The sequence below is a fragment of the Lactococcus protaetiae genome (genome assembly GCF_006965445.1).
Taxonomy (GTDB): Bacteria; Bacillota; Bacilli; order Lactobacillales; family Streptococcaceae; genus Lactococcus; species Lactococcus protaetiae.
On the sequence record NZ_CP041356.1, the window covers coordinates 2,478,431 to 2,536,101 of the forward strand.

At 37.9% G+C, this 57,671-nt stretch carries 51 protein-coding genes and 2 pseudogenes (2 of these 53 running past the window's edge); 3 read left to right on the plus strand and 50 right to left on the minus strand.

From position 1 onward, the window contains the following. The 10 genes from aroC to FLP15_RS11785 form a co-directional block, all read right to left on the minus strand. Positions 1-920: the 5' portion of a chorismate synthase gene (gene aroC / locus FLP15_RS11740; RefSeq protein WP_142767262.1), read on the minus strand. The gene continues 253 nt to the left of window position 1, outside the view; the window shows 920 of its 1,173 coding nt (coding positions 1-920); its start codon is at positions 918-920; the stop codon falls past the left edge of the window. Beyond that, entirely contained in the window at positions 917-1,381 is a 465-nt protein-coding gene (locus FLP15_RS11745; RefSeq protein ID WP_142767263.1) for an NUDIX domain-containing protein, read from the minus strand. Before FLP15_RS11745 ends, aroC begins: the two co-directional genes overlap by 4 nt. Further along, positions 1,381-1,977 (minus strand): HAD-IA family hydrolase, encoded by a 597-nt coding sequence (locus FLP15_RS11750; protein ID WP_142767264.1) that lies wholly within the window; start codon positions 1,975-1,977, stop codon positions 1,381-1,383. Before FLP15_RS11750 ends, FLP15_RS11745 begins: the two co-directional genes overlap by 1 nt. Position 1,978: 1 nt before the next feature. Beyond that, positions 1,979-2,647, minus strand: coding sequence for a DUF1054 domain-containing protein (locus tag FLP15_RS11755; protein WP_142767265.1), 669 nt, complete (start codon positions 2,645-2,647; stop codon positions 1,979-1,981). After that, positions 2,637-3,107, minus strand: a complete 471-nt coding sequence (locus tag FLP15_RS11760; protein WP_142767266.1) for an NUDIX domain-containing protein — start codon at positions 3,105-3,107, stop codon at positions 2,637-2,639. The genes FLP15_RS11755 and FLP15_RS11760 overlap by 11 nt, the downstream gene beginning before the upstream one ends. 416 nt (positions 3,108-3,523) lie before the next feature. Then, positions 3,524-4,450, minus strand: a complete 927-nt coding sequence (locus tag FLP15_RS11765) for a DMT family transporter (protein ID WP_142767267.1) — start codon at positions 4,448-4,450, stop codon at positions 3,524-3,526. Positions 4,451-5,196: 746 nt separating this feature from the next. After that, positions 5,197-5,685 (minus strand): DUF1697 domain-containing protein, encoded by a 489-nt coding sequence (locus tag FLP15_RS11770; RefSeq protein WP_142767268.1) that lies wholly within the window; start codon positions 5,683-5,685, stop codon positions 5,197-5,199. After that, entirely contained in the window at positions 5,682-6,749 is a 1,068-nt protein-coding gene (gene aroB, locus FLP15_RS11775) for a 3-dehydroquinate synthase (RefSeq protein WP_142767269.1), read from the minus strand. Before aroB ends, FLP15_RS11770 begins: the two co-directional genes overlap by 4 nt. 65 nt (positions 6,750-6,814) lie before the next feature. After that, complete coding sequence (locus tag FLP15_RS11780; RefSeq protein WP_142767270.1) at positions 6,815-7,699, minus strand: shikimate dehydrogenase; 885 nt, start codon at positions 7,697-7,699, stop codon at positions 6,815-6,817. A 448-nt stretch (positions 7,700-8,147) separates the two neighbouring features. Then, entirely contained in the window at positions 8,148-8,804 is a 657-nt protein-coding gene (locus FLP15_RS11785; RefSeq protein ID WP_142767271.1) for a VTT domain-containing protein, read from the minus strand. A gap of 318 nt (positions 8,805-9,122) precedes the next feature. Here FLP15_RS11785 and FLP15_RS11790 point away from each other — a divergent pair, with 318 nt between their 5' ends. Both FLP15_RS11790 and FLP15_RS11795 read left to right on the plus strand, forming a co-directional pair. Next, a complete protein-coding gene (locus tag FLP15_RS11790; RefSeq protein WP_142767272.1) occupies positions 9,123-11,270 on the plus strand; it encodes an amino acid ABC transporter substrate-binding protein/permease in 2,148 nt (715 codons plus the stop codon). Between the two features lie 228 nt (positions 11,271-11,498). Continuing rightward, positions 11,499-12,242, plus strand: a complete 744-nt coding sequence (locus tag FLP15_RS11795; protein WP_142767273.1) for an amino acid ABC transporter ATP-binding protein — start codon at positions 11,499-11,501, stop codon at positions 12,240-12,242. 130 nt (positions 12,243-12,372) lie between these two features. On the opposite strand, the gene FLP15_RS11800 is transcribed toward FLP15_RS11795, so the two are convergent. The 40 genes and pseudogenes from FLP15_RS11800 to FLP15_RS11990 all read right to left on the minus strand — a co-directional run bounded on the left by FLP15_RS11800 (position 12,373) and on the right by FLP15_RS11990 (position 57,227). After that, complete coding sequence (locus tag FLP15_RS11800) at positions 12,373-14,025, minus strand: L-type lectin family protein (protein ID WP_223804645.1); 1,653 nt, start codon at positions 14,023-14,025, stop codon at positions 12,373-12,375. Positions 14,026-14,289: 264 nt separating this feature from the next. Further along, positions 14,290-14,934, minus strand: coding sequence for a hypothetical protein (locus tag FLP15_RS11805; protein ID WP_142767274.1), 645 nt, complete (start codon positions 14,932-14,934; stop codon positions 14,290-14,292). Between the two features lie 120 nt (positions 14,935-15,054). Then, positions 15,055-15,480, minus strand: a complete 426-nt coding sequence (locus FLP15_RS11810; RefSeq protein WP_120772191.1) for a F0F1 ATP synthase subunit epsilon — start codon at positions 15,478-15,480, stop codon at positions 15,055-15,057. Between the two features lie 113 nt (positions 15,481-15,593). After that, positions 15,594-17,003, minus strand: coding sequence for a F0F1 ATP synthase subunit beta (gene atpD, locus FLP15_RS11815; protein ID WP_120772192.1), 1,410 nt, complete (start codon positions 17,001-17,003; stop codon positions 15,594-15,596). Positions 17,004-17,185: 182 nt separating this feature from the next. Then, positions 17,186-18,054 (minus strand): annotated as a pseudogene (locus FLP15_RS11820) (F0F1 ATP synthase subunit gamma). 12 nt (positions 18,055-18,066) lie between these two features. Beyond that, the gene (locus FLP15_RS13885; RefSeq protein ID WP_420844014.1) at positions 18,067-18,453 is read right to left on the minus strand and encodes a F0F1 ATP synthase subunit alpha; all 387 of its coding nucleotides are present in this window, start codon (positions 18,451-18,453) and stop codon (positions 18,067-18,069) included. 90 nt (positions 18,454-18,543) lie between these two features. Continuing rightward, positions 18,544-19,574, minus strand: a pseudogene (atpA, locus tag FLP15_RS11825) (F0F1 ATP synthase subunit alpha); the annotation flags it as partial. Positions 19,575-19,588: 14 nt separating this feature from the next. Then, positions 19,589-20,116, minus strand: coding sequence for a F0F1 ATP synthase subunit delta (locus FLP15_RS11830; protein WP_142767275.1), 528 nt, complete (start codon positions 20,114-20,116; stop codon positions 19,589-19,591). Positions 20,117-20,183: 67 nt separating this feature from the next. Continuing rightward, positions 20,184-20,690 (minus strand): F0F1 ATP synthase subunit B, encoded by a 507-nt coding sequence (gene atpF, locus FLP15_RS11835; RefSeq protein ID WP_142767276.1) that lies wholly within the window; start codon positions 20,688-20,690, stop codon positions 20,184-20,186. Between the two features lie 14 nt (positions 20,691-20,704). Continuing rightward, on the minus strand, positions 20,705-21,418 hold the full coding sequence (gene atpB / locus FLP15_RS11840) for a F0F1 ATP synthase subunit A (protein WP_120772196.1): 714 nt from the start codon (positions 21,416-21,418) through the stop codon (positions 20,705-20,707). A 45-nt stretch (positions 21,419-21,463) separates the two neighbouring features. Continuing rightward, entirely contained in the window at positions 21,464-21,670 is a 207-nt protein-coding gene (locus tag FLP15_RS11845; RefSeq protein ID WP_120772197.1) for a F0F1 ATP synthase subunit C, read from the minus strand. 238 nt (positions 21,671-21,908) lie between these two features. Beyond that, on the minus strand, positions 21,909-22,685 hold the full coding sequence (locus FLP15_RS11850) for an alpha/beta hydrolase (protein ID WP_142767277.1): 777 nt from the start codon (positions 22,683-22,685) through the stop codon (positions 21,909-21,911). A 412-nt stretch (positions 22,686-23,097) separates the two neighbouring features. Continuing rightward, positions 23,098-25,332, minus strand: a complete 2,235-nt coding sequence (locus FLP15_RS11855; protein WP_425351480.1) for a DNA internalization-related competence protein ComEC/Rec2 — start codon at positions 25,330-25,332, stop codon at positions 23,098-23,100. After that, the gene (locus FLP15_RS11860) at positions 25,322-25,978 is read right to left on the minus strand and encodes a helix-hairpin-helix domain-containing protein (protein ID WP_142767279.1); all 657 of its coding nucleotides are present in this window, start codon (positions 25,976-25,978) and stop codon (positions 25,322-25,324) included. The genes FLP15_RS11855 and FLP15_RS11860 overlap by 11 nt, the downstream gene beginning before the upstream one ends. A gap of 113 nt (positions 25,979-26,091) precedes the next feature. Beyond that, on the minus strand, positions 26,092-27,483 hold the full coding sequence (locus FLP15_RS11865; RefSeq protein WP_142767280.1) for an ABC transporter permease: 1,392 nt from the start codon (positions 27,481-27,483) through the stop codon (positions 26,092-26,094). Then, positions 27,480-28,436 (minus strand): ABC transporter ATP-binding protein, encoded by a 957-nt coding sequence (locus FLP15_RS11870; RefSeq protein WP_142767281.1) that lies wholly within the window; start codon positions 28,434-28,436, stop codon positions 27,480-27,482. Before FLP15_RS11870 ends, FLP15_RS11865 begins: the two co-directional genes overlap by 4 nt. 670 nt (positions 28,437-29,106) lie before the next feature. Continuing rightward, complete coding sequence (locus tag FLP15_RS11875) at positions 29,107-29,634, minus strand: hypothetical protein (protein WP_142767282.1); 528 nt, start codon at positions 29,632-29,634, stop codon at positions 29,107-29,109. Next, positions 29,635-29,835, minus strand: coding sequence for a helix-turn-helix transcriptional regulator (locus FLP15_RS11880; RefSeq protein WP_142767283.1), 201 nt, complete (start codon positions 29,833-29,835; stop codon positions 29,635-29,637). Positions 29,836-29,955: 120 nt separating this feature from the next. Further along, positions 29,956-30,363, minus strand: a complete 408-nt coding sequence (locus FLP15_RS11885) for a hypothetical protein (protein ID WP_142767284.1) — start codon at positions 30,361-30,363, stop codon at positions 29,956-29,958. A gap of 175 nt (positions 30,364-30,538) precedes the next feature. After that, positions 30,539-31,099: a GNAT family N-acetyltransferase gene (locus FLP15_RS11890; protein ID WP_142767285.1), complete on the minus strand. Its 561-nt coding sequence runs from the start codon at positions 31,097-31,099 to the stop codon at positions 30,539-30,541. A 319-nt stretch (positions 31,100-31,418) separates the two neighbouring features. Then, positions 31,419-31,982 (minus strand): alkyl hydroperoxide reductase subunit C, encoded by a 564-nt coding sequence (ahpC, locus tag FLP15_RS11895; RefSeq protein WP_142767286.1) that lies wholly within the window; start codon positions 31,980-31,982, stop codon positions 31,419-31,421. Positions 31,983-32,593: 611 nt separating this feature from the next. Beyond that, positions 32,594-32,776, minus strand: a complete 183-nt coding sequence (locus FLP15_RS11900; RefSeq protein ID WP_142767287.1) for a hypothetical protein — start codon at positions 32,774-32,776, stop codon at positions 32,594-32,596. Between the two features lie 136 nt (positions 32,777-32,912). Further along, positions 32,913-34,091 carry an SLC13 family permease gene (locus FLP15_RS11905; RefSeq protein ID WP_142767288.1) on the minus strand — a complete coding sequence of 393 codons (1,179 nt, stop codon included), beginning with the start codon at positions 34,089-34,091 and terminating at the stop codon, positions 32,913-32,915. 314 nt (positions 34,092-34,405) lie between these two features. Beyond that, entirely contained in the window at positions 34,406-35,830 is a 1,425-nt protein-coding gene (gene sufB / locus FLP15_RS11910) for a Fe-S cluster assembly protein SufB (RefSeq protein WP_142767510.1), read from the minus strand. A gap of 260 nt (positions 35,831-36,090) precedes the next feature. Beyond that, complete coding sequence (sufU, locus tag FLP15_RS11915; RefSeq protein ID WP_142767289.1) at positions 36,091-36,549, minus strand: Fe-S cluster assembly sulfur transfer protein SufU; 459 nt, start codon at positions 36,547-36,549, stop codon at positions 36,091-36,093. A gap of 25 nt (positions 36,550-36,574) precedes the next feature. Further along, a complete protein-coding gene (locus tag FLP15_RS11920) occupies positions 36,575-36,952 on the minus strand; it encodes a pyridoxamine 5'-phosphate oxidase family protein (protein ID WP_142767511.1) in 378 nt (125 codons plus the stop codon). A gap of 12 nt (positions 36,953-36,964) precedes the next feature. Next, positions 36,965-37,354, minus strand: a complete 390-nt coding sequence (locus tag FLP15_RS11925) for a DUF1801 domain-containing protein (RefSeq protein WP_142767290.1) — start codon at positions 37,352-37,354, stop codon at positions 36,965-36,967. Beyond that, on the minus strand, positions 37,354-38,565 hold the full coding sequence (locus tag FLP15_RS11930; RefSeq protein ID WP_142767291.1) for a cysteine desulfurase: 1,212 nt from the start codon (positions 38,563-38,565) through the stop codon (positions 37,354-37,356). Before FLP15_RS11930 ends, FLP15_RS11925 begins: the two co-directional genes overlap by 1 nt. Beyond that, positions 38,565-39,821, minus strand: coding sequence for a Fe-S cluster assembly protein SufD (gene sufD / locus FLP15_RS11935; RefSeq protein WP_142767292.1), 1,257 nt, complete (start codon positions 39,819-39,821; stop codon positions 38,565-38,567). The genes FLP15_RS11930 and sufD overlap by 1 nt, the downstream gene beginning before the upstream one ends. 1 nt (position 39,822) lies before the next feature. Next, positions 39,823-40,593, minus strand: a complete 771-nt coding sequence (gene sufC / locus FLP15_RS11940; protein WP_120772215.1) for a Fe-S cluster assembly ATPase SufC — start codon at positions 40,591-40,593, stop codon at positions 39,823-39,825. Between the two features lie 216 nt (positions 40,594-40,809). Beyond that, on the minus strand, positions 40,810-42,258 hold the full coding sequence (locus FLP15_RS11945; RefSeq protein ID WP_142767293.1) for a flotillin family protein: 1,449 nt from the start codon (positions 42,256-42,258) through the stop codon (positions 40,810-40,812). A gap of 256 nt (positions 42,259-42,514) precedes the next feature. Next, positions 42,515-42,868 carry a hypothetical protein gene (locus tag FLP15_RS11950; protein WP_223804646.1) on the minus strand — a complete coding sequence of 118 codons (354 nt, stop codon included), beginning with the start codon at positions 42,866-42,868 and terminating at the stop codon, positions 42,515-42,517. Positions 42,869-42,990: 122 nt separating this feature from the next. Next, a complete protein-coding gene (locus FLP15_RS11955; RefSeq protein WP_142767294.1) occupies positions 42,991-44,286 on the minus strand; it encodes an MraY family glycosyltransferase in 1,296 nt (431 codons plus the stop codon). Between the two features lie 2 nt (positions 44,287-44,288). Continuing rightward, positions 44,289-44,990 (minus strand): adaptor protein MecA, encoded by a 702-nt coding sequence (locus FLP15_RS11960; protein ID WP_120772219.1) that lies wholly within the window; start codon positions 44,988-44,990, stop codon positions 44,289-44,291. A 646-nt stretch (positions 44,991-45,636) separates the two neighbouring features. Beyond that, a complete protein-coding gene (locus FLP15_RS11965; protein WP_142767295.1) occupies positions 45,637-46,371 on the minus strand; it encodes an amino acid ABC transporter ATP-binding protein in 735 nt (244 codons plus the stop codon). Continuing rightward, positions 46,371-47,057, minus strand: a complete 687-nt coding sequence (locus tag FLP15_RS11970; protein ID WP_142767296.1) for an amino acid ABC transporter permease — start codon at positions 47,055-47,057, stop codon at positions 46,371-46,373. The genes FLP15_RS11965 and FLP15_RS11970 overlap by 1 nt, the downstream gene beginning before the upstream one ends. Positions 47,058-47,358: 301 nt before the next feature. Beyond that, on the minus strand, positions 47,359-48,288 hold the full coding sequence (locus FLP15_RS11975) for a diacylglycerol/lipid kinase family protein (RefSeq protein ID WP_142767297.1): 930 nt from the start codon (positions 48,286-48,288) through the stop codon (positions 47,359-47,361). Between the two features lie 574 nt (positions 48,289-48,862). Continuing rightward, positions 48,863-52,486 (minus strand): DNA-directed RNA polymerase subunit beta', encoded by a 3,624-nt coding sequence (gene rpoC / locus FLP15_RS11980; RefSeq protein WP_190288388.1) that lies wholly within the window; start codon positions 52,484-52,486, stop codon positions 48,863-48,865. A 235-nt stretch (positions 52,487-52,721) separates the two neighbouring features. Further along, the gene (gene rpoB, locus FLP15_RS11985) at positions 52,722-56,312 is read right to left on the minus strand and encodes a DNA-directed RNA polymerase subunit beta (protein WP_142767298.1); all 3,591 of its coding nucleotides are present in this window, start codon (positions 56,310-56,312) and stop codon (positions 52,722-52,724) included. 312 nt (positions 56,313-56,624) lie between these two features. Next, positions 56,625-57,227 carry a GAF domain-containing protein gene (locus FLP15_RS11990; RefSeq protein ID WP_142767299.1) on the minus strand — a complete coding sequence of 201 codons (603 nt, stop codon included), beginning with the start codon at positions 57,225-57,227 and terminating at the stop codon, positions 56,625-56,627. Positions 57,228-57,501: 274 nt separating this feature from the next. Here FLP15_RS11990 and FLP15_RS11995 point away from each other — a divergent pair, with 274 nt between their 5' ends. Beyond that, positions 57,502-57,671, plus strand: the beginning of a protein-coding gene (locus FLP15_RS11995) for an XRE family transcriptional regulator (protein ID WP_142767300.1). 514 nt of this gene lie beyond the right edge of the window; only the first 170 of its 684 coding nucleotides appear in the window; its start codon is at positions 57,502-57,504; the stop codon falls past the right edge of the window.

A 57,671-nucleotide genomic window follows, 5' to 3' on the forward strand; every position in this document is an offset into this window, starting at 1 on the left:
ATAATTTGTTCTCCGTTCGTCATCCCGCCTTCGAAACCGCCAAGATGATTGGTCTTTCTTGTATATCCAAATTCTTCGTTCCAAAGAATTTCATCCATGACTTGACTACCAGGAAGACCACCAGCTTCAAATCCGATACCAAATTCTACACCTTTAAAAGCATTGATTGATACTACACTAGATGCGATTTTTGCGTCTAGCTTGCGATCGTACTGCACATAGCTACCAAGTCCTGCGGGTAAACCTTCAGCGCGGACTTCAATAACTCCACCAATCGTATCTCCTGCTTTTTTTATTGTGTCAATATAAGAACGAATTTCATCTGCTTTATCAGTACTGACAACAGATAAATCATTCTGACGTGCCGTTTGTTGAATTTTTGCTACTGACAGAGGTTCTGTCAGCGATGATGAAAGGTCAAAAGCTCCAAACTTTACAACATGATTAGCAATTTCAATCCCAAGTTCATGGAGTAATTTTTTTGCAACAGCACCCACTGCGACACGCATGGTTGTTTCTCTAGCTGATGAACGTTCTAATACATTACGCAAATCTTCAAAATCATATTTCATCCCACCAACAAGGTCTGCGTGTCCTGGTCGCGGCTTTGTGAGTCGGCGTTGCGACTTCACTTTATCTTCAACATCGTGACTTGCCATGATTTGTTCCCAGTTTTTAAAATCACGGTTGGTTACATTAAGTGTGATTGGACTACCAATTGTTTTACCATGACGAACACCACTCGTTATTTCGACTTGATCAGACTCAATTTTCATTCGTCCACCACGTCCATAGCCACCTTGGCGTCTCTTAAGTTCAATGTTAATATCTGAATCTAAGAGAGGTAGTCCTGCTGGAACCCCCTCTATAATAGCGGTCAAACGTGGACCGTGACTTTCTCCTGCTGTAAAATATCTCATAATTCCTCCAATTTTATATAATCTTCAACTGCTCTTTGCATTTTTGGATTGAATAGTGGTAAATCAAACTTTGTCAAATCTATCCACTCTAAACTCTGAGTTTCATCATCATGATATGTTAAATCTACCACACTTTTTTTAACTTCACAACGATAACAAATATCCGTTGGTTGAACTTTATCTCCATTTGGATAGACAAACTCACCCCAGTTGTATGTACCAAATTGCTGAATTATCTCAAAATCGTGGAGCCCTGTTTCCTCAAAAACTTCACGGTAAAGCGCTTCTTCAAAAGTTTCGTCCAATTCAAGACAGCCTCCGGGTAAATCCCAAAGTCCAGAATCCATACGCTTTTGAAGCAAAACTTCACCAAATTCATTTCGTAAAAAAGCAACAACAGCGACTGTCAAAATTTTGTCATGCCCCACTTTACTACGGAGCCATCTGATATAATCTGCCATTATTTTCCTTCCCAAAATCCAATAATATCCATCAGTTTTTCGATTTTTTGAGATTTTTCCGCTTTGATAAAATTAATAGACTGAATGCCGCTGTTATGTGCAACTTCGATATCAAGCTGACGGTCACCAATATAATATGTTTTAGATTTATCAAGCTTGTACTTTTCCAACAAATAATCCACACCCACTGGATTTGGTTTTCTTGGAAAACCATATTCACTTGTGATTACTTCTGTAAAATAGTCCGAAATGCTCAGCTGTTCAAGCAATTGATGAGCATTTTTACCTTTATGTGTATAGATAAAATTTTCAATCTCTTGAGATTTCGTCCAATCTAGTATCGCTTTTGCGCCCTCCATCAGCTTTATCTCATCATTTCTTGCTGTCGTTTTTTTGGTAAAACTTGACTTTATCAAGTCAAAATCAACAGGTTGCGTTTTTAATAGCTCATTGACCGAATACTTTTTAATGAACTGATAAACTTGCGTACGTTCAAAGGGTAAATTAAAATTTGAAAAAGTTTCTGACAAAGCAGTCAAAAACACATCATAGCTGTCAATCAAGGTCCCATCCAAGTCCCAAATAAATGCTGCCATTTCATTTCTCCATGAGTTGCTCATAAATTGGAAGCAAGCTTCTTATCGTCTCTAACATCTCCGTCAAAATATTCTCATCATGCTTTCCATCAAATTTCTCAGCTGACCAAACACGTCCAATCTCAAATTCCGATTTTTTCACTGCTGACAGGCGGTTTATAGTTTCTGTCAGCACTGACAAATCATAAAATTCAGCTTTCGTATGGTCTTTTGAAATGACAAAATCTAATGGCAACTTTTCTAGCTCTGTCAAATTTGACAAAAGTCTGTCAGCATAATCTTTTTGAGCCTTTGGTTGGTCGATGATTGACAAATAGACAAAGACATAATCCTTCCAAATCCCTAGTTGAAAATGAGGTTCCATCTTATAACCTCGCGGTTTTGTAGAAATAGCTGCCCAAGTACTTTCTGGCGCATTTGTCGTTCTCCTGAGATGTTTTGCGATATGCAAATAAAATTGATGCTCTGACAGATTTTCTGTCATTTTCGCACCTTTGGTGCTCGATTGTCCACTCTCGCTAAGCGACTGAAGCCGCAAGTCGAGTCGCAGTACTGACAGAAATTTTTCACCAATTTCCAAGAAATCAGGTTGAATCTTTTCACGAATTTTACTCATTCTGGCCTCTAAACCAACGATATCAAATACTTCAAAAGATTGCTCAGTAAACATATCCTTCCTCCTGTGCCAAATAATCACGAATCACTTGCTTATGGCCTGAAATAAAAAGTGGTAGAGAAAGCGTCTTTAAATCCACCCAGCGTAATTCTAAAGTTTCTTCATCTATGTAAGAAACATCCAAAGGCGCTGTCAACTCACAAATATATACAATGTCAATAGACTGAACCTTATCACCATTGGGATAAAGCACATCTTTCCAAGTATAAACGCCTAATTGACGCACAATTTTTACAGCAGTAGTCCCAGTTTCTTCAAAAATTTCGCGACGAAGTGCCGTTTCAAAATCTTCACCTAGCTCCATGCAACCTCCGACAAAACTCCAAAGATGATTATCGCCACGTCTTTGCATTAAGATTTTTCCTTCAGAGTTCCTGATTAAAGCCACACAATAATTTAAGAAAATCTGCTCATGAGCTACTTTTGAGCGAATCCATTTAATATAATCAGCCAAATTTTACCTTCTTCAATCGAGTTCGATGCGCTTAAAATTATGAAAATTAGAACGAGTGCCCCTCACATCTTAACTAACTAATACTGTTTAATTTCTAAATGGAACATTTAGAAATTAAAGTTTGCGTTCCACGCAAATCACTTCTTGCGCAAGCGCAAGGCGGTATATTTGCAGTTCAACTACCAAATCTGCTACGCAGATTTAGAGATGAACTAGTATGATTCCGTCCTCCTTGAAAGCTATGAAAAAAGATAAAATGTCCAATGGACTGTATCCATCTCCACATTTCCCCATCTTCGTAGTGTAACTACTCGCTGTCCGTTCGCTTAACTGCTAAAGCAGTAAGAGCAAAAGACAAAGCCCAAAGAGCCAAGTGGCATTTTTCAACCTTTCAGAGCAGTCGAACTCACATCTTATTATAAAAACTTAATAAATACAACACCAAGTAGCATCACAAGTACACCTACAATCTGTACTGCTACAATCTGATATTTTGGTGATTTCCACCAGCCAAATTGCTGAACAAGCATAGAACCTATGATTTGCCCAATCAATCCCATAACAACAGTTAAGCCCGCACCAATATGTGGTACTGCAATAACAGTCGCAAGAACAAACAAACTGCCCAAAATCCCTCCGAAAAAATTCCAAGCTTTCGCTTGACGTAATGTCTTCCAACTTGGAAGTCTTCTATCCACAAGCAGTACTACAAATAAAATGAGTATCGTTCCTATCAAAAATGAAATAAAGCTCGCTTCAGACGAATTTTTTAGCAAAACACCTAGATGTCCATTAATTGCTTGCTGAGTTGCACCCATCATTCCAATCAAAACACCCCAAATTTGCCAGCCTGCCAACCGTTCTTTATCTTTTTCTACATTTGGTTTTTTGCGCAAATTTGGCAAAACAACTGCAATAAGCACGCCGACTAATAAAATCAGGATTCCGCTTGCACGCATCAGCGTGAAGATAATTCTTGGCGAGCCAAATAAACCAAAACTATCAATAACCATTCCCATTAAGATTTGCCCCAAAATCGGTAAAATAACAGTTTGAAGCGCACCTAGACGCGGAAAAAGCAAAATGTTTGAGGTTAAATATACTGCTCCTAAAAGACCCCCAAGCCATATCCACCACGGCTGAGTCAGAATGAAATGAAGACTAGGCAATAAACTTCCTGTTGTAATCAAAGTCATAACAGCAAGAAAAATTGTACCAACAACAAAAGAAATCAAGCCCGAAAGGAAAGGCGAGCCAGCATATCGGCGTAAATCTACATTGATAGGACTTTGATTTGAAAGCAGAAAACCTGCGAATAAAGAAATGACAAGAAAGATAGACATGATTACTCCTTAAAGTTATTTTTTGTTCCTTTACTTCAAGGTTCCCAAAGCTGAAATTTAACCAAGCAAGTGCGTGCGATCTTCGCCCTTTGGGCTACGCGATAAACATTTGTCCGTTTTATCTAGCCGCTGAAGCGTCTGATAAAAAGGCTGTCCATCCTCGCTACGGTGCCTACGTGCTTCGCACGCCGTTCTGCGAACGGTCTACGCAACTTCGTTGCTCCGCTGTCCGTTTGCTTAGCTGCTAAAGCAGCAAGAGCAAAAGGCAAAGCACCTAGTCGGAGTGGCAACTCCCCCACCTCTTACGTGGAGGGATAAGCAGCACTAAGCGTTGCTTTCGTTCTACTGCCCTAGGGTCTAAGCGCTTTAGCGCTTAGACTTCAGGGACAGGGTGACCTCATACCTTTGATGTGAGGCTGTGTCCTAGCAACAGTGGGGATTCTTTCTCCACCATCAATGTTAGCCATCAAAGATATGCTGAAGTCTAAACGATTATACTTCAGGGCAGTAGAACAAAAGCAGAGCTTGCCATTTCGCCTTACGACTTTATAGGATAGCTGTAGCAACGGATGTGCTAGTTGATCTAGTCGCTTGCGATTTGAACTTGCCACTTTATAGGATAGCCGTTGGCGCTTTAGCGCTTACGGATATGCTAGTTGTTTCACCTAGTGGCTTAGTGAAATCGACAGCGGAGCGAAGCGGAGATAATACTGCTAAGTTAAAACTTCAAAGTTATTATTATTTTATCACAGTTTACTCGCGATTCTCTCAATTGTATTGAGGTTTCTACTAGTAAACTTTTCTTTATATTGTTTCTTACCTAAAATCTTTCCAAATGGCGTATGAAGTGTGCTTCCAATTGGTACTTGCCAGTAAAACACATTTTCTACAACACTTCCAGCTTCTTCTTTCGTTTTTAACTTAGAAAATTCTTCTAAAGCAAGTTTTGCAAAATCAGCCTGAGCAATAAAAACATAGATATGAAAATTTTCTTTTTTATTGAATGGATTGTTTTGTACTATTTTTTTTAGTTCGGGCGCAGTTTTAATAAAAGTAAATACGGGCAAAAAAGACAAATCAGGAGGAGTTGTAGAACTATCGAAAATAACATTTCCTGTATTTAAAATCGTCTGAACCGTTGTCATTCCTTGCCGTTCAAACTCAGACTTCAAATCAGTCATTTTTATTTTCATACCACCGACATTGATGCCACGTAGAAAACCAATGTATTTCATTTTCTCAGATAATCCCTCATTTCCTCAAAGCTCACAGGGTTTATCGCAGCACGTCCAATCTCAGGTACAATCACTGTTTTAATCAACTTACCTCGTGCTTTTTTATCATGAGTCAATGCTTCAAACAATTTTTGTTCTTCCCACGGTTTATACTCAACGGGAAGACCATATTTCACAACCATTTGGCGAATTTGTTCTGTAATTCCTTTTGGCATCAATCCTTTTTCCTCAGCAATTTTGCTGATTTGTACCATGCCAATCGCAACTGCTTCTCCGTGCATCACTTTGCCATAACCCGCAACACTTTCTACTGCATGACCGATGGTATGCCCAAAATTCAAGAAAAGTCTCACACCGTTATCTAACTCGTCATCAACAACAACTTTACGTTTCACATCACAAGAAGCAAAAATAATCTCTTCTGCATGATTTTGTCTCAAATCACTGATATCTTGAGCTTTTTCGAGTAGCTCCCACAATTTTTTATCACCGATTAGTCCACATTTTATGACTTCTCCAAGGCCTTCTTTGAATTCTCGAACACCTAGTGTTGAAAGAACATCAGGATCTATCAGCACCCCGTCAGGTTGCGTAAAAGTACCAATCATATTTTTAGCAACACTAGAGTTAATTCCTGTTTTTCCACCGATTGAACTATCAACCTGTGCAGTTAAACTTGTTGGGATTTGTAAAAAATGAATACCACGCATATAAGTACTTGCTACAAATCCAGCTAAATCTCCCGTTACTCCACCACCTAGCGCAATGATTCCATCTGAGCGAGTCACACCATTTTCAGCTGCAAAATTCCAAGCGGCTTCCGCTGTTGCTAGCACTTTACTCGCCTCTCCTTCTGGAAACTCAAATACTGATACATCAAAACCAGCTTCTGAAAGGAGTAACAGAACTTTTTCTCCATATAATTGATTGACGTGATTGTCAGAAATCAACATGATTTTTTGCGGTTTCCAAAGGCTTGCGACCCAAGCACCTACAGTGTCTAGACTACCACGTTCAATAATGATTTCATAGGGATGATTGGGCAAATTTACATTCAATTTCATTAATAGTACCTCTTATTTTCAAGTTCTATTTTTAGATAAAGTAGATGATTAGATTAATAAAGCTGTCACTCACCATCACCTTTATTCATGTGTATTTTATCTCTAAGCTTTTGTTCGATTTTATTTGTTGGCATCTTTTTTCCAGTCCACATTTCAAAGCTCGCTGCTGCTTGATGAAGCAACATTCCTAGACCATTCGCAGTAGTTGCACCTTGAGCTTTTGCCCATCTCAAAAACGGAGTCTCGGGAACTTTATAAATTGCATCCACCACAAGACAATGTTCTGACAATCTCAGTTCATTTGGAAGGGGCTGAGATTCACCGTCCATTCCAACAGAAGTTGCATTAACCAATAATTGTGATTCTGTCAGTTGTTTTTGAATTTCGTCAGTAACCGACAGGTCTGTCAGTAAAATCTCTGTTTCTGTCAGTGCTGACAGCTTTTCCAAACGTGCTGACAGAGATTCAAATGACTGTGAACGACGCGCCAAAACATTGATTTTTTTGACCCCAAGAAGTGCAGCCTGAGCAATAATTGCAATTGCTGCACCTCCACCACCAATCATCGTCATAGTCTGGTTTTTGACATCAAAATCAAACTGATCAAGCGCTTTAAAAAAACCAATCCCATCAGTATTATGACCAATCAATTCTCCGTCAAAATTAACAACCGTATTGACAGCGCCAATCAACCTAGCTTCATCAGTCAGATAATCTACAAAGTCAATCACATCACGCTTATACGGCATAGAAATGTTCACTCCATACATATTTAAACGTTTAACATTTTCTATAATAGCACCTAAATCCTCTGATTCAACTTCCCATGCAAGATAGACACCATTTTCATTCGTCAACTCAAAAGCTAAATTATGAATAAAAGGAGATAAACTGTGTTTAATCGGCTGAGCAACAACCGCTGCCATACGCGTATATCCATTAATTTCCATTATCTATCCCCATTTTCCTATACCGTTATTTCGTATTGAGACTATGACTAATTCGTTGTAATGTACAACAACGAATCAACGTCACTGCATAACTTCGCGCTTTATTTGTTTTATCTAGGTCATTGCAGTTAGCACTATCTGTTTCTCCTTGTTTCCTCAATAGATTGCAAGATTGAACTTCCGACTTTATAGGATTTTAAAGTGGAGTTAGTATATCAAAATATTCCACAGATACACCTTCTTCACAAGTGTCCAACTATCTCTCCAAATAAACTTTTATTTTTTTGAATTTTATCATCATCTGTCAGCTCTGCTAAGTCCTACAATCGAAAGAAATAGCCAACTTTTCTCAATACCAGATATAATGCCCATCACTCTGAAACTTTAAAAGAACTGACATAAAATAAAAATAGTACTTACAGTTTTGTAAGTACTATTCTATCATAATCTATACAGCTTTGCGCTTCGCAAAAACACGTTTTAATACACCGATGAATGCTGGTAAAAGTGAAACAATAACAATCGCAATCATAATAATCTCAAAGTGAGCTTTAACAAAAGGAATTCCACCAAATAAATATCCTGCACCAAGTGCAACAATTACCCAAGCAAAACCACCAATTAAATTAAAGAAGACAAACTTCTTATGTGGCATCTTTCCTGCGCCAGCCGTAAACGGGACGATTGTACGAATAATCGGCATAAAACGTCCAAGAAAAATCGCCCAAGAACCCCATTTTTCAAAAAATTGATGAGCTTCTTCCATGTATTCTGGCTTCAAAAAACGACTTAACCATCGGTGTTTTGGAATAACATCTCCAAATTTTCGCCCAATTTCAAAATTTACTAGATTTGCCAAGAAAGCTAAAAGTCCCATGATTAGAATCAATAGCCCTAATGATAATTTACCATTTGACATCGCTGCTAAACTACCAACAAAGAACAATATCGAATCTCCAGGTAAAAATGGAAAAATTACAATCCCAGTTTCAATGAAAATAATTGCTCCAAGCGTAATATAAATCCAAATATGACCATTAGGCATCTGAGCAAAATTCGCCATCCACTCATTAAAAAAACCAAAAATCGAAAGTTGTGTAAACATTATCTTATCATATACAAATCCAAACTTTATCAATTGAAAATCCGCAGGCACTCACACAAGTTAAGCCTCATCATTAATAAAGTTCATCAGGGATTTGTCATCCTTCCCTTTATACACACGATACCGTGTATTCTTTCATTTCAATGTGGGTTTACCACTTGCTCAATTTTACACTAAAATGCTATTTTTGACAATATATGCTTTATGACGGTTTATCAGAATGTATAACATTAGAGAAATGTTAGAAAATCTAACATCGCCTTGAATTGTGTATACATTTATGATATAATTTTTCCAGAATAAAATTAGGAGGACGAAATGAAGAAATTATTCCTTGCTCTGACAGTATTATTTGCCACCGTCACAGCTTTCTCAATTTCCCCAACCAAGGTAAATGCAGAAACAACCGTAAAAATCGCATCAGATAGCGCCTATGCGCCCTTTGAATTTCAAAATGACCAGAAGAAATGGGTAGGTATTGATGTTGATATCATGCACGAAGTTGCCAAAATTAATGGTTGGAAATTAGAAATGAGTTTTCCCGGTTTTGACGCAGCCCTGCAAAATCTTAAAGGCGGACAAGTAGACGGCGTTATTGCTGGTATGACAATTACTGACGAACGCAAACAGACTTTCGACTTTTCAAATCCTTACTATACTTCAGCCCTAACTATCGCTACAACTAAAGCTTCAAAACTTGACGATTACAGTCAACTTAAAGGCAAAGCACTTGGTGCTAAAAACGGTACAGCCGCACAAACTTGGCTTCAAAATAACCAAAAGAAATATGGTTATACCATTAAAACTTACTCTGATGGTGTTCATATGTTCGCAGCACTAGCTTCAGGCAACATCGATGGAGCTATGGATGAAGTTCCCGTTATCTCTTATGCCATCACACAAGGACAAGATTTAGCAATGAATTTTCCTTCTATATCACTCCCTGGTGGTTACGGCTTTGCAGTAATGAAAGGTCAAAATTCAAATCTTGTTGATGGCTTCAATAAAGCTCTTGCTGAAATGAAATCCAACGGTGACTATGACAAGATTTTACAAAAATATACCGCCAGCGCTTCAAAGAAAGCTATACCTAAAAAAGCAGTTTATACTATTGCTTCTGACAATAGCTTTGCTCCATTTGAATTCCAAAACTCTCAAAAACAATTTACTGGTATTGATGTCGACCTCCTGAATGCTATCGCAAAAGAACAAGGGTTCAAACTTAAATGGAACTTTGTAGGTTTCCAAGCAGCAGTTGACGCTGTACAAGCTGGACACGCTGATGGGATGATGTCAGGAATGTCTATTACAGATGCTCGTAAACAAGTATTTGATTATGGAAATCCTTACTTTTCTTCTAACTTGACTCTCGCCACAGAAAAAACAGATGATAGTATAAAGTCATGGAGTGACCTCAAAGGTAAAACGCTTGGTGCAAAAAATGGAACTGCTTCATTTGACTATCTCAATAAAAATGCAAAAAAATATGGTTATACTGTGAAAACCTTCACTGATGCCACAACAATGTACTCTTCTTTAAATAATGGCTCAATTGACGCTCTTATGGATGATGAACCAGTCATCAAATACGCTATTAAACAAGGTCAAACCTTCAAAACACCTCTGAAAGCCATCCCTGACGGGCAATATGGATTCGCAGTTAAAAAAGGAACAAACCCTGAATTAATTCAAATGTTCAACAATGGACTTGCTGCTCTTCGTGCTAATGGTGAATATGATAAAATTATTGGCAAATATCTTGCCAATGATGCACCTGCTTTAACACAAGATGCTAAAGAAAATACGATTGGTGGTATTCTTAAAAATAACTGGCAACAAATTGGACATGGCTTATTAATCACACTCGAACTTGCTCTTGTATCATTCGTTCTTGCTTTAATTGTTGGGATTATCTTTGGTCTTTTCTCAGTTGCACCTAGTCCCGTACTTCGTGGAATTTCTCGTGTTTATGTTGATTTAAACCGTTCAATTCCATTGCTTGTTTTGACCATCTTTATCTTTTACGGTATTCCTAACTTATTGCAAATGATTACTGGTCATCAATCACCATTAAATGAGTTCACAGCCGGGGTCATTGCTCTAACACTTAATGAGTCATCTTACATTGCCGAAATCGTACGTGGTGGTGTTAAAGCTGTTCCACTTGGACAAATGGAAGCAAGTCGTTCACTTGGTGTTCCATATGTCACTTCAATGCGTAAAGTTATTTTGCCACAAGCAATCAAAATTACAATTCCTAGTTTGATTAATCAATTTGTTATCACACTCAAAGATACGACACTTGTTTCTGTTATCGGTCTTGTTGAATTACTTCAAACTGGTCAAATCATCGTCGCCCGTAACTTCCAAGCTTTCCGAGTTTATGGCTTAATTGGCTTGGTTTACATGATTGTTCTTCTTCTACTCATGTGGGTTGGACGTCGTGTAGAAAAGAAAATGAAATAAGTAGACTGCACAAGTACTATGGCTTATACATTGTAAAAATCAACGACGATTAACGCGTTCTGGGGTAACTCATAATGCTTCAATCACAGCCATCACTTAGATAAAATCTTTATTGGAGTTCAAACTACTTCAAGCACTTATGAGTCATATAAGAAGATTGACTTTGTCAGATGTGAGAAAATCAATCTTCCAATAAATCTTCTTGTAAAAAAGAAGCACGGAGGAAAAATGGGAATTAATACTCAAATCGAAGTCACTGACCTTCACAAATATTATGGGAAAAATGAAGTCTTAAAAGGAATTAGCACAAAATTTGAAAAGGGTGATGTTGTCTGTATCATCGGTCCTTCAGGTTCTGGAAAGTCTACTTTTTTACGAACTTTAAATGGTCTTGAAGCAGCCACTTCTGGCGACATCATCGTTGACGGTTTCAATCTGACAGATAAAAATACTAATCTTAATCTTGTGCGGCAAAATATCGGGATGGTTTTTCAACAGTTTAATCTTTTCCCTAATATGACAGTGATACAAAACATCACTTATGCACCTGTTGAACTAAAAAAGGTAACTAAAGATGAGGCCGAAGAAAAAGCTTTAAAATTGCTTGAAACGGTTGGTCTTTTAGACAAAAAAGATGCAATGCCCGAAATGTTATCTGGCGGTCAAAAACAACGTGTTGCTATCGCGCGAGCGCTCGCAATGAATCCTGATGTTATGCTCTTTGATGAACCAACATCTGCACTAGATCCTGAAATGGTTGGTGATGTCCTTGCAGTAATGCAAAAACTTGCAGAAGATGGAATGACAATGCTCATTGTTACTCATGAAATGGGATTTGCGCGAAAAGTTGCCAATCGTGTTATTTTCACAGACGGTGGTGTTATCCTTGAAGATGGTACACCTGAAGAATTATTTGACCATCCAAAACATCCGCGCTTACAAGATTTCTTATCCAAAGTACTTAACGCTTAAGGTAATAAAATATTCCTATCCAAAATCTGGTAGGAATATTTTATTTATTAGTCTTATACCTATCTATAGTAGATTCTTTAAAGTCGTCCATATTTTTGATACCATAACAAAAAAACCAGAATACTGGTTTTTATTTTTTTAGTATTTTCCACAATTTAGCAAACTTACCTAGACCTGTAAGTGTTCCAAAAGCAACTGCCCCACCAGCAAATAATCCAGCTGTCCCAGCCACTTTTACTTTCAAATTGTGTGCAGAAGCTTCCGACTGTTCAACAAGAGTTTTTATCGCTGCTGCATCTGATGAGCGAGGAAGTTTAGGTTTCAGAGTTGATGGTGCCAACGGTGGTGTCAGCGGTAACTTGATATCCTTAGATTTACTCTTAGATTCATTGTTTTCTTTAGTTGGTTTCTCTTTTGTACTTTGCTTTTTCTCTGGTCCAGCTACGGTTGTTGATTTTTTTGGTTTCTGTTTAGCTTGCTCATTCTTTATATCTTTTTTAGAGTTCACTTCATTTGAACCTTTATCACTTGTCGCAGGTGCAGCCACTTTTGAAACAATAAGTGTAAACTGCAACTCTTCATTTGTGTATTTCGCATCTGCGAGTGCATCTTTTAAAGTAGCATATTGCTGACCATCAGCAGTTACTACTTTTGATATAAAATAATTTACTGACAAATTAGGAAGTTCGGGCATAGCAACTGCAGTATTTACCTCACCTTGTGTATCATCGATACTAGGAAGTACAACAGAACGGTCAGTCACATCAGAGTCGTATTGATAAGAAAAATGTGCCTTCCCGATAGGCATCTTTTTATAATAAACATTGATTACATTATTCACTGAATCATTGTTCGCCACAACCACTGGATTTGCAGAAACAAATATATAGCCAGAAATTTCTGGTGCAAGATAAGAATAGGTGTTTACATCAACAGTATCTCTTAGCTGCTTACCAAATACTGTAAGTTTATCTCCCACATTAGCTAAAATTGTTGAAGGCAAAGCATTGACTATAGATTGACCTGTTTCCTGTTCAAGATAGTTAACCTGAACACTCTGTGTTCCTTTATACGCATTAAAATCACCATTAGCACTTGAATAGCTCAGAGCTCCATAATTTCCACCCGTTGCTCCAATAATCCCAAGTGACATCGAACGATTAACAGACACCGTTTCTGAAAGTGATGTAGCATTTCCTCCACCTACTGGCGAAATCGTATAGGTCAACACTCCCGTCACAGTATTTTCGCCAGCACTGACAGAATCTGGTTGCCACTCTATTTCCATATTTTCAGTAACAGTAGCACCACTATCAGGTGCCGAAGCAGTTGCATAGTCTTTTGTAATTAACGTTCCATTACTATCCGTCTGACGAATTGCAATATTATTAGATGCTGCATTTTCTGTACCAGCTCCGTCCAAATCTACATCAGAGTTTTGATACAAATCTCTACCTACAAAGATTGAGTCTGGTAAGCCCCCAATACCCAAATATTTCCCAACAACATTTGAAGTTCCATCCGCACTAACATTTGTTTTCAAGTTATTCGCTATAAAATCTGTAGACTTTGGTGTCAAGATGAATCCCAATGAGTCTCCTGCAGCAAATGGATTTGTACCAGAATGAGCACGTAAAGAAAACACTCCTGAAAAACTAACTGTCCGAGACATATCAATTGCACCATTAAATAGTGCATAGCCTGCAGCTTTTGACTGATTATTTACCAAACTCACTGAAAAGGGGAGGTAGAATTCGTTTGAGCTGTACCTATATTTGTCCATAATTCTGAATTTATATTGGCATCTAATGGATATATATGATTACCAGTATCAAAGCTTTGACCTGGAATGAGTTGAGAAGTCGTAGTATCTGCCTGAACGGCTCTGTAACTAATATTATTCAAAAAGTTAAACGGTAGCAGGCAAACACATAGTAAAGCAAAGAGAATCAATTCTGAACAACGTTTGATTTTCTTTTTCATGCAAAAGTTATTTGTTTTAGAGCAATTGACCTTATTGTTCAAACTTGAATCCTTTCTTTTAAAATTATTTTATTACTAGACTGTCGCTTACTAGCTGTCGCGCTCTAAGAACGGTACTCTCTTCAACTGTGATTAAATCATGAACCTGTATATCTCGTGACTCTAACTCCAATAAATTAATCGCTTCAGACAAATTGTTAACTTCTTCGCCTTCTAAACAATCAATGATATAATTCAAACTTCGAGTATTAAGATATTTTTCGGGTAATTGAGGCTCCTCTAAAATCTTAGCCATCAAAACTTGACTTAGATTTTGCGCAATTTCGCCCTCTTTTTTTAGATATTTTTTCAAGAAAAAACGTCTAATCATTTTTTTCCCGATTGGCAGGTAGTTTCTCATCCATAGCCATTGAGAACCAATACGTATACCGTTCCCCAATACTAATGCAATAAAACTAATTGAAAACATCCTCAGAAAAACTTCTGTGGCGCCTGTTTCTGCTGCCAGCCTTCCAAACATACCAGACTTTCCCGTCATAAACCAGGCAATTAAAATCGATGAAATGAAAATTCCTAAAAAAATCGCTTGCCACTCAATTTGTTGAGTAACTCGGCGTTCATAATCTTGTTTCAGCTCATCTGCACGATTTAAAAGTTCTTCTAGCTTTTTTAGTACATCAAATAGCTGATGACAATAATCAAGAATCACGGCGTCCCTCTCTATTTTTTAGAATTTCATATATAGAATACTCTCTTAATTTTAACATGAATGTCTTTATTTTGCAATCTTATTTTCTCGAAATAAAAAACACCTTCTAGGTGTCTTTTATTACTTGTGTGATGAGACGTTTAAGCGATTCAATGCACGATGAAGTGCAACTTCTGCACGCTTAATTTCATCTGATTTTTTCTCAGCTTTGGCAACTTCAAGTTCTTTTTCCGCACGTATCTTAGCACGCTCTGCGCGGGAAACATCAATGTCACGATTACGCTCAGCGGAATCTGCAACAATTGTTACTAAACTATCTTTAATTTCAATGATTCCACCATTTACTGCAATATAATCCACATGCTTCTCATCATCCGGACGTCGAACTTTTAGCTCATCAATTTGCAAACCTGCAATTGTAGAAATCATATTAGGTAAAATACCAATTTCACCATTGGTTGTTCTAGCAGTAATATATATTGCATGGTGGTCATAGACCATTCCAGCAGGAGTAATAACTTGAAGCGTCATAATGTTTTCAGACATTTTATTCCTCCGATTAGTTTTTCTATGAAAATATCATGCTTGAAGTGTACTAATTCACAAATAATTTCTTACAAAATCATTCGTTAATAATCTTCAATTCATACATAATCGAATTAATAGCCCATTGATTTTGCTTTTTCGAGTACATCCTCAATTGGACCTACACTCCGGAAAGCATCTTCAGGGATTTCGTCATACTTACCTTCCAAAATTTCTTTGAAGTCATGAACAGTCTTATCAACTGGAACATAAGAACCAGGTTGACCTGTAAATTGTTCAGCCACATGGAAGTTTTGTGAGAGGAAGAACTGAATACGACGCGCGCGACCAACAAGGATTTTTTCATCATCTGACAACTCATCCATACCAAGAATTGCGATAATGTCTTGTAATTCTTTATAACGTTGGAGTACACGTTGAACCTCCATAGCTACTTCATAGTGTTCTTCACCGACAATTTCAGGTGTAAGCGCACGTGATGATGAAGCAAGTGGGTCAACGGCTGGATAAATCCCCATTTGAGTCAAGCGACGTTCCAAGTTTGTCGTAGAGTCCAAATGGGCGAAAGCTGTCGCTGGTGCTGGGTCAGTATAGTCATCGGCAGGAACGTAGATGGCTTGAATCGAGGTAACAGAACCCTTCTTGGTAGAAGTAATGCGTTCTTGTAATTGTCCCATTTCAGTAGCAAGTGTAGGTTGATAACCAACGGCAGAAGGCATACGACCCAAAAGGGCTGAAACTTCTGAACCTGCTTGTGTGAAGCGGAAAATATTATCAATAAAGAGTAGCACGTCTTGACCTTGCACATCACGGAAATATTCAGCAAGTGTAAGTCCAGTCAAAGCAACACGCATACGTGCTCCAGGTGGCTCATTCATTTGACCAAAGACCATAGCAGTTTTTTCGATAACGCCTGATTCTTTCATTTCCCAGTAAAGGTCATTCCCTTCACGAGTACGTTCCCCAACACCTGTAAATACTGAAATTCCACCATGTTCTTGGGCGATATTGTGAATCAATTCTTGAATAAGGACGGTTTTACCAACCCCGGCACCACCGAAAAGTCCAACTTTCCCACCTTTAAGATAAGGGGCAAGCAGGTCAACAACTTTAATCCCTGTAACAAGGATTTCATTTGCTGTTGATAATTCATCAAATGTTGGAGCTTTTTTATGGATTGGATTACGTTCTGCATCTTCTGCAAAAGGTTCACCGCCATCAATCACATCACCTAAGACATTAAATACACGTCCAAGTGTTGACTCACCAACTGGTACGCTGACAGCTTTACCTGTGTCAAGGACTTCAAGCCCACGAGTCAGGCCATCGGTAGATTCCATTGCAATAGTACGAACAGCACCATCACCAAGTTCCAAAGCAACTTCAAGCGTAATTTTAGTTTTTACACCATTGACATCTTTATAGACAATCAAGGCATTGTTAATCTCAGGCAATTTAGCATCAAAGCCAAATTCCACGTCAACGACGGGACCAATAACCTGAGTAATTTTACCAGAACTCAATGTTTTTCCTCCTGTTTTTATTTTCTATTACGAATACTTCACATCCCTAAGGTAGATGACTAAGAGATAGAGCATAGCAGTAGAATTTCTATTCAGTTTTTTAGTTTTATTTGCAAAAATATGCTGACAAAACAATAATTCTTTTTCATAGATTTTTATCAAGTATTGATAGAAATCTAAACTTACAATGCTGCCGCACCAGCAACGATTTCCGTAATTTCTTGTGTAATTGACGCTTGACGAGCTCGGTTATATTGAATCGTCAAATCATTGATTACTGAGTGGGCATTGTCCGTAGCAGTACGCATTGCGGTCATGCCCGCAGCATGTTCTGCAGTTTTTGCATCAACAATGGAACCATATATCATGCTTTCTGCATATTGTGGTAGTAGTTGATTCAAAATTGTTTCACGGTCAGGTTCTAACTCAAAAGTTTCAAGAGAATTTTTTTCTCCCTCTTTCTTATCAAATGAGATAGGTAACATCTTTTCCATCCGTGCATCGCTTGTCAATGAGTTGATATGGTGGTTATAGCAAACATAGAGTTCATCAAACTCTTCTGCCTGATACTCACTCACTGCTTCAGTAACAATTGCACGAACTTCTTCAAATGTGGGTTGATCAGACAAACCTCTAAGCTCATAAGAAACTTTTACTCCACGTGCCTTAAAGAAATCTGCACCTGTCCCCCCAATGCTAAAATCGTATATTCAGATTCATTTGCGTGTTTAGTTCGAAGAGTATTCATCACTGATTTCAAGATATTTGAATTATAACCACCAACTAAGCCACGGTCAGAAGTAATCACAAGGTACCCCGTCTTTTTGACTTCGCGTTTAATCATCATCGGATTTTTAGAAGGACCTTTGTCGGAAGAGACTAAATCAGTCGTAATTTTACGAACTTTTTGCGCGTACACTTGAAAAGCTTTTGCGTGTGATTCAGCCTTCTGCAACTTTGCAGCAGAGACCATTTGCATAGCACCTGTAATCTGACTCGTTTTCCTTGTTGAAGCAATTTTAGTTTTAATTTCGTTAAGTGAAGCTCCCATTAGTTAGCCTCCTTATTTAACGTAATTTGTTGTGTTTTTAAATGCTTTAATCGCTTCATCAAGTTTTGCTTCTTCTGGCAAATCTTTAGTTTCAGTAATTACGTTCAAGAGTTCTGCATAATTTGCATCGAAGAAATCAAACATTTTAGTTTCAAAATCAAGAACGTCATCAACTGGTACGTCATCAATATGACCATGTGTCAGCGCATAAAGAATCAACACTTGTTTTTCAACAGCCAATGGTTTATGCAAAGGTTGTTTCAAAACTTCAACTGTACGACGGCCACGATTTAATTTTGCTTGAGTCGCTTCATCAAGGTCAGAACCAAACTGAGTAAATGCTTCAAGTTCACGGAATGATGCAAGGTCCAAACGAAGTGTACCCGCAACTTTCTTCATTGCTTTGATTTGCGCAGCACCACCGACCCGTGACACAGATGAACCAGCATCAATGGCTGGACGTACGCCTGAATAGAACAAGTCATTTTCAAGGAAAATTTGTCCATCAGTGATAGAGATAACATTAGTTGCGATGTAAGCCGAAATATCCCCCGCTTGTGTTTCAATGAACGGTAAGGCTGTCATAGAACCACCACCAAGGTCATCAGAGAGTTTCGCAGCACGTTCAAGTAAACGTGAATGCAAGTAGAAAACGTCCCCTGGATAAGCTTCACGTCCTGGTGGACGGCGGAGCAAGAGAGAAAGTTCACGATAAGCTACAGCTTGCTTTGAAAGGTCATCATAAACGACCAATACGTGTTTGCCGTTATACATGAATTCTTCACCCATTGCAGCGCCAGCGTAAGGTGCAATATAAAGGAGGGTGAAGGTTGAGAAGCTGAGGCTGTAACGACGATCGTATAATCCATTGCACCCAGTTTACGTAAAGTTTCGACTTGTGTACGAACGGTTGATTCTTTTTGACCGATAGCAACATAGATACAAATCATATTTTGACCTTTTTGGTTCAAAATTGCATCAATTGCAACTGATGTTTTACCAGTTTGACGGTCACCGATAATCAATTCACGTTGTCCACGTCCAATTGGAACAAGAGCATCAATGGCTTTGAGTCCTGTTTGAAGAGGTTCAAAGACTGATTTACGTTGCATAACGCCTGGAGCTTTTGCTTCAACAGGACGAGTCTTTCCTGTATTGATTTCTCCGAGTCCATCAACGGGTTGACCAAGTGGGTTTACAACCCGTCCAATAAGTTCTTCACCGACTTGGATTTCCATGATTTTACCTGTACGTTTTACAGTGTCTCCTTCACGAATTGATAAGAAGTCACCAAGTACAATGATACCAACATCTGTAGCATCCAAGTTTTGCGCCATACCAAGTACACCATTAGAAAATTCAACAAGCTCACCGCTCATCGCATTTTCAAGGCCATAGGCACGCGCGATACCGTCACCAACATAGGTAACGACACCAGTTTCAGCAACTTCAAAATCTGGTGTAAAATTTTCAATTTGTTTTTTAATCAGTGAGCTGATTTCATTAGCTTTAATTGCCAAAAATATGCTCCCTTCTATAAGATTTCAGCGGCGATTTTTGCCAGTTGTGTTTTTAGTGAAGCGTCAATAATCTTTCCACGTGAGTTCACAATGAAACCACCAAGAATTTTTTCATCGACTGTATTAATAATTTTTACTTCGTTCAAGTCAAATTTGGCTTTTGTCATTTCTGCAAACTTCTCAATTTGATGTTCTGAAAGCTGAACGCTTGAAACTACTTCAACATCAGCAATTTTGAACATATCATCTGCCATATTTTTGATTTCATCAAAAATCTCAGTCAAATCTGATAATCGTCCATTTGCACGAACTGTTTTCAAAAAATTTGAAATTAATTCTGATGAAGATTGAAGTAGTGTATCAACAACTTCAGATTTTACAGTGTATGAATAGACTTCACTTGCAAAAAAAGTATTCAAATTATTTTCTTCGAACAACTGAATCATTTCATTAACTTCAGTAAGAATATTTTCAAGTTGTTCTTTTTCTTGAGCGACTTCAAGCAAGGCTTTACTGTATTTTTGAGAGTTGACTTTTGTCATACTATCACCTCGCTATACGAGTTTTTATTCGCAATCTGAACATTCATTTTAATCATGTCCAGCCTCCTTACTCGCCAAGTTTCGCTAAGTAGCTATCAATAAGTTCTGATTGTGCGGTAGCATCAAGTGATTGTCCAATCAACTTTTCTGCAATTTGAACAGAGATATTGGCAACTTCGCCTTTAACTGAATTAAGGGCTTCTTTACGTTCTTGCTCAATATCTTCTTTTGCACGTTTTTTCAAGCTAGTCGCTTCTTCATTCGCAGTTGCAAGGACTTTTGCACGATTTTGGGTGGCAGTATCGTTGGCAACTTGAATGATGTTAGCAGCTTCTTCTTTTGAACCAGCAAGCTCTGCCTGTCTTTGTTTAACTAAATCAGCTGCTTGTTTGTTGTTAGCTTCCGCTGCATCAATATCATCTGAAATTTTCTTTGCACGAGCAGCAAAGACACCAGTGATTGCTTTCCATGCAAAAGCGCGGAGCAAAATCAGCAAGATGATAAATGCACCACTCACGACAATAACGTTACCGAGAACGGTGTTCGGAGCAGCTTCTAATAATGTTGTTGGCAATTTCTACTCCTTTCTTAATGTTCTGCTATAATTTTGTGACTAATGTAAAGATTTGTCAAAAGGACAAATACATAAGCTTGGAGGGCTGAGATGAAAAGTGAAAAGCCAATCCATGCAATAGCCAAAATCCAAACTACTGGGAGGATAAAAATGTTAGAATGAATCATTTCGGCAATCAAGCCAAGCATGATTTCACCTGCAAAAATATTCCCATAAAGACGGAGTCCAAGCGAAAGAACATTGGTAAATTCTTCCAATATGTTCATTGGAAGAAGAAATTTTGGTTCTTTCCAGAAGGCAACTTTGAGATAACCTTTGAAACCAAATTTTTCTACCCCAAGCAAGTTGGCAAGGACGATTACAAGTACTGCGAGTGTCAAATCCACAGCTGAGTTCGCTGTTGGTGATTTCCAAAGCGCAATACCACTTGGTGTATCAATTTTTGTCATCAAGCCTAAGCAGTTAGCAATAAGAAGGAAAGAAAATAGGGTAAAGTTCATGAGAGAAAAACGTGGTGCTTCATAAGGGCCCACATTCTCTTTAGAAATGCCGTTGACAAAATCAACGACCCACTCAAGAACATTTTGTTTCCCTGTTGGTTTGAGCTGCATTTTGCGGCTCGCCCAGAATACCAGACCGAAGACAATGAGGACGGTCAAGATAGTCATCGTTGTGACTGTACCGTCGAATGGAATAGGTCCGATATTAAAGGTCCATGTTGATTCCATACTTGTTCTTCCTTTCTGTATTTAAAATTTCCATATTAGAAAATTTTATTGGAAAAGGAATGCCATAGCAAGGGCAATGAAGAATGTACCTTCAACGAAGGCAATACCCATGAACATTGAACCACGAAGTTTCCCTTCAAGTTCTGGCTGGCGTGCAACTGATTTCAAAAAGCTTGATACAATCAAACCATCCCCAATAGCTGCGCCGAGTGCTGCTGTACCAATAGCAAGTGCTGCGATGTCTCCATGCATTATAAGTTCCTCTTTTCTATTTTGCGATTTTCGCAATTTCATTTACTAAGAAATTCTACTACTATTCATAGTTTTTGTCAAAGACTAGCTTGAAATTTTCATAGTTTTTCATCAATTATATCTTTTTTGTCTTTGAAAGCGTTTATTGTTTTAAATTCTGTGTTTATTATCCGCTTTTTTATGGGAATCGTTAGATGTTAACATATATTTTTCATTTTTGTTAACAGCATTAAAGATTTTAGATTAAACGTTCTTCTTGGACATAGTTTATAGGAAGCCATTTTAGAACTTCTTCGATATATTTTGTCCAATAGTACCAGTCGTGTGTACCAGCGGATTTTTCATAAGTCGTATCATAACCAAAACGCTTTAACTCACTAACAGCAAATTCATTTCCTGAAAATAGCTCGTCTTGTTCACCACACCAAACATAAAGTTTTGGTTTTTCTTCCTGTTTACGTGCTGCTAAAGCGAGAATTTCATTGTCAGAGTTCTTGAACTGCTCCCAAGTTCCAAAAATTCCTCCCCAATACGCTGGGTTTTCTTCAAAACGTCCTTCCATACCATTAAAAGTGAGGACTCCAGAAAGACTTGCAACATGACTAAAGTGATTAGTTCCAAGACCCAATCTAAATGCTCCATATCCTCCCATTGAAAGTCCTGCAATAAAGTTCTTATCACGCTTTGTAGAGAGATTAGGAAAGAAACTTTGAATAACTTTAGGAAGTTCAATTGCGATTCCATCGAAGTAGTTCATCCCATAAGTCGTATTGACATAAAATCCCAAATCTGTTGATGGCATAACAATGGCGATATTTGTATGACGAACAAGCCGATCCAGTCCTGTACGCGCAAACCAAGAGTTTTCATTACCACTCATTCCATGAAGAAGATAAAGAACAGGAATATCAGTATTCTTAAAACTAGCAACTTTACTGGCTTCAGGGTAGAGAATTTTGACATTGCGATTCATGCCAAGAACTTCTGAATAGTATTCAAGATTAATTATTGCCATATTTATCCCGACACTTTTACTTGAATTGTATTTAAAAACCTTACTTTAACACTTTCTACTGCCATTCAACCTGCTGTTTTGGAAATCTCATAATAACTTTGTTACTATGTACAATCGCAGTAGCAGCTAGTAAAATCCGATGAATTTTAAAGTAGAGCTGATGTAGATTCAGTGTTGAAATTTCTAAATAACTTTTTTAGTGCCCATCGGTATTAAGAATGTTTAACTTTCAAATAGATTACCTCACCTTCGCTTAATTGGAGTTGCTTAATCTTAATAAGAGTTAAATCAGTATAAACCCGATGTTCCTTTCTATATAATAAATTCAACGTTTTAGTAGTTGTAAAACGCTTCCTTTATTGTAACATTTTATCGAAATTATTGGGGATTTATGCCCCTTTTCCAAATGGTTTTATCTTACTGTCGAAATTCGCCATAATCCTTTGATTTCAGTGAGTTTTATCGCACCGTTTTGGTCTGTTCTCAGACTTTTTACTTTATATTTTTTGAAAGTATCTAGCGTCTGTTGATTAGGATGTCCGTAATGATTGTTTTTTCCTACTGATATAATCGCTAATTGTGGTTGAATTTGTTTAATAAATTTTGGATTTGAACTCGTTTTACTACCGTGATGACCTGCTTTTAAAATATCAACTTTTAAATCTGGATAGTTTTTTAATAATTTCATTTCACCATCTTGTTCTAAATCACCTGTAAACAAAAACTTTTTCCCATAAAAATTACCATAGGTCACTATAGAATCATTGTTGTCTCCTTTTCCTGTATAACCATTGGATAGAACTTGAAGTTGACTGTTAAAGATGGAAATTTCATCACCAACTTGAGTGAGGTGGATAGGAATTTTCGCTTTTTTTAATTTATCTACAAAGTCTGGACAAGTTAATTCTCCTGGGCTAACCCATACTTCTTTAATTTTTATTTTATCAGCAAGATTTAAAAAATCACCGACATGGTCGTCATCTGTGTGAGTGAGTATGAGCTGGTCAATCTGACTCACTCCTTCGGATTCTAGGTATGGGATGAGTGTTTTGGATGCATTTGACTCTGTTTGGGCTTTTTGCCAACTTTTTTCTGGAATATTGAGTCTTCCTCCTGTATCAATCAGAATCGTCTGTTTATTAAAGCGGTCCTTTAAAAAAATGCTATCTCCTTGTCCGACATCGACTGCGGTAATGGTTGGCTGGCTTGGATTCTTGCAGATGAAAAATATAATGAACAGGCTGGATAATAGGAGCCAGCGCAGCTTTTTCTGCGTCCAAAAATCGAGCAACAGAGCTGTTATGCTCAACAAGAGTATGAGTTGTATTGCATTGGGCTTGCCCAAAATAAGCGGATAATGAAAAGGGCGGTCTACAAGCTGAATAAATGCTTCAAGTGTTTTAAAAATCCAGTTTAGGTTGAGCGTTAATCCTGTCAGTGATAATAGAAAAGCTGTCAGTAACAGTGGAAGGAGTACCAAATCAAATAGTACCCCAAAGCCAATGGTTAATAAAATAGAGAGTGGCTGGAAAATATAAAAATTGAAGATGAGTACAGGAAGTACTAGTAAGCTCAATGCTGACGATGCGATAATCATTTGTTTAAGCTTTGACGTCAAATGAACTTTTTCTGTCAGTGATTCTTTTTTGCTTATGAACAAATGAGAGAGCATACTGATGGCAAATGCATAAAATAGTGTGAGCTGACCACCTGCTGTCAGTAAAAATTTGGGACTTACAAACATTAAAATAAGTGTGGTCAGAGCAATATTATCTAAGCCTGTCAATTTAATGTTTTTTTGAAAAAGCGCTCGAAGAATCGATACTGATAAACCTGTCAAAAAAGCATAGATTATTGAAAAAGGAATTTGGAGGATATCCACAATATCTCGTCGTATTCCCAAACGTAGCAATATTTTTCGTAAGCCATCAATAAAAAAATTAACTTGCATCCCTGACAATGCAAATAAATGGATAATCCCAAGTGAGCTATAAATATCACCCATTTGCTCAAAATCTTTATCAAGATACCCAAAAAGCAGTCCTGTCATGTAGTTTGACATGGGTTTGGGAAAATGACTTTGTACCCAGACAATTGCGCTTCTCCGTAATACATGTAAGTCAAGCACTCGATTTGTTTTGATTTTCGAGATAGATGTAATGATGATTTCTCTGTAAATCCCTTGTGTTGCAAGATATTTTTGTTCATCAAAGCCATTAAAATTTCTTTGACGTTCTGGAACTTCAAGGTTTCCTGTGAAACTTATTGTGCAATTTTGTTTTAAATTCTCATAAAATTTTTTCTCTTTTTCTGACTGGAGTGTGTCATAAACTTGATATTTTTCACCAGCTTCATTTCCTTGAAAACTAAGTAAATCACCATTTACTTGAATACTGTCCGGAATAATCTTGGTTTGGGAAACGTTTTGAGCTTGTGTTGTCATTTTTTGATGGCTGTCAGTAGCGACAATGAAGAAAAAAACTGTCAGCACCAATAAAACTGGAAAAAGCAGGAAATATTTTCTATATAATGCGATACCAAGCGAGCAGGCAAAGACTAGTGCTATTACTAAATTAAAATCAAAAATGCAATAATAAAGCAAAACTGCTAAATATGCCAAAAATATCAAAGGAAACTTAGTCAACACAGATAGAATCTTTCAATTTTGCAATTGTTTTGTCGCCAAAACCTGGTACATTTCCGAGGTCTTCTACTGATTGAAAATTACCATTTTGAGTACGATAATCAATGATATCTTGCGCCTTCTTTTGACCAATACCGTTCAAAGTCTGAAGCTGTGTCAAATCGGCAGTGTTGATATTTACTTTTGATGTTTGTGATGTGGTTGTCAGTGAATTTCCCACTCCGTCAGTACTGACAGAGCTGTCAGCAGATACTCCGCTTGCCATTTCTCCCTTTTGAGGAACATACACCACCTCTTCATCTTTTAATTTTGCTGCTAAATTAACCTGATTTTGATCTGCATTTGTAGTAAAACCTCCAGCCAATTTAATCAAATCATCAACACGCATATCGCTCGAAACATCATAGACATTTGGTTTCATAACTGCTCCTTTGAGGTCAACCTCGATTTCTGTCGCTTTTGAGAAATGATTTGATGTACTGACAGAAGTTTTGTCAGCACTGACAGAACTCAATGCTGTTGCTGACATTGTGCTGTCAGTACTTTTCGGATGACTGACAAAATAAAAGATTCCACCAGCAAACAGTGCAACAACTGATAGAATCACAAGTTTCAAATTTTCTTTGATAAATTCGATTATTCTTTCCATACTTGATATTACGAAAAAAATATTGAATTGTCACTCAATATTTTCTCATCCGCCGATTTTTCACTCACTTTAATTATAAAAAAAGCGCTGTATCTCACAGCACTTCAAAGCTTTTATTTTTTTACTAGCAGAATCCTAGCTGCAATAATTGCAACAACAACAAGAATAATAATCAACCAACCTTGCCAGGTGTTCGGATTATAGCCCAAGCCACTTTTGCGCTTAACAAACCAAGGTTTTTTTCCACTGGTGTCACTAACTTCTGCCTTTATTTTAGGTTTATTATCTTTACCCAAAATATTGTTGAAAAGTTGTCTGATAATTTTCTCATCACTGTAAGAAAGTACGTTGCGCGCGTAGATTTTCTCCCCAGCCTTCGCTACAGCAATAGTCGCCAAAAGTTGTAAGATCAATGCAATCCAAGCCTCTGCTGTAGTTGAATATTGAATAGCAAAACGGCTAGTCATCAAAGTTGGACTAATAAAAGGAATAAAACTCAGCACCTTTAACACCACATTTCCAGGTACAGCAGCTCCAGCAATCCCACCAATATAACCAATCATAGATAAGAAAGCAATCGGTTGAGTAGCTTGTTGCACTTGTGACTGCTCATTAACAAGTGATGCAACAATCGAAGCCAAGAATAAATAACCCAGTATCCCAACAATTGCCATCAGGACAATATAAATGCCAAAACCAAAAGTGATTCCAGAAAGCATTCCACTAATCGCTTGAACTTGATCCATATCCTTAATAAATGGATACGCAATGCCAAATCCCAACACATAAATCCCAATCTGCGTTGCTGTTAGCATGATTACTCCGATAATTTTACCATAGTACTGCACATTTGAACTTGTTGCTGCAAGCAACGTTTCCATGATTCGACTTGATTTTTCATTACCGATTTCTTGACCAATAATCCCAACATAAAGCATCAAAAGAACAAAAATAAAGATTGAAGCAATCGTTCCAACGGCAACATTTGCTCCTGCAGCAACATCACCACCAGCTGTTGTACCCGTAGCTGTCTGTTTCTCAACTGTAAGATGTGCTGGAGCCAACAATGATTTCAAATCAGCAGAGGTTAAACTCAACCTACTCGCTGTTTGAGCAATATTGACCTGCGTCAAAGCCGATGTCAGACTGCTCTCATCAAATTTAATGTTCGAGCGAGTATTTGTAATCAGACGATAACCATCATCTGACACCAAGAGAAAGCCATCAATTTTTCCATCTTCAAGTTTAGTTTTTGCCTCACTCTCTGTTGAAACGTTAGACAAATCAGCCGAAAGATTCTTATCCGCCTTGAGAATTTGTGTAATTGCCGGTGCATTCACGACAGCCATCTGTGGTGTCTGACTCCCACCAGAACTAACAATCAACCCCACTAATAACGAAACCGCCGCCAATAAGAACGGAGAAATGACCAAAGCCCAAAAACCCGCTCCCTTGATTCGATTACGATAAATATTTTTAGCAACAAGCCAAGTCTGATTTTTCATTTGTTTCCTCCAATCAGGCGTTCAGCCTGTTCATCGCGCTCAATCTCTACTTTTTCAGCATCTTTTTCCGCAACTTCCATTCGGAAAATTTCATCAAGCGACGGTGGTGACTGAACAAAAGCCTGCACATATCCCTTTGAAGCAACTTTTTGAAAAATTTCGCGACCAACCTCGGCATTACCAAGTTTTATTGAACGGCCTCCTCCTTGCTTAGTCACAGATTTTACACCCGAAACAGCTAAAAGTTCGTCATCAGGTATTCCATCTTCTAAATAAATACGTGTTCTACCATAACTTTCTCGAATCTCTTGAACCGTTCCGTTTAAAATTGTTTTTCCATCTTTTAACATCAATAAATTATCCGATAAAAGTTCAACATCGCTCATATTATGATTTGAAAAAATAACAGCTGCCCCGTTATCACGACTTTTTTTAATCTCATTACGTAGAATTTCAGTATTGACCGGATCAAGCCCCGTAAAAGGTTCATCAAGAATTAAGAATTTTGGCTCATGAATCAACGTAGCGATAAATTGTACTTTCTGAGCGTTCCCTTTTGAGAGGGTCTGAACCTTATCTGTAGGTTTTCCAATCACTTCCACGCGCTTCATCCACTCAGCAACTTTGATTCTGGCATCGCTCCGTTTCATCCCATGAAGCTCAGCAAAATACATGATTTGGTCTTCTACCGTCATTTTTTGGTAAAGCCCACGTTCCTCAGGTAGGAAGCCAATCAGTTGTTTCGTTTTTTGTGTGATTTTTTCACCGTCCCATGTGATACTTCCTTGGTCCGCTTGGATAAAGTCCAAAATCATCCGAAAACTTGTCGTTTTACCAGCCCCATTCTGTCCGATAAGTCCCATCACTTCACCAGGTGCAACTGTCATAGATAAGTCATCTACTGCTACTTTATCACCAAAACGTTTTGTTACATTTGTGATTTGTAAGGTCATACTTCCTCCACTACTTTCTCTTAGCCTGATGCTCTTAAAAACAAGACTCATTTATAAAAGATTTTCACCTTTAATCTGAATATCATTTTTAGCTGTTCAAACTCAGTTAAATCATTTCATTTGTTTTATCAAAGCAAGTGCGTGCTATCTCCGCCCTTTCGGGCTACGCTGTCGATGCTCGCTACGGTGCTACGTGCTTCGCACGCCGTTCTGCGAACGGTCTACGCAACTTCGTTGCTACGCTGTCCGTTTGCTTAGCTGCTAAAGCAGCAAGAGCAAAAGGCAAAGCACCTAGTCGGAATGGCAATCTTTGAATTTCGTCCGATTGCCATAGGGCGTTGGCGCTTTTAGCGCCTAAGCTTCTTGGACAAGGTGACCTCATATCTTTGATGTGAGGTTGTACCTTAGATTCAGTGGCGAGTTAAAACTCCCACTGAATAAGTCTTGACTTCATCACTCTGCCATGATAATTATACCATAGACAAAGTCTGTAAATCATCGCTCAATATTCTTTTCTGTAAGTAGGAATTTGGTTTAACTTAGCAAGTGCGTACTAAAGCTCATATCTTTGATGTTAAGCAAACTGTTGCAGCTTTAGCTACGTACAAGGTCGCTACACCTAGGGTTGTACCTTAACATTGGTGTGAAACCCACCAGTAAAGTAATCACTTCAATTTTCCCTATCTCCTCGCGACCATCCCCAAAGAATCAATCCATAAAGAACGACCACCCAAATATAAGAAAAAAATTCGACTCCTGCAGAGGTAAAAACGCCCTCATGAATAAGTATTATTTTTCCTTTTACAATATTAACAATTTGAAGAGCAGTAAAAAGTCCATAGACCATTCCTAAGATTTTAAAAAGTCGTAACCTTTTTTGAGGAAATCCATGACCAAAATAAGCGCCACGTAGTACCGACTCCAACACAAAAAAAATCGAAACTAGCGCAATAATCAACAAATTTTGTGTACCAATCGTAAATAATCGACTTCCAGTTCCCTCAAAAATTGCACCACTAATAATCAATAAGCCTCCACCAAAAATTAAACTATGCAGTGCGATAGAACCTCGAACTGCCTTTTGCCGCTCATCAAGTTGATTATAATTGCTAATCCCTCTTCGTCGCTTAATCAGTACAAGCATAATTAAAATGACTAAAGCACTGGCTATCCCATTAATAAATCCTACAATGTTCATCTATTCTTCCTCCCAAAACAAATCATTCAAAGTAACATCTAATACCTTACATATATCAATGCATAAGCTGATTGTCGGATTATAATTTCCCGATTCAACTGCAACAATTGTTTGCCGCGTAACATTGACTGCCTGTGCAAGGTCATTTTGTGTCATACCTTTAAGTACACGCGCAGCTTTCAATTTCAAATTCTTTCCCATGAACAAATTATAAAATATATTTTTCTAAAAGTCAATTATACTATACTTTTTGTTTGTATAAAATTGTATCTATGATACTACCCTCTCAAAAATAAAAAAAATCATAAGACTATGATTTTTTTATGCTTTTACTTTAGACAGTTTAATTTGTCTTTGTAGGCTTACTACTGCCAATAAAAGGAGTAACATACTTGCAAGTAGTGCTGCTCCAGCTGGAGCAAGCTGACTATTTTCCAAAAATACACCGTGTCCTTCAAATAGATAAATACTAGTGTTTGTAACATCAGCAGCAAAAATAATTGCTAAAAGATAAAACAAGACCTTTAACTCTTTTACTTGTTTAAAAGTTGTCCGAGTTTGCCATATTCTAAAACTAGCAAAAGCTAGAAGCAAAGTGCTGAAAAGATAAATCATTTCAAAATTTTGAATCCAGTAAAAATGCTGAGCTTCAAAAATGAAACCGACAATAGTGAGTATTCCACCAAATATAAGTGTTGGAATAAAGATGAGCCATAGAATTTTATTCATTATTTTTCCTCAAAGTATAAGCTCATCCCTTTGCTATTTCATTGATTTAACTTTTATAAAATCACTATCCTGGGATAAACTTATCTTCCTTTTTTATTTCTTATTTAATTTTAATATATTTCTCATCAAACTCAAAATATTATGTTTTCCTTTCTCATAAATAAAAAAATCTTGGTCATTCCAAGATTTTTTTAATGGTTTCTGGTGATAAGTCTGTGATTAATTTGATAGGCTGAACCTGTTCATCTTTTTGTAAAGGTAAATCCATCCATTGAATTCCATACCATTCTCCAAACTTATAACCCGATTTTTGAAAAATTCCGATAGTTTCAAAGCCAAACTTTTCATGAAAAGCAATGCTTGCAGGATTGGGATAAGTGATACACGCATAAGCACGTTGATAATTAAGTAAAGATAACGCTGTTAATAACTTTTCATAAAGTATTGTTCCCGTACCGTGATGACGTTCATTTTCATCAAGATAAATAGATAACTCGACCACCCAATCATAAGCCGCCCGTTCACGATAACGTCCCGCATAAGCATAACCAATAATTTTATCATTTTCTATAGCTAATAGATATGGAAATACTGATGCAGTTTTCTCTATTCGTTGGGCAAAGTCTTCCACAGTTGGAACTTCGTATTCAAAAGTTATCGCTGTTTTTTCCACATATGGCTTATAAATTTTTAATAATTCGGTTGCATCCGCTGTTGTTGCTAATCTAAATTTCATTATTTCTCCTGACTCTCTTTTGAATATTATACACAATTTTGGATTAAATATCTTTATAGGAGTCGGTTTGGTTGTGGTTTTACAATTCTATCTCTTAGTTAATAAAAAAAACTCCGAGGAAAAAATAACTTCCTCAGAGTTCCTGAATATTAACTATAGCTAAGCTACTCTAAAATACACCCAAGATTGCTCTAAATTTTTCATCAGACTGAGGCGGAAGGACGCAGGCTTGCTGGCGCAAGTCAAGGACGACAACGAAAGAGCTGATGGGAAATTTGAGGAAGATTGGGTGTATTTTAGAGTAGTTTAGCTATAAATCCTAGAGATGATTTACTAATTCTAAACCTGGCGTTAGAGTGCTTTCCCCTTCTGCCCATTTTGCAGGACAAACTTGGTCTGGATGTTGGCGAATGAATTGTGCTGCCTTAACTTTATTAACAAGTTGAGATGCATTTCTCCCAATACCATCTGCCGTAATTTCAACTGCTTGAATCACACCGTCAGGGTCAATGATAAACGTGCCACGTTGTGCCAGACCTTCTTCTTCATCGAGAACATCAAATACACGTGACAAGTTCCAATTTGGGTCTGCAAGCATTGGATATTCTATCTTTCCGATTTTAGGACTATCCATGTGCCAAGCAGCGTGGACAAAATGAGTATCAGTTGAAGCTGAATACACTTCTGCTCCTAAAGCTTTTAATGTTGCATATTGTTCTTGCAAATCTTCAAGTTCTGTTGGACAGACAAATGAGAAATCTGCTGGATAAAACACTAATACATTCCACTTTCCTAAAAAATCTTCATTTGTAACTGTTTTAAATTCTAAATCATGATATGCTTGTACGGAAAATTCTCCGATTTTTTTACCTACTAGTGACATAAAAATAACTCCTTCTAAAAATATGATACCTTAATTATATTAAAATTTAAAGAAAAGGTCATGTTTCAGAAATGTGAGCTAAGATTATTTTCAAACTAACATCTAGTGACTCTCAAAAAGTAGCACCTGTCCAATTGTACCATCAAGGTATATCGCCATTTGTTCATTAGTAATTATTTTATAATTAGAATTTATTTCAGAAACAATTTTATTCCAAAATTTTTCCGAACTTTTATTTTGGGAATGATATTTCAACTGCCAACTCCCACAAAATTGCTTAAAGATTTGGTATGCGGTTTGTCTTCCAATCCCCTCCTTTGAAAAGGATAAGTGATAAAAAATTCGTACATTGTTTTATCTGTCGGAATATTTATCTCTAAAAAATTATTAATCAAGGTAAAACCAACAAGTTCACCGTCAACTTTTATGAAGTATGAATAACGATTTTTATCATTGAAAATATCATCTACACGATAATGAAATAGTCCATCTTTCTCAACTTTAGCTTGGGTGTATTGAGAGAATTCATAGATATATTTTTCAAGTAAATTTTCTAATGTTTTTTGTCATCAATAGAAATTTCTTCTAAGTATAACCATCTTTTTTCCCTATTAGTGGTGGGTTAAAAACTCAACAATCCAATAGCCGACATACGCCCAGCTCAGAAATCCATGCCAAACTGCATTCCAAAATGCTCCACCATTTTCTGCAAAACGCATACCAGTGGCAACCAAGAATCCCATAAAGTACATTGCACTTGACACATCAACATTTACTTTGATTTTTTTGTCCATTTTTTGCCTCCTAATTTTAACTGATTAAATGTTTATCACTATCCCCGTTCTTTACCCTTTATTGATAAAGTTACCTACTCATTTTCTTTTATTATATAAAAAAAGTTGGCGTTAACCAACTTATTTCTTTTATTATTTAAGCGACAAAACTTACGATGATTAATCCAAAAACTACTAAAATACCTAAAAAACTGGCGTTAATAATCATGAAATATTTTACAAAACCAGAAGTTTCGCCACGCGCCTGCATTCGAATCACTTTGTAAGCAATCAACGTCGCCATTGAAGCAACCATCGTTCCTATTCCACCGATGTCAGCACCAAGTACAACCGACACCGCATGAGGTGTGAATGGAGAGATAAGAATAGGAGCTGCGATATTTGAAATCACCTGACTTGTAATCACGGTACCTAAAAATGCTGCTTGTGGTCCCACAAACGTACGACTAATAAAGTCCGTGAGTGCATGGATGTTAGCAATATTTCCAACGATTATGAAGAAACAAACAAAGGTTAAAAGAAGGTGATAGTCCACACCTTTGAATAACTGTGGGCGATAAATTAACACAACTACTGCGACAATCGCTGCTGCTAAGTAAAAATTAATATAACCAAATACGGATGCTGCCATAATAATCATCAGAATCACAAAAATTGATGTTTCTAATTTATTAAACTTATCAACTTTTGTCTCAATTACTAAGGGTTCATTATCAATGAACTGACAAGCAATATTGAGCAAGATTAGTCCCGCCAACCAAAGTAGTCCTGTTCCTTTGAAAAACTCTAAATTTGTCAAAACATGTCCGCCATGATGTGCTGCATTTTGATAAAAAGAGTAAAGATATAAATTATGAGGATTACCTTGAGGGAGCAAGCTTGATCCCGTGTGACAAGCAGGAACAATCATCGCTGCTCCAATATAAACTGATTTCCGATTCTTAATCTCTTTTGTGATTGCCAAGTACAGAGGCAAAATAGTCAAAATTGTGAGGTCATTTGTAAAAAATATAGCAAGAAAGAAAGTGAGCATTGTTGTAAATCGTACAAGCTGACGTGTTGTCTTACTCCGTTTTACCAATGATTCTCCTAGATAACGTAAAAGTCCTGTTGAACGAAAACCTGCAATAACAAGCATCAATCCAAACACAGTTACAACTACCTTATAATCAAAAAAACGTGTTGTAAATCCGCCAAAAACGACGGCAATAATTGCGATAATAAAAGCGACAAGAAAAACCTTATCGACCAAAAACCAATTCCAAACTGCTTGCAGAATGTGCTTTGATTTGCGTCCAGTAGCTGATTGTTCCACTACTTCTCCTAACTATCATATGGATACTCGCTCTACGTTAGGAACGATCTGGCTCCTCTTTGCAAAGCAATATGGTTTTATCTATCACACAAAAAGAACGACTAAAACTGTCGTTTCCAATATCAAGTGACTTTTACCATTTACACACTGTTTACATTATAGCATAAAAAGAAAGCCAAGCAACTAATTTTTGGGACTTACACTAAGGTTTGATAAATTCTGACATTTTCATTTTTTGTCAAAAATTTTGATGACAAATTCTATGTTTCATTAAAAAATAAAAACTCTGTCAGTACTGACAAAGTTTTTTATTTTTATCCAATCGAACCTTCCATTGAGTAAGAGATTAAACGATTGAGTTCAACGGCATATTCCATTGGAAGTTCTTTGGTAAATGGCTCAATAAATCCCATAACAATCATGTCAGTTGCTTCTTTTTCTGTCAGTCCACGACTCATCAAATAATAAAGTTGTTCTTCAGAAATTTTTGACACTTTTGCTTCATGTTCAAGTGCAACTTGTGAGTTATGAATTTCATTGAACGGAACAGTATCAGACTTTGATAAATCATCCATCAAGATTGTATCACACTCAATATGAGAAGCAGATTTTTTCGAATTTTTTCCGAAAGTGACTTGTCCACGATAATTGACTGCTCCACCATTTTTGGCGATAGATTTTGAAATAATTGAGCTTGATGTGTTAGGCGCATTGTGAATCATTTTTGCACCTGTATCTTGATTTTGGTTAGCCCCTGCAAATGCAATGGAGAGCATTGTCCCACGTGCGCCTGGACCATTCAGATGAACGGCTGGATATTTCATAGAAACACGAGAACCAAGGTTTCCATCAACCCATTCAACTGTCGCATTTGTAGCTGCACTTGCACGTTTTGTCACAAGGTTATAAACATTGTCCGACCAGTTTTGAATGGTTGAATAGCGCATATAGCCACCTTCTTCCACAAAAATTTCAACCACAGCCGCATGAAGTGAACTCGCAGAATAAGTCGGCGCCGTACAGCCCTCGACATACTGAACAGATGCCCCCTCTTCTACGATAATCAATGTCCGTTCAAATTGTCCAGATTTTTCGTTGTTAATGCGGAAATAGGCCTGAATCGGAATGTCACATTTGACTCCTTTGGGAATGTAAACAAAGGAGCCACCTGACCAAACTGCTGAGTTCAATGCCGCCAGTTTATTATCTGTTGGTGGCACGAGTTTTGCGAAATATTTTTTGAAAAGCTCTGGATACTCACGTAATCCTGAATCTGTGTCTGTGAAAACAATGCCCAACTTTTCAAATTCTTCACGCATATTATGATAGACAACTTCTGATTCATATTGCGCAGAAGCACCAGCAAGATATGAACGCTCTGCCTCTGGAATACCGATTTTTTCAAAAGTATCTTTGATTTCAGCAGGAACATCATCCCATGAACGTGCCGCTTTTGCTGATGGTTTTTGATAATAGACGATATCATTAAAGTCAATGTCAGAGAGGTCTGGCCCCCATTTTGGTAAGTCTATTTTTTTGAATGCTTCAAATGATTTTAGACGAAAATCAAGCATCCATTCTGGTTCATTTTTTGTGGCAGAAATCTCACGAATAACTTCTTCTGTCAGGCCTAAACCAGTTGTAAAATCCAGCTTTGCATTATCATGAAAGCCAAATTTATATTCTTCTAAGCCTTCAACCGCATCATCAGCGGTGTTGACGATTTTTTCTTCTATCATTTTTATCCTCTCAGTTTCTTTTTTGAAAAGATTTTTGGTCCATTCTTTTACTCTTTGGTTCTTGATGGTTCTGTCAGTATACTGACGAAAGATTTCAGCCGTCATTTGCACTCATCGGCTGATTCAAATTGCACTGACAGCTTCAGTATAATGACAAAATCATCAAGTTTACTGACAAATTTTATCCATTACCAGTCGCTTCAGCGACTAGAGAAAATGGACAAATGTTTTACGAAACTCCCACTGAATAAGTCTTGGCTTCATTCACCATGAGTGATTTTGGCTTCTGCTTCACCCATTTCAAGTGCTTTTTTTAGGGCATTCCAAGGCAAAGTTGAACATTTCACACGTGATGGAAACTTACTTACCCCCGCAAGAAATTGTGCATCACCAAGTGCTTCCTGACGTTCATCCTCCACTCCTGTCACCATTGCTGAAAAAATATTTGCTAGCTCTAACGCTTCTTGCTTTGTTTTCCCAAGCACTGCCACTGTCATCATTGAAGCCGACGCTGTTGAAATCGTGCAACCATGCCCACTAAAAGCAATATCTGAAATCACATCACCATCAAAATCAACGGTTAAACGAATGACATCTCCACAAGTTGGATTATTTAAATCAATCATACATCCCGTATGTAATTCCCCAGCATGCCGTGGACTTGATGAATGGTCCAAAATCACTGCACGATATAAATTATCTAATTTAGATAAAGCCACTCTCTCACTCTTTCTATAAATTTGCTCAAAGCAATTGTTCTAGTTTTATCGGCATTAGCTCAAGCGCTTGACGGCACCACGGATATTTACCCTTAACTAATTCAAAATCAGAACCATCATCAAGTAATTTCGCTGTCGCTGTCAGCCTAAAACCAATTCCTGGATAATCATTAAAACCTGCCACTTCACGAACAGCAACTAGAGCAAGGACTGTATCGTTTATCTTAATATCTGCCTCAAAATGTGTAAAACCAGCAGCTGGTGCTAAAAGACGCCCATCCTCTGTCAAGGTCAGATAAGATATCCAAGTCCCTGTCGCATGAGGAGTTTCTTCTGCTCCCCAAGACGTGAGCGCAACCTCACCTTCATATTTCAATAACTCTAAAAATTTATCTGTTAAAATTTTCGTCATTTTTTACAATTCTTTCTTCAACTTTCGCCAGCCACCTGCACGATTATTTTTGATGATCTGGCGAACCATTATCAAAAATGCTTTTTCATTAAGTATATCATGCTCATAAAGCGAAATCTGCCTAGACGTTTTATTGTCAAATCCAGCTGTAATAATATGCTCTGAATCAGGAACAATCCCGCCATCATAAAGGAAAATCGCCAAATGATTTTTCGCCGTTTTTAGAGCACAGATATTGCCTTCAAGCACAAAATAGGGCATATTTGTTCGCTTAATTGTTTCTTCAACCTCGCTATCTGCCTCATGCAAAATACGACGAACTTGTCTGGAAAAATTCTGCTGATAGGGAGGAAGTTGAGCAATAAACTGATCAATACGAGAATCATTTTTCATTAGCTAAAAAATTCTTTCGTTTTTAGTATTGCCTCAACCAATTTATCGCAATCCTCTTTTGTATTGTACACATAAAAACTAGCCCTTGCCGTTGCAGGAGTATCAAGGTAATGTAAAAGTGGCTGTGCACAGTGATGACCCGCACGCACTGCAACACCTTCCATATCCAGAGCTGTCGCCACATCATGAGGATGAAGCCCCTCTAAATTAAAAGCAATGACACCACTGCGTTTCGCATTATCCACTGGTCCATAAAGCGTCAAGCCATCTATTTCGAGCAGCTTTGGCATCACATAATCAATCAATTCGCGCTCATGCTGGTGAATCTCATCAAGTCCAAGCGAATTAATATAGTCAATTGCAGCGCCCAGAGCAATTGCACCTGCTATATTTGGTGTACCAGCTTCAAATTTCCAAGGCAACTCCGTCCAAGTTGAATGACTTTCATAAACAAAATCAATCATCTCGCCACCAAACTCAACCGGATTCATCTGCATCAGAAGCTCTTCTTTACCATAAAGCACGCCAATGCCTGTAGGTCCCATCATTTTGTGTCCAGAAAAAGCAAAGAAATCTGCATCTAACTCTTGAACATCAACCTTCATATGAGGTGTAGACTGTGCACCATCAACAACCATATAGGCACCATGAGTATGTGCGATCTCAGCAATTTCCTTAATCGGATTAATTACTCCAAGCACATTGGACACATGAGCAATACTGACAAATTTAGTCTTGTCAGTAATTTTTGCTCGCAAATCATCCATGTCAAGCATCCCATCTTTGAGATAAACAAATTTCAACGTTGCGCCAGTAGCTTCTGCCACTTGTTGCCAAGGAACAATATTAGAATGATGTTCCATAATTGAAATAACAATCTCGTCAGTAGCTGACAATATTTGGTCAGCAAAACGCGTCACCCAATTGAGTGATGTTGTCGTGCCACGTGTAAATAATACTTCTTTTGTCGATTTTGCATTGATAAAAGCACGAACTTTTTCTCTAGCAGCCTCATATTTTGCAGTTGCTCGTTCTGCCAAAGTATGTACTCCACGATGAACATTGGCATTATCAGTTTTATAGTAGTCTATCAGTACTGACAGAACCGAAAGTGGCTTCTGTGTCGTTGCCGCATTGTCTAGGTAAACCAATGGTTCATCGTTTACAATCTGATTAAGCACTGGAAAATCTTTTTTGATGTTATCAAGCATTACATGCCCAGCTTTCTTTCAATCGTTGCAATAAATTCTTCACGGACAGAAGCCACAGGAATTTCACCAACAACAGAACCTAAGAAACCGCGAATAACCAGACGTTTGGCTGTTTCTTCATCAAGCCCACGAGATTGCAAGTAAAACAAATCTTCTTCATCAACCTGCCCAACAGAAGCCGCGTGTCCTGCTGTAACTTCATTCTCGTCAATCAATAAAATCGGATTAGCATCACCGCGCCCTTTATCTGACAACATCAGAACTCGTGAAGATTGTTGTGCATCAGCATTTTTAGCTCCTTTGATGATATGACCAATTGCATTGAAAGTCAGTGTACCTCTATCCAAGATAACCCCATTTTGCAAGATATGACCGACAGAAGATTTACCAAAATTGGTCACTCTTGTATCAACGCCTTGAATTTGATGTCCTGTTGAAATACCCACTACTTTTATTTCTGAGTGAGAGCCATCTCCTTTGAGATCACTATCAAAATCAGCTACAATATTTCCATCATTCATCACACCAACCGACCAGTCAACCGTCGCATTTTCGCCAATCAATCCCCGACGAATTACTGAGGCAGTCACATTCTCGCCCAGTTGGTCAATTGCTGAAAATTTTACCGTACTTCCCGCTTCAGCAATAACTTCCACAACAAAATTTCCAGTAACTTTCACAGTACCTTTACCCGTTGTTTCCAAACGTTCAAGATAATTGACTTTTGCATTTTTCCCCACAATAATCAACACGCGTTTCGTAAAAGAAACATTTGAATCCGCATCTTGCATTAAAATCGATTCTACAGGTAAGTCAACTTCGACTCCATCCGGGACATAAAGCACCACAGCCGAATTAAAAGCTGCTGTATTTGCCGCAGTAATACGACTTTCATCAAATGGAACAACCTTACCAAAATATCGTTCAATCACTTCTGGAATTTCATTCAACGCACGATGGAAGTCAGAGAAAATCACTCCTTGTGCTTCAAGATTAGGTGTTGTTTGTTCCAAAACCGTCTGAGTGCCTACCTGAACCAACAACGGATGATTAGGCAATTCAGTAAACGTAGGAACTGCCCCATCTTCTGTGGACTCTTCAATCGTCAGACTATCTATCCCCCAACGATTAATTTTGACCCGTTCAATATTTGGAAGCTCCAAACTTTCAAATTTTTCCACCGCTTCCTGACGCGTTTGCACCAACCACTCTGGTTCTAATCGTACTTGTGAAAAGTTTAAAATTTCTTGATCCATATCAAACTTCTTCCTTATATTCAATACCGAGTTCTTCTGCGATATTTACATAACCTTCAACCTCAAGACGTTTAGCAAGCTCCGCTCCACCCGTCTTAACCACACGACCTTCCATCATAATATGCACAACATCAGGTGTAATATAATCTAAAAGTCGTTGATAGTGGGTAATAATCAAAGCGCCAAACTTTTCTCCACGCATTGAATTCACACCTTTTGCCACAACTTTTAATGCATCAATATCAAGACCCGAGTCAATTTCATCAAGAATACCAAAAGTAGGTTCAAGCATCAACAATTGAAGAATCTCATTCCGTTTTTTCTCACCACCTGAAAAACCTTCATTGAGGTAACGTTCAGCCATTTCTTCTTTCATATTGAGCAATTCCATATTTTTATCCAATTTTTTTATGAATTGCATCACAGAAATTTTATCATCCTCAGCACGTTTTGCATTAATTGCAGCACGTAAAAATTCAGCGTTTGTAATCCCTGGAATTTCTGATGGATACTGCATCGCAAGAAAGAGCCCAAGACGTGCGCGCTCATCAACTCCCATTTCTAAAACATTTTGGCCATCGAAAAGCACTTCACCCTCTGTCACTGTATAGTTAGGGTTCCCCATGATTGCAGCAGATAGAGTTGATTTCCCTGTCCCATTAGGTCCCATAATTGCATGGATTTCACCTGTATTTATCGTCAAGTTTACCCCATTGAGAATTTTTTTATCTTCGATTGATACATGAAGATTCTTAATTTCAAGTGTTGACATTTTTCTCTCCTTCAATCTGAAACGGAGATTCTCTATCACCATTTCGTTCATTTCATAAATTGTCAATAATTTTTGACATTTTATAATTTCTATTTTATCAAAATTCTCGTGGTATTTGTTGTTTTCTGTTACCGTTTTTATCTAATAAAAAATAGCTAGAAGGCCTTCTAGCTTATTTTTTTGTTTTTAACAAGAAAATATTTTCTTATTACAACTCTATTCTGTGAAATCTCCATTATTTTTTTCTTCTATCGATGCTGTGTTCTTGTGACTTGCGAAGTCAGTCATAAGCTGTGGAATGTCAACTCCCATCTCTTTCATAACATCCAATCCCTTTTGAAGTCCCGAAGCAGACATCCCCATAATCTTATCTGAACCTTCTCCACCATATATTTTGATAGAATCAACTGCACGAAGATTTTCTGAAACAGAGCCAACAACTTTTGGTAAAACTTCCATCGCCATATTGAGAATTGCTGCATCAGTCATATGTTTCATAGCTTCAGCTTTTTTCTCAATAGCTTCTGCTTCTGCCTCACCATTCAAGCGGATAGCTTCAGCCTGTGCTTTACCTTTTGCAAGGATAGCTTCTGCTTCTGCAAGTGCCTTAATTTTTTGTTCTTCAGCTTCTGCCTGTGCTTTTGCAATTTGAGCTTCTTTTTGCGCATTTGCCTCAGCAACAATTGTTGCTTGTTTTTCTTGAGCCGCCCGAAGCACTTCTTGTTGTTCAAGTTCAGTAGCACGTTTACGCTTGATAATTTCAACTTGCATTTCTGCATCAGTTGTTTCCTGTTTAGACTTCGCTTCTTGAATTGCATAGGCTTGGTCAGCTTTCGCTTGCGCAATATCTGCTTGTGTCTTTGCATCAGCCTGTGCAATATGCTCTTCTTGGTCAAACGAAGCAAGTTGAATCGCTTTACCTTTTTGAGCATCTGCGATCCGTGTTGCACTTTCAGCCTCTGCTTGTTGAGCCTCTTGATCTGCTTGAGCTTTTTTAATCCGTGTTTGCTTATCTGCCTCAGCAACAGCAACAGCAGCATTTTGTTGAACACGAGCCACTTCTTCTGCACCTAAAGCTTGAATATAATTCTGATTATCACGAATATCATTAACAACAAATGACACTACTTGCAAGCCCATCTTAGCAAGATCGGTTGCTGCCTGAGCTTGAACTTCTTTTGAAAACTTATCTCTGTCTTCAATAAGTTCTGAAACTGTCATTGTCCCAATAATTGCTCGCAAATGTCCTTTCAAAACTCTATCTGCCATCCCATCACGCTCAACATCTTTCTTTCCTAAAAATTGTTCAGCAGCAGTAGCAATTTCTTGTAAAGATGAACCAACTTTAATCATAGCAGTCGCATCCACAGTGACTGGAATTTTATTTTTCGAATAGACTTTGTCAGCTTGAATATCTAAAGCTGAAGATTGTAAACTTAAATATCGTGCGCTTTGTAATCCAGGTAAAACAAACGTTCCAGAGCCACGAACAACTTTTAATTTATTTCCTTGTGAGTCTTTATTCACCCCTTTTGAGCCTAACATCGCCCCATATACGATTAATGCAGCCTGTGGACCAGACTTTTTATAGTTGACTACAATGATTGCAATGATAATTAATACCACAACAACTGCAGCCCCTCCTAAAATAAATAGTGGATTCATACGACTTCTCCTTTTAATTGAAGTGATTACTTCATTGGTGGGGGATTCTTTCTCCCCCACCAATGAAGTAGAACGAAAGCAGAGCTTGCCATTTCGCCTTATCGCTTTAGCGATTTAGAGCGAATGGACAGCGTAGCGAAGCGGAGATAGTGCTGCTTATCCCACCACCTTATAGAGGTGGGGAATTAGCAAGCACTTGCTAAGTTAAAAGCTCATTGCCATTTATAAGAATAAAATTTGGCTGTATTATCTATTTTCAAAATTTTGACTGGTATGGAATAACATATGCCACACCATTTGACACTTCAATAATCAATACTTCCTCATTTTTAGAAATTGAAGTGACTGGATGTTGTTTTTGATGATAAATTCTCGCTGGTAAAGTTTTTCGTGACTCATTGACAAACTCTGTCATTACTTCGCCTACAGCACTATTATCATCTATCCCAACTGTCAGCCTACCTACCAAAAGATTTTTTTCATCAGCTTGATAAGGTTGATCACTAACAGAATTAAATAAAGACATTATCGGAATAAACAAGACAGTAAGCAGGAGCGCAATAATGATGACAGCAATGATAATGATTAAAATAATCCCCGTTCGCCCCATAGATTTCTCCTTTTACTCCAATTTCATACTGAATTATAGCGTTTTCATGACTTTTTGTCAATTTTTTGTTATATTCTTTGAAAAATTTATCATCAAATAAAAGTAGCATTGGTTACTCAATGCTACTTTTTATCTTTTCTACTCAAACGACGCATAGGAAATTCTTGCGTAGATTCTTCATCTTCCAATATTTCATTGTCTTCATCTTTTGTTTTTGAGTGCAATACTTCTTCTCTGTAACTTGAATTTCCAATAAACTTCATCGTTTTTAAGACTGGCTGACGGTTCTCGCCTAATATTCCTACCAGTTCTATAAAAATTTCTAAACCGAACAAACAAGCGACAACGAGGAAAATACCACCGATTCGACTTGAAACTTGCAAAATCAATGAAATGAATGCAAAAATTGCTGCAATAGCATAGATAACAAGCACAGCGCCACGATGAGTAAAACCAAGTGCCATTAAACGATGATGAAGATGTCGCTTATCTGCTGTTGCGATAGATTGACGATTCAGTTTTCTACGAATCATTGCAACGATGGTATCCGTTAGAGGAACTCCTAAGATTAACAGAGGAGTCAACACTGCAACGGCTGTTGCATTTTTTAAACCTTGCAATGAGGCAACAGATATCATAAATCCTAAAAACAACGCCCCAGTATCTCCTAAATAGATGATTGCTGGGTGATAGTTATAAGGGAAAAAACCCATAATTGCCGCAACGATAGTAAAAATCGTTATTGGTAAGAATACATTTGGGCTCGGCAGGAAGAAATAAGAAACAATCCCCATCGTTGTCAATGATATTACTGATACCCCACTAGCTAACCCATCCAACCCGTCAATGAGATTGATAGCATTAGTAATTGCTAGAATCCAAAAGACAGTAAATATATAGGAAAGCCATGCTGGAAAGCTTAAAAATGGACCACCAAACGGTATTTTGATATTATCAAAACGTGCATGAGTAAAAAACCAGATAAAACTCGCAGCAATAATGAGTCCTAACAGTTTCATTTTTGGTGAAATTTCTTTGATATCATCAATCAACCCAGTGAGTACAACAATACCACCCGCAACCACAAAGGGCCAAATATAGTCAAAATAACTCTCTAAACGTGGAGGACCAGCATTGGGCGTAAGAGGTTGAACATTTCCAACATAAGGAGGTTGACTATGAACAATGTGAGGCAAGATGAGCAACGTTGCAACTGCAAAAGCGATAAAGATGGCCAGACCTCCAGCAGAAGGCATTGGTTTTTTATTGATTCGCCGTTCATTAGGTTTATCCACTGCACCAATCATACGAGAAACAAAGGTCATGATTGGCGTCAGAATAACGGATATGCCAAAAGTCATCATAACGGTAATCAAAAACTTCAACGCAAAAGGTATTTCTTTTAAAGTATCAACCATATTTAGATTTTTCTAAGAACATCTAGGGCACGTGTAGAAATCAGACATTCTCCATACTCCTGCAAAAATTCTCGGCTAATTTTACTCGCTTCGCCGTATTCCATCATTCTGGCACGTGTGCTTTCAACATGCATTTTCCCTTTAGATTTTTGATTATCTAAAACAACGAGGTAGAAATCACCATCATAACTATAAAATTCTGATTCTTCATCAGCAAATTTGACATTTTTGATTCCTGTCAATACTGACAACATATCATCATAACGAATAGAGTAGTAAATGAAATCTGGATCTTGTTCCACTTCATCTTTTTTTGCTCCTGGAAGACCCAACCCAGGATTAAAATCGGTGATTCCTCGCTCTTTTGCCATATTTGCTCCAATTTCATTGAGCTTATCATAGAAGCCAGTCATCAACTCTTCAAATTCTTCTGGGTCATCAGGAATTTCTCCACCCTCACCCAAAAGTGCCTCTTCATGAACAATCATATGAACCCCTTGTGGAAAAGGTTGAATTTGGAATGTAAGCATTCCAACATTTCCAAAACGATTTTCTAATCCCAATTCATCAACTAACTCATAGAAAAATTGCTCAATAACCTCTTGATTACCAAAAAAGTCGGACAGTTTAATATCATAATCTGTTAAATCGTCAAAGGACAGGGTAATTTTTATTGTATTTTCATTTATATCTTCAAATTTCATTTGTATTCACGTGCAAGCCTAATATTATCTACCTCTAAGCGTTTTAAAAGTAGAAATCTCTTGTGCTCAATAGCCTAGCTTTTCTTCTGCATACACAAGGTCGTCTATTTACAGTTTATCAACAAATGGGTTAATTAAACTAGCCTAATCTCTCAAAGGTGAGAAATTGGCGGCCTGCTTTCCTTTCTATCTAGCATTTTATACTCGTTCATCTCTAATCTCTCCTAAAAATCTATAAGATGAACCGTAAACAGACTGCTTTTGCGCATGAATGAAAAAAGAATTACTTTTCTTATTCATAATTTTGACGCCATGCGCAGAGAATTATTTACGTCGATCTCTTCTCTCCATCACTTTATGGGAATAACCACTCACGCTTTGGCGTTTAGGGGCAAATTGTGCCACTCTAGAGGGGCAGGCAGTGCGGAGATAGAGTTGTGAAGATAACGCAAACAAAATTTAACTTTCAAGCAGAACACTTAGGAGTTAAACAGTCTTACTTTCTATTTCTTTTCAATTTCTTATTAACTATTATACCACAGACCAGAAAAAAAACAGCACAAGGGCTGTTTATCACCATTTTGTATTTGATTGTTTCATTTTTATTTGTATAAAATTGAATTTTATTTTTGACAAAGCAGCGTGATCAAAGCACTTTAGCGAGGAAATCTTGTGTTCTTTTTTCTTTTGGAGAATCAAAGACTTCTGTTGGAGCGCCTTGTTCAACGATAACACCGTCAGCCATAAATAGCACTCGGTCAGCAACATTCTTTGCAAATCCCATTTCATGTGTAACAACAACCATTGTCATCCCTTCTTTAGCAAGCTCCTGCATAACAGATAAGACTTCCCCAACCATCTCAGGATCAAGCGCAGATGTAGGTTCATCAAAAAGCATAACATCCGGATTCATTGCAAGCGCTCTAGCAATAGCAACACGCTGCTGTTGTCCTCCTGATAGGGATTGAGGATAGGCAGATTCTTTATCTGATAAATCAACACGCTCAAGTAGTTCTTTTGCTTTAACTGTTGCTTCTTCTTTGGTCATTCGCCCTGTTTTTATAGGTGCTAATGTGAGATTATCAAGCACAGTCATGTTTGGAAAAAGGTTAAATTGTTGAAAGACCATTCCCATTTTCTCACGGTGTTTGAAAACATCAACCGACTTATCAGCAATGTTTGTCCCTTCAAAATAGACCTCACCCTTGGTTGGTTTTTCAAGAAGGTTCATTGTTCGTAAAAATGTTGACTTCCCTGAACCAGACGGTCCAATCATGACAACGACTTCTCCTTTTTTTATCTGGATATCAAGTCCTTTGAGTACTTCATTTTTACCAAAATATTTATGCAAATTTTTGATTTCGATTAAATATTCACTCATTATTTGGCATATCCTTTCCCAAGTTTTTTCTCAAATATAGCAAGTAAACGACTTACAACAAAAGTTGTGACAAAGTAGTATAAAGCGACAAAAAGCATTGGTGAAATGGTTTGGTACGTCAAATTTGCAACGGTTTGAGCGCCATTGAAAACTTCCATCACCCCAATTGTATAAAGAAGAGAACTATCTTTAATGATTGTCACAAATTCATTGCCGATTGCTGGTAAAATATTGCGAATCGCTTGTGGTAAAATAACCGTCGTCATTGCTTGTGTTGGACGAATACCTAATGAGTACGCTGCTTCACGTTGACCTGCAGGAACGGCTTCAATACCAGCCCGAACAATTTCCGCCATATATGCTCCTGAATTCAAGGAAATGACGATAATACCTGGAACCAAACGACCAAGATCTTGTTGCAAAATTCCTACCTGAAAAGTTGGTAATGAAATACTTCCCATCATTGCAAAACCAAGCATAATCTGCACCAACATCGGTGTACCACGAAAAATTTCGATGTAAATGTTTGTCAACCAACGTAGTGGTGCAAATTTAGAAAGCTTACCTAGTGCAACAATAATTCCTAAAAGTGTTCCCATCGCTACTACAAAAGCAGAAATCAGGATAGTAACAATCATCCCATCATTAAAATATGGGAGATATTTTGGCAAAAAGTCAAAACTCATTTTTTCTCTTTTCTATTGAATATGTTTTATCGCTCTCTTGTTCATTGCTATTTAAAGATGAACTCAGATACACTGCCTTTTGCTCTTGCTACTTTAGCAGCTAAGCAAACGGACAGGGCGAAGTTGCGTAGACCGTTCGCAGAACGGCTAGCACCGTAGCGAGCATCGACAGCGCAGCGAAGTGACTTTTAAACCTACGCTTTAAAAGTCAAACAGTATTAGAATAGAATAATTATAATATAAATAGTATAAAAATACAACTATTTATGAATAATAATCAAAAAAAATTACTGACAGTCTGTCAGTAAATAATTTTACGCTTTTCAGTGCTGATAAAGAGTTCGTCATTTGCTGACAAATGGTAAATTTCTCCATCAATCTGCACAGGCTCTTCTTCTTTGAGCACAACTGCAAAATTTGTTTTAATTTTATGCATAAATAGCGGATGCTCAAGATGAGTCCCCTTGAGCACTCGTGGAACTAATGAAAAAGTTCGTACCAAATGGTGTTTATCATATTCGACAAGATGAATTTCCTGATTCAGATTTGATGCTTTTGGCGAAATTTTTACTCCGCCACCAAAATAAGGATGCTTTGTAAAAGTCATCAAAAAAGCGTTATCCGTTCTCATAATTTCGTCAAATTTACTGACAGAATCTTGGTCAGTGCTGACAGACATGGAAAATGGTTTTTTGGTAATTAAAACGTGTAAAACAGTCAAAATATAAGATAAACTTCCAAGTTTTAACTTGTTAAGCAATGTTTTCACTTTACTTTTATTAGCTGATTTGACAATAGTTGCATCAAGTCCAATTCCGATATTATTTAAAGCATAGCCATTTAAACCTCTTGAACGATATCGCATAATATATATTTCATGAATGTTCTGCGACCGTGCAGCTTCAAATGCTTCAATTGGATTTAAACTCAATTTTAAACTTCGAGCGAAATCATTGCCAGAACCAGCTGGAATATAACCAAATGCCTCATCTGCTGGCAACTCATTGATTACTAACGAAATAGTGCCATCACCACCGATAATAATCAGTTGGTCGCCTCGTTTTTTTTCATCCAATATTTGTTTGACGAGCGAAGCCTCTTGCCCCATTTTTTCAGTCGCAAATAATTTATATTCAATCGTATTTTTTTCCAAGTAGGGAAGCAAAATTTCCAAAGTCCGTGCGCCTTTACCCGCACCAGAATTTGGATTTGCAAGGAGATAATAAGTCATAGAATCATTTTACCAAAAATGACAAAATTCTGTCAGTATGACAGCATAAATTTCACAAAAAAATTACTGACAAAATGAAGTCAAGACTAATTTCGAAGCTTGCCATTCCGACTAGGTGTTTTTACCTTTTGCTCTTACTGCTTTAGCAGTTAGCTTCGCATGACCATAGGACATTTGTCCGTTTGCTTAGCTGCTAAAGCAGTAAGAGCAAAAGGCATTGGCTGTAAGGCACTAAAGTGCCGATGAACATTTGTCCTCTATCTCTAGTCACTAAAGTGACAAGAATAGAGGCAACGCCAAATGGCAATCAAACGGACAGCGTGTAGACCGTTCGCAGAACGGCGTGCGAAGCACGTAGCAAGCGAGGATGGACAGCGGAGCCGTAAGGCGGAGATAGTACGCACTTGCTTTGATAAATTTAGCTTCTGTCAGTAACCAAAAAATCCTGTCAGTATACTGACAGGATTTTCTATCCACCAATTTCACATTTTTTATTCTATGAAACTGATTTTAACTTAACGGAGGTAGAAATTCTAAAGCTTTTACAACAACAGGACCTGATGCAATAATCGCTTTAATTTTCAACCGTTTCAGTTTCTTCTTTTTTCACTTCAGGCGCATTGGTCAAATCTGACAATGGCTCGATATTACGATAGCGGAACATACCAGTACCAGCAGGAATAATCTTACCGATAATAACATTTTCCTTCAAGCCGAGCAAGTGATCTTCCTTACCACGAATCGCAGCATCAGTAAGTACCCGTGTTGTTTCTTGGAATGATGCCGCTGACAAGAATGAATTAGTTTCAAGAGAAGCCTTAGTAATTCCCATCAATACAGGACGACCAGTAGCAGGTGTTTCTCCATTTAAAAGTGCTTGTTCATTCAATGCTTCAAAATCAGAGATATCCATCAAAGTACCTGGCAAGATGTCAGTTGAACCATTGTCCATGATACGGACTTTACGGAGCATTTGACGAACCATTACCTCAATGTGCTTATCACCAATTTCAACCCCTTGTGAACGGTAAGTTTTTTGCACTTCGCCAAGCAGATAAGTTTCAACAGATAGAGCATCGCGCACTTGCAACAAATGTTTTGGCTCAATAGAACCTTGAATCAACGGTGCACCACGGTGAATAAATTCACCTTCTTCAACCATCAGGACATCCGCCATACCTACGGTGTAACTACGAGTATCTGTTTGACCTTTAACCGTAATTTCACGTGTACGAGTCGCTGCATCTTCAACAATAGAGTCAACCGTACCAGTAACTTCGGTAATGAGCGCTTCCCCTTTAGGATTACGTGCTTCAAAAATTTCTTGAACACGAGGCAAACCTTGAGTAATATCTGAGCTAGATGCAACACCACCCGTGTGGAATGTACGCATTGTCAACTGAGTACCAGGTTCACCGATAGATTGAGCAGCGATTGTACCAACTGCTTCACCAACTTCAACGGCATCACCAGTGGCTAAGTTAATACCATAGCAATGTTTACATACACCATGAGGAGTTTTACATGTAAATACTGAACGAATCGTTACTTCTTTAACCCCAGCATCAACAATTTGACGCGCTACATCTTCAGAAATCAAAGTATCATCTGCAATAATCAACTCACCCGTTTCTGGATGGAAAACTGACTTGCGTGTGTAACGACCCACCAAACGTTCAAAGAGCGGCTCAACCATTTCTTTACCAGTAGCGATATCAGAAATAACAAGTCCACGGTCAGTGCCACAGTCATCCTCACGAATAATAACATCTTGCGCAACATCAACCAAACGACGAGTAAGATAACCTGAGTCGGCAGTCTTAAGCGCCGTATCAGTCATCCCTTTACGCGCACCGTGAGTTGAGAAGAACATTTCCAAAACAGACAAACCTTCACGGAAGTTTGAAATGATTGGCAATTCCATGATTTTACCATTAGGTGCAGCCATCAAACCACGCATACCAGCAAGTTGTGAGAAGTTTGAGATATTACCACGGGCACCAGAGTCCATCATCATAACGATTGGGTTAGACAAGTCTTGACCTTCAATCAGACGACGTTCAAGTTCTTCTTTAGCTTCACGCCAAACACCAGTAACAGCATTATAACGTTCATCATCAGTAATCAAACCACGACGGAATTGTTTAGTGATTTGTTCTACACGTTTATGAGCAGCTTCAATAATTTCATGCTTATCTTCAACAACAGGAATATCTGCAACCCCCACGGTCAAACCAGCCAAAGTAGATTGATGATAACCAAGGTCTTTCAGACGGTCAAGGTATTCAGAAGTCGCTGTTGTCCGATAACGTTTGAAGACTTCAGCGATAATTTTACCAAGATAACCTTTTTTGAAAGGTCTAGTTGGTTCAAGTCCTGCAATGACTTCTTTGATATCTTGACCATGTTCCATGAAGAATCGGTCATCTGTAGTCCCTGTCAGATTTGCTTCTGTTGGCTCATTTAGGTAAGGCATCCCTTCTGGAATGATTGAATTGAAAATGACTTTACCAACAGTAGTAATCAAGATTTTATCTTGATGATTTGGTGTCCAAGGTTTATTGATTGATTTTGTAGCAATACCAATACGTGTATGTAAATGCACGTACCCATTACGCATTGCAATTTCAACTTCTTCAGGCGTTGAGAAAATCATTCCTTCACCTTCACGACCTTTTTCTTCCATCGTGAGGTAATAGTTACCAAGAACCATATCTTGAGAAGGGGTAACAACAGGTTTACCATCTTTAGGATTCAAAATATGTTCAGCAGCAAGCATCAAAAGACGCGCTTCAGCTTGTGCTTCTTCAGACAATGGCAAGTGAATAGCCATTTGGTCACCATCGAAGTCCGCATTATATGCTTCACAAGCAAGAGGATGCAAACGAATTGCTTTACCATCAATTAATACAGGTTCAAATGCTTGGATTCCCAAACGGTGGAGCGTAGGTGCTCGGTTAAGAAGGACAGGATGTTCTTTAACTACAGTTTCAAGCACATCCCAAACATCTGAATCTTGACGTTCCACTTTACGTTTAGCCGCACGAATATTTGCAGCCAACTCACGTTTCACGAGTTCAGACATAACAAATGGTTTGAACAATTCAATTGCCATTTCGCGTGGCACACCGCATTGATACATTTTCAAAGTCGGACCAACAGCAATAACCGAACGTCCAGAATAGTCAACACGTTTACCAAGCAAGTTTTGACGGAAACGACCTTGTTTACCTTTAAGCATATGGCTTAGTGATTTCAAAGGACGATTACCAGCACCAGTGATTGGGCGGCCACGGCGACCATTATCAATCAATGTGTCGACCGCTTCCTGCAACATCCGTTTTTCATTTTGCACGATAATATTTGGTGCATTAAGTTCCATCAAACGTTTCAAACGATTGTTACGATTAATCACACGACGATAAAGGTCATTCAAATCAGAAGTCGCAAAACGTCCACCATCAAGTTGCACCATAGGACGCAAATCCGGTGGAATAACCGGTAACACATTCAATACCATCCAAGAAAGTGCATTTCCTGATTTCTTGAAAGCTGTCAAAACATCCAAACGACGAATAATTTTCACACGACGTTGACCAGATACTGCTTTAAGTTCTTCTTTAAGTTCTGCAACCTCTTTATCAATGTCAACATCATTGAGCAAATCTTGGATTGCTTCTGCACCCATTTTTGCAACAAATGAACCGAATCCATTTTTAAGAAGTTGTTCACGATATTCCCGCTCAGTCAAAAGTTGTTTTTTCTCAAGGTCAGTTTCTTTAGGATCAATAACAACATAACTTGCAAAATAAATGACTTCTTCAAGTGCACGAGGACTCATATCAAGTGCAAGACCCATACGTGACGGAATACCTTTGAAATACCAAATATGTGAAATTGGAGCAGCAAGCTCAATATGTCCCATACGTTCGCGGCGTGCTTTTGCTGTTGTTACTTGAACACCACAAAGTTCACAAACTTGGTTTTTATAGAAAACACCTTTGAGTTTCCCACAAGCACATTCCCAGTCCTTTTGCGGACCGAAAATACGTTCATCAAAAAGCCCTTCACGTTCTGGTTTTTGTGTACGATAGTTGATTGTTTCTGGTTTTTTAACTTCACCAAATGACCAGTAACGAATTTTTTGTGGAGATGCGATACCAATTCGCATGCTCTCAAATTTATTTACATCGACCAATTTTTTCTCCACTTCTAGTAAATTTAACGCTGTTTTGATTTTAAGAATTTCTGACATCGACATTGCCTACTAAAAATTCTCATTTTCAAAATTTTCTCATCTTTTTGTCAACAAAACTGTTGATGACTTATCTAAATACTGTTCATTTTTAATACTATTTCACTTCTAAAAGAGTTTTAGAAGTGAAATAGTATCATTAGTTCATCCATTAAATTTATGGGCAAACCAGTATTAATTATTCTTCATTTTCAGCGTTAATAAGAGCTTCTTCTTCAGTCTCCGCTTGTGCAACAATCGCTTCTTGTGCTTCAAGCATTTCTGGAGTAATTTCTGTGTTATCAGGACGAGCCATCACTTCGTCTTCATCTAATTCACGTAAATCAAGAACATTACTATCTGCATCAAGGACTTTCATATCAAGACCAAGAGATTGTAACTCTTTGACCAACACGCGGAATGATTCAGGAAGGCCTGGCTTAGGAATACGCTCACCTTTGACAATCGCTTCATAAGCACGAGTACGTCCAATCACATCATCTGATTTGTACGTCAATATTTCTTGAAGAACATTTGCAGCACCATAAGCTTCAAGCGCCCAAACTTCCATTTCTCCGAAACGTTGTCCACCAAATTGTGCTTTACCACCAAGTGGTTGTTGTGTTACAAGCGAGTAAGGGCCAACTGAACGGGCATGGAGTTTATCATCAACCATGTGGTGAAGTTTAATCATATACATGACACCAACAGAAATACGGTTATCAAATGGTTCACCTGTACGACCATCATAAAGAACAGTTTTTGCATCTGCTGACATTCCAGCTTCTTTAACTGTATCCCAGATATCATCATCTGAAGCACCATCAAAGACTGGTGTTGCGATGTGGATACCAAGCGTACGAGCAGCCATACCGAGGTGAAGTTCCATAACTTGTCCAATATTCATACGTGAAGGGACACCGAGTGGATTCAACATGATATCGATTGGTGTACCATCTGGAAGATAAGGCATATCCTCTACAGGAACGATATTTGAAACGACACCTTTATTTCCATGACGTCCAGCCATTTTATCCCCAACGTGGATTTTACGTTTTTGTGAGATAAACACACGAACCAACTTATTCACACCTGAAGGCAGTTCATCACCATTTTCACGAGTAAACACACGAACATCATGGACAATACCACCGCCGCCGTGAGGAACACGGAGTGAAGTATCCCGTACCTCCCGTGCTTTTTCACCGAAGATTGCACGAAGTAGGCGTTCTTCAGGTGTTGGGTCTGTTTCACCCTTAGGTGTGACTTTACCAACAAGAAGGTCACCATCTTTTACTTCAGCACCAATGCGAATAATACCTGATTCATCGAGATTTTTGAGTGCTTCCTCACCAACGTTTGGAATCTCGCGAGTGATTTCTTCAGGACCAAGCTTTGTATCGCGAGTCTCTGACTCATATTCTTCAATGGCGATAGAAGTATAAACGTCATCTTTGATTAGACGTTCAGACATGATAACCGCATCCTCGAAGTTATAACCTTCCCATGTCATGTAGGCAACAAGTGGGTTTTGTCCCAATGCCATCTCTCCATTTTCCATAGAAGGACCATCAGCAATGATATCGCCTTTTTCAACCTTTTCACCAAGTTGAGCTAAAGGACGTTGGTTGTATGAAGTTCCCGAGTTTGAACGGCGGTATTTTGTAATACCATAAATATCGAGTTCTCCAGAAGTACGACGGACACGAATTTCTTCGCCATCAACATATTCTACTGTTCCGTCATGTTTGGCAATAATTGCAGCACCTGAGTCACGTGCAGTTTGGTGTTCCATACCAGTACCAATCCAAGGAGCATGAGGATCAATCAGCGGTACTGCTTGACGTTGCATGTTGGCTCCCATGAGGGCACGGTTTGAGTCATCATTTTCAAGGAAAGGAATACATGCTGCAGCTACGGCGATAACCTGTTTAGGTGAAACATCCATGTAATCAGCAGTTGAAGCTTCAACTTCAATATTATTCCCTGTATGACGAGCCATAACTGTACTGTTTGCAAATTTTCCTTCTTCAGTCAATGGTGAATTCGCTTGAGCTACTGTATAATTATCTTCTTCATCAGCTGTAAGATATTCTACTTCATCTGTAACAATGCCTGTTGAGCGATCAATACGACGATATGGTGACATGATGAAACCATATTCATTGATTTTCGCATAAGAAGACAAGTTGTTAATCAAACCGATATTTGGTCCTTCAGGTGTTTCGATAGGACACATCCGACCATAGTGAGTATAATGCACGTCACGAACTTCGTAGGAAGCACGGTCACGTGAGATACCGCCAGGGCCAAGGGCAGAGAAACGGCGTTTGTGAGAAAGCTCTGATAAAGGATTATGTTGGTCCATAAATTGTGAAAGTTGAGATGAACCAAAGAATTCTTTAATTGAAGCTGTCACAGGACGAATGTTAATCAAACCTTGTGGTGTGATATTTTCATTTTCTGATGATGACATACGTTCACGAATCACACGTTCCATACGAGAAAGACCGATACGAACTTGATTTTGGAGTAATTCACCTACTGAACGAATCCGACGGTTCCCCAAGTGGTCAATGTCATCTACTTTACCAATGCCTTCAGAAAGTCCTAACCAATAATTAATGTTTGAAATTACATCTGCTGGTGTCAATACACGACATTCGGCATCAGGAGTACCATTTGAAAGCAGAGTTACTACACGTTCCGAATCTTTTGGTGAGTAAACTTTTACGCTTTGCAAAGTGATAGGTTCTGGCACCACTGCATCTGAGGATGGTTCTACAATGAAGTTACCAAGACCATTATCAAGAAGCGGTTCAATCACATCAAGCACATCACGTGTCACCAATGTATCTGAGTTGACAAGAATTTCACCAGTTTCTGGGTCAACAATTGGCTCTGCCAATGTCAAACCAAGCAAACGATTTTTGAGTGCCAGTTTTTTATTAAATTTATAACGTCCTACAGGAGCAAAATCGTAACGTTTTGGATCAAAGAAACGTGCTACGAGTAAGCCACGTGAACTATCAGCCGTTTTTGGCTCTCCTGGACGCAAGCGGTCATAGATGTCTTTGAGCGCTTCTTCCACACGAGTGTCAGAAGGGTTCTTATGAACATCTTTTGCCATAGTATCTGTCAATAGTCGGCTTTCGCCCATAAGTTCTAGGATTTCGTCATCTGAACCAAAACCAAGAGCACGAAGCATTGTAGTGAAAGTTAACTTACGTGTACGGTCAATACGAACATAACCAATCCCTTTAGCATCTGTATCAAGTTCAAACCATGCCCCTCGGTTAGGAATTGTCGTGTGTCCAAAGCTTTCAAGACCGTTTTTATCTGTTTTAAGGTGGAAATATGAACCTGGGCTACGTACCAACTGGCTGACGATTAAACGTTCTGAACCATTATTGATAAATGTACCCATTTCAGTCATGAGTGGGAAGTCTCCAAAGAAAACTTCTTGTGTTTTCAATTCACCAGTTTCTTTATTTACAAGACGGAATGTCACGTAAATTGGTGCTGAATAGTTTGCGTCATGTGCACGCGCTTCTTCAACAGTATATTTAGGTGTTTTCATTTCATAACCGACAAATTCGAGCTCCATTGTGCCTGCAAAGTTGTCAATTGGGAACATTTCTTTGAAGACATTTGCAAGCCCTTCGTCAAGGAAGTTCTTATAACTTGATGTTTGAACTTCAATGAGGTTTGGCAAACCGATTACTTCTTTGATACGTGAAAAACTGCGTCTTGTACGGTGTTTACCGTATTTTACGTCATGTCCTGCCAAGTGTTTTCTCCTCTATATTTTTTAGATTTGATTAAAAAAGTCTGTGCTTTTGATGAGTTTCTAATGAAAAAATCTGAAAAGTTGGTAGTTTGTCTTTTTAATAACTTTTTCTAATTTCCCTAATGAAAGACGCCAAAAAAGCAACGAAAACTCTTGTTTTTCGCTGCTTACAAAGCCTATGGGGACAATAGATCCCACAGATTTTGCTGACAAACCATTATTCCCATTATACACTATTCTGTTTACTTTATCAAGAGATGAATCATTGAAAAAACTCTCAAATTAATTCAAGAGTTTCTGTTAATAAGGTAGCTATAATTCTATTTTTTCGATGATGGCTTTAAATGATTCTAGTTCTGTGCGAGAAAGTGAACCAACAAGCGTTGCTAATGTATTGTCTCTGCGTTTATTTTCCAGTTCTTCTAACATCAAGTAAGAGAGCTGAGTTCCAATGATTGAAGCTAGGAACTCTACCAATATTAGTTGCTCTACTTCGAGAGGATTATTGGATAAAATAAAAATCGTACCGATACGTAGGCTGCTACCATAAACTGGTGCTACAGTGATTGAACTTTCTGAGTAATATTCTGCAAGCTCTTTTACTGGTGCAAGAATGGAGTCTTCTATCTTTTTATTATGATTTATCTCGTAAAAAGCTAGTGTAGCCGCTGCAACACTCTCTGGAAGCTTTTGATAATTAAAAAATGTTTTTAGCGCGTTTGAATTTTGCTTATCTGTGTGTGAATAATGATACCCTAAGAAATTTCTTTTAGAGTCAACAATAAAAAGGTCGCACCCTAAAAATTCTGCAAGCTTATCCATTAACAGTTGATAAGGGAATTCTTTTGAGAAATCCACTGGTGTTGTTCTCAGCAAAGTTGTCATTTGCTTTGTTTTATCAAAAAATTTATCCACCTTTTCCTCCTTATATCGTTTTAATCAAACTAGATTTATAATAATCAAAATAAAGTATTCTTTTAATTACATTTATGTTATCACACTTATCTTCAAGTGTCAAACTTCTTACGTATTAAGAAAATCAGGTTATTTGTTAAAAAATTTGGAACATTTTTATTTTTTTCGTTTATAATCTTATTTTTTTCTTCCCACTTCTTATATTCTATGTTATAATAACTATATTACAAATGTTTTAAAAATATATCTTTTATTGTAATTTGGAGAATACAATATGTTTTATGATCGTTTAAAAAAATTAGTCACTGAGTCTCATAAATCTTTTAATCGTGTCGAAAGAGAGTTGGGCTATCCCAGAAATGCTCTTGCGAACTATCGTTTGGGTAAGGAACCTAGCGCAAAACGTTTGACTGAGATTGCAGATTATTTTGGGGTCACATCCGA

What these genes read in the sequence shown, in the direction of transcription:
- FLP15_RS11745 (WP_142767263.1), bottom strand. Translation starts at nt 1,381, where the DNA reads ATGGCAGATTATATCAGATGGCTCCGTAGTAAAGTGGGGCATGACAAA.
- FLP15_RS11750 (WP_142767264.1), bottom strand. Translation starts at nt 1,977, where the DNA reads ATGGCAGCATTTATTTGGGACTTGGATGGGACCTTGATTGACAGCTAT.
- FLP15_RS11755 (WP_142767265.1), bottom strand. Translation starts at nt 2,647, where the DNA reads ATGTTTACTGAGCAATCTTTTGAAGTATTTGATATCGTTGGTTTAGAG.
- FLP15_RS11765 (WP_142767267.1), bottom strand. Translation starts at nt 4,450, where the DNA reads ATGTCTATCTTTCTTGTCATTTCTTTATTCGCAGGTTTTCTGCTTTCA.
- FLP15_RS11770 (WP_142767268.1), bottom strand. Translation starts at nt 5,685, where the DNA reads ATGAAATACATTGGTTTTCTACGTGGCATCAATGTCGGTGGTATGAAA.
- aroB (WP_142767269.1), bottom strand. Translation starts at nt 6,749, where the DNA reads ATGAAATTGAATGTAAATTTGCCCAATCATCCCTATGAAATCATTATT.
- FLP15_RS11780 (WP_142767270.1), bottom strand. Translation starts at nt 7,699, where the DNA reads ATGGAAATTAATGGATATACGCGTATGGCAGCGGTTGTTGCTCAGCCG.
- FLP15_RS11785 (WP_142767271.1), bottom strand. Translation starts at nt 8,804, where the DNA reads ATGTTTACACAACTTTCGATTTTTGGTTTTTTTAATGAGTGGATGGCG.
- FLP15_RS11790 (WP_142767272.1), top strand. Translation starts at nt 9,123, where the DNA reads ATGAAGAAATTATTCCTTGCTCTGACAGTATTATTTGCCACCGTCACA.
- FLP15_RS11795 (WP_142767273.1), top strand. Translation starts at nt 11,499, where the DNA reads ATGGGAATTAATACTCAAATCGAAGTCACTGACCTTCACAAATATTAT.
- FLP15_RS11800 (WP_223804645.1), bottom strand. Translation starts at nt 14,025, where the DNA reads ATGGACAAATATAGGTACAGCTCAAACGAATTCTACCTCCCCTTTTCA.
- FLP15_RS11810 (WP_120772191.1), bottom strand. Translation starts at nt 15,480, where the DNA reads ATGTCTGAAAACATTATGACGCTTCAAGTTATTACTCCTGCTGGAATG.
- FLP15_RS13885 (WP_420844014.1), bottom strand. Translation starts at nt 18,453, where the DNA reads ATGAAGAAAGTTGCGGGTACACTTCGTTTGGACCTTGCATCATTCCGT.
- FLP15_RS11830 (WP_142767275.1), bottom strand. Translation starts at nt 20,116, where the DNA reads ATGACAAAAGTCAACTCTCAAAAATACAGTAAAGCCTTGCTTGAAGTC.
- atpB (WP_120772196.1), bottom strand. Translation starts at nt 21,418, where the DNA reads ATGGAATCAACATGGACCTTTAATATCGGACCTATTCCATTCGACGGT.
- FLP15_RS11845 (WP_120772197.1), bottom strand. Translation starts at nt 21,670, where the DNA reads ATGCATGGAGACATCGCAGCACTTGCTATTGGTACAGCAGCACTCGGC.
- FLP15_RS11850 (WP_142767277.1), bottom strand. Translation starts at nt 22,685, where the DNA reads ATGGCAATAATTAATCTTGAATACTATTCAGAAGTTCTTGGCATGAAT.
- FLP15_RS11860 (WP_142767279.1), bottom strand. Translation starts at nt 25,978, where the DNA reads ATGGAAAGAATAATCGAATTTATCAAAGAAAATTTGAAACTTGTGATT.
- FLP15_RS11865 (WP_142767280.1), bottom strand. Translation starts at nt 27,483, where the DNA reads ATGAAAAATCAGACTTGGCTTGTTGCTAAAAATATTTATCGTAATCGA.
- FLP15_RS11870 (WP_142767281.1), bottom strand. Translation starts at nt 28,436, where the DNA reads ATGACCTTACAAATCACAAATGTAACAAAACGTTTTGGTGATAAAGTA.
- FLP15_RS11875 (WP_142767282.1), bottom strand. Translation starts at nt 29,634, where the DNA reads ATGAACATTGTAGGATTTATTAATGGGATAGCCAGTGCTTTAGTCATT.
- FLP15_RS11880 (WP_142767283.1), bottom strand. Translation starts at nt 29,835, where the DNA reads ATGGGAAAGAATTTGAAATTGAAAGCTGCGCGTGTACTTAAAGGTATG.
- FLP15_RS11885 (WP_142767284.1), bottom strand. Translation starts at nt 30,363, where the DNA reads ATGAATAAAATTCTATGGCTCATCTTTATTCCAACACTTATATTTGGT.
- FLP15_RS11890 (WP_142767285.1), bottom strand. Translation starts at nt 31,099, where the DNA reads ATGAAATTTAGATTAGCAACAACAGCGGATGCAACCGAATTATTAAAA.
- ahpC (WP_142767286.1), bottom strand. Translation starts at nt 31,982, where the DNA reads ATGTCACTAGTAGGTAAAAAAATCGGAGAATTTTCCGTACAAGCATAT.
- FLP15_RS11900 (WP_142767287.1), bottom strand. Translation starts at nt 32,776, where the DNA reads ATGGACAAAAAAATCAAAGTAAATGTTGATGTGTCAAGTGCAATGTAC.
- sufB (WP_142767510.1), bottom strand. Translation starts at nt 35,830, where the DNA reads ATGATAGAAGAAAAAATCGTCAACACCGCTGATGATGCGGTTGAAGGC.
- FLP15_RS11925 (WP_142767290.1), bottom strand. Translation starts at nt 37,354, where the DNA reads ATGAAAAATGATTCTCGTATTGATCAGTTTATTGCTCAACTTCCTCCC.
- FLP15_RS11930 (WP_142767291.1), bottom strand. Translation starts at nt 38,565, where the DNA reads ATGCTTGATAACATCAAAAAAGATTTTCCAGTGCTTAATCAGATTGTA.
- sufD (WP_142767292.1), bottom strand. Translation starts at nt 39,821, where the DNA reads ATGGATCAAGAAATTTTAAACTTTTCACAAGTACGATTAGAACCAGAG.
- sufC (WP_120772215.1), bottom strand. Translation starts at nt 40,593, where the DNA reads ATGTCAACACTTGAAATTAAGAATCTTCATGTATCAATCGAAGATAAA.
- FLP15_RS11945 (WP_142767293.1), bottom strand. Translation starts at nt 42,258, where the DNA reads ATGAATCCACTATTTATTTTAGGAGGGGCTGCAGTTGTTGTGGTATTA.
- FLP15_RS11950 (WP_223804646.1), bottom strand. Translation starts at nt 42,868, where the DNA reads ATGGGGCGAACGGGGATTATTTTAATCATTATCATTGCTGTCATCATT.
- FLP15_RS11955 (WP_142767294.1), bottom strand. Translation starts at nt 44,286, where the DNA reads ATGGTTGATACTTTAAAAGAAATACCTTTTGCGTTGAAGTTTTTGATT.
- FLP15_RS11960 (WP_120772219.1), bottom strand. Translation starts at nt 44,990, where the DNA reads ATGAAATTTGAAGATATAAATGAAAATACAATAAAAATTACCCTGTCC.
- FLP15_RS11965 (WP_142767295.1), bottom strand. Translation starts at nt 46,371, where the DNA reads ATGAGTGAATATTTAATCGAAATCAAAAATTTGCATAAATATTTTGGT.
- FLP15_RS11970 (WP_142767296.1), bottom strand. Translation starts at nt 47,057, where the DNA reads ATGAGTTTTGACTTTTTGCCAAAATATCTCCCATATTTTAATGATGGG.
- FLP15_RS11975 (WP_142767297.1), bottom strand. Translation starts at nt 48,288, where the DNA reads ATGACTTATTATCTCCTTGCAAATCCAAATTCTGGTGCGGGTAAAGGC.